The organism is Priestia sp. 3CA3, assembly GCF_056836725.1.
In genome coordinates this window covers 57672-113618 of sequence record NZ_JBXENJ010000002.1, presented here as the reverse complement: position 1 = coordinate 113618, position 55947 = coordinate 57672, and the positions used below count along the sequence as shown (strand labels likewise).

Here is a 55947-nt window from a genome sequence, read left to right as displayed (position 1 = left end):
GTTTGCTGATGTGCCACATGAAAGGAGCGTGCATGAACATCAGAGATCTTCCGTTTAATATGAGTTATCGATTTAATGAACAGCTTCGAGAAGTTCCGGTTAACCCACACCAAATGAAGCAGGGAATCATCTATTTAAAGAAACGAGCTCTTGAAGAAGAGGATGAGTGTGCCGCTGCTAAAACATATGGACATATTGGTGTATATGAGCGCATACTTGGAGAATTAACGAGCAGTGAAAGACACTTGCAGCTGGCCATTTATCTATATGACCGACATGCAGATACAACAGGTGAATTTTTGAATACGATCCGACTTGGACATACATATCACTGGCAAGAACAGTGGGATAAGGCGAATGAAACGTTTCAGCTACTCATTGAACAATTAAAAGCAGATGAAGACCTTCACATATATGAAGACTTTGTCTATCAGCATTATGGAAAATGTTTACTTGATCAGCGGGTTGTTTCCAGAGCACATCACTATTTTCAACGCGCGTTAGAAATTCGATTGAAAAAAGGCGATAAAGAATTAATTGAGTCGACTAATTCCTGCATCCGTCTTTGCTTAAATAAATTAAAACATTCCTAGTATACATAAAAGATAAATGACTCATAGCCTTGGTTACACATAATGCATAAACTTTCCGTTTGACAAACGTATGTGAACATATTATAGTCATACATGGCAATTTAAGAATACGTAATATAAAAACTAAACATAAGCGTCTCTTCTCTTTTGGAGAAGGGGCTTTTTTATGTGAATTTTTATGCCGAGGAGGGTTTAATTGATGAGTAAAACAGTAAAAGATGTCATCTTTTTATTAATAGGTTCGTTTGTATTTTCACTTGCAGTTAACATGTTCGTTATTCCAATAGGACTGGGTGAAGGCGGCGTTACGGGTATATCCATTATTTTATATTATACAACGCATCTTTCAACAGGCGTCACTAACTTTATTCTAAACGGTATCTTGCTTATCGTAGGGTATAAATTTTTAGAGAAAAAAACCATCGTCTATACAATGATTACGATTATTACTACATCTATTTTTCTTCACGTAACTGAAGGCTGGGGTCTTCATCTTCACGAAGAGCTCATTGGCATGGTTTTTGCCGGTGTACTGCTAGGCGTTGGAATTGGGATGATTTTGCGAGTTGGTGGAACAACAGCAGGGTCAGCCATTATTGCTCGAATTCTAAATAAGTTTTTAAACTGGAAAGTCAGTCATGCACTTTTAATTGTTGATTTACTAGTGGTATTGGCTTCTTATTTTATTATTGGAATCGAAAAGTTACTATTTACGATCGTCATGCTTTACATTACAACAAAAGTAATTGACTTCGTTATTGAAGGATTTGATGCCAAAAAGGCCGTTACCGTTATTTCAAGCAACAAAAACGAAGTAGCGGACCAAATCAATGAACAGCTTGATCGCGGGGTAACGATTCTAAACGGTCGAGGGAACTATACAAAAGAATCAAAAGAAATTTTGTACGTTGTCATTAATAAACAAGAGCTTCTTAAACTTAAAAAGTTAATTAAAAAAATTGATGATGAAGCATTTGTGATTGTACACGATGTACGAGACGTAATTGGAAAAGGCTTTTTAAGCGCATAAAGCTGTGGTTCTTGGCAATTTTTTCTGACGTTGGTGTTTTCCGAAAAAGTATGATATAAGTGTGTCTAAAGACAATTCAATATACGAAAGGAAGAACCCATATGCGTAATAAAAGGCATGTAAAACGTCTTCTTCAACGTCGAATCCGTTCTTTACGATACGTTGTCTTGATTTTATTTACGATACTGATTTTAAAGTACGTTAGTGAAATTATGTAACTTTTTTATATGAGTCTTATCGCTCATTTGGAGTGCTTTTTCTTTTAAATTAGTAAACCAATTTGTATAATAGGTTTTAAGAAGGAGGAGTTCCATGAGCATTCCTAAACCATTAGTTCAGCTTAATCAACTCTTTATCGTTATAACGGTTTTGCTCGCTTTACTTGCGGCAAAGTGGCTTTTACTTTTGCCTTCTCTCGTTGGAGTAGTCACACTTGCAACAAAGCGTAATCCCGTAATTATGGCAGGGAAAACGCTTCTCCGAAAGCCTGCTTCTTCTTATCAAATGGAAGACCGGGATCAGCAGCTTTTTAACCAATGGATTGCAACGATATGTGTGGGAGTTGCTTTCATTTCCTTTTTAATGGGTTATACGCTTGTCGGCTATTTATTTAGTATAATGGTGATTCTTGCTGCAGGTGTAGCGCTGATGGGGTATTGTATAGGCTGCACGATTCGTTATCGATATATGATGTGGAAATATAAAAGAAAAAAATACCCTGCATAAACAAAGCCTCGAGAAGGCTTTGTTTTTTTTTTGCTCATTTGTATACGTTATCAATAAATTCAATCATCATAACGGATGAAAACAGATGTTAGAGCACCTGTATCCTTTAAAAACCTTTGTTGACAAAGTAAGGTAAACAAATTAAACTTTTTATGATAATAATAATCGTTACGATTTAAAGGGGGGAATTATAGTTAGAGACAGTACATAAAAAAGGATAGCTTTTAATAAAGGAAGGGTTTATATGAAAAAAAAGATAAGTCTGCTATGCTTAACGCTTGCTACGATAGGTATGCTAGCGGCATGTTCGAGTAAATCCGCGAGTACCGGACAAGAGAGGGAAACAAAATCACTTACTTTTGTATCGAATTTTCCAAGTGACACGCTCGATCCACAGTTAAATTACACCACTGTAAGAGCCGGCATTGCGGAAACACTAGTCAAAGTGAATGAGCAATTACAGATTGAACCATGGCTCGCAAAGAAATGGAAAACAGAAGATAATGGGACGACCTGGATATTTGAGATTAGAGGCGGGATTACGTTTCAAAATGGCAAGGATTTGAATGCTGAAGCCGTGAAACATTCGTTAGAAAGAACGATAAAAGAAAGCGAAGCAATGAAAAGTGCACTTAAAATTAAAGAAATGAAAGCCAGTGGCCAAATCTTGATCATTACAACAACAGAGCCGCTTGCTACGCTGCCTTCTGAACTTGTTCATCCAAACACGGCAATTATTGATGTAGATACTTCAGATATAAAAAGTAAACCAGTGGGAACGGGACCATTTAAAGTAGCTTCGTTTAAACCGGATAGTGAAATGAAAGTAAAAAAATACAAAGAATACTGGGACGGGGAACCAAAATTGGATGAAGTTGTGTTAACATTTAATGATGATGAAAATGCACGCACGTCTGCTTTACAATCAGGTGAAGCTGATATTGTATATCGTCCGGCAATTGAAAGCTTAAACACGTTAAAACAAGATTCATCTATTGTAGTAGATATACAGCCGAGCCTCAGAAATCAAATGCTTTTCTATAATTCAAGGCAAGAAGCGTTTAAAGATAAAAATGTGAGAAAAGCGTTTGATGTATTATTAAATCCCACGGATGTTGTCAACACAGCGCTCGCAGGTCAAGGTTCACCAGCAGCAGGTCCATTTTTAGATAGTTTGGATTTTTCGAACGATCAAAAAACGAAAACCTACGGACCAAGTGAGGCTCAAACATATTTAGAAAAAGCCGGTTATATACTCAAGGATGGAAAAGCAATAAAAAATGGAAAACAGCTTTCTTTTAAGCTTGTTACATACCCTTATCGTCCAGAACTGCCTTTGATGTCGCAAATGCTTCAGTCAGAAGCCAAAAAGATTGGTGTGAAAATAGACATTCAACAAGTGGAAAATATGGATGAGTATATGACAACAAAAGATGATTGGGGAATCGTTACATACAGCCTAGTAACCGCGCCGCGAGGAGATGCAGGATATTTCTTTAATGCTCTTTATACGGAGGGAGGGGCATTTAATGTTGGACATTTTCATGAACCAGCATTAGCTTCCATTATTGATGAGCTTAATAAAACCGTTGATCAAAAACAGCGCACTAAGTTAGCAAGACAAGCCGGAGAAATAGCAGAAAAGGAAACACTGCATTCTTCGATTGTTCACCCGAACAATTTTGTAGCCTATAGAGACAATGTGAAAAATTGGGTTACAGCCAAAAGTGAATACTATGTGATAACAAAGGATTTAGATGTGAAGTAGATATGAAATTAATCGGTAAAAGAATACTAGAATTACTCATTTTTTTAGTTATATTATCGTTTCTCAGCTTTGTTTTAATGAAGCTAGCTCCGGGAGATCCGGTTAAGCAAATGCTTCGCGTAGATGACGTGTCAGTGTCTGAGGAACAAATAAATAGTTTGAGAACAGAGCTAGGGTTTAACGAACCTGTATATATTCAATATGGAAAATGGCTGACGCGTTTTTTTCAGTTTGATTTAGGATCGTCGTATATGACAAAAGAGCCCGTCATCGATGAATTGGTAGAGAAGTTTCCGGCTACGCTGCGCTTGACGGTTGCATCTTTGGTTGTGATGCTGTTAATAGCTGTGCCACTCGGAACGCTGTCAGCACTATATCCAAATAAGTGGATTGATTATCTCAGCAGAAGTATTTCTTTAATTGGAGCGTCTATTCCAAGCTTTTGGCTCGGTCTTTTGTTTATACAGCTGTTCTCTGTACGTCTTCAATGGCTTCCTTCAATGGGTACAGGCACAGCAGCCCATCTTGTGCTGCCTTCTTTAACACTTGGTTTTGCCATGTCCGCTGTGTATATGCGAATGATTAGAGCTAGTCTGCTAGAAGGATTGAAACAAGATTTTGTACGATCTGCTCGAGCAAGAGGAATAAGTGAAAGCCGCATTTTTATTTTCCATGCGTTTCGGTATAGCTTAACACCCATTCTTACCATTTTAGGGACAAGCTTAGGGAGTTTACTTGGAGGAACGGTTATTATTGAAGTGCTTTTTGCTTATCCTGGAATCGGAAAACTAGTTATTGATGCGATTATGAATCGTGATTATCCTGTGATTCAAGGGTATATTTTGTGGATGGGCCTGTTTGTTGTTTTAATCAATTCACTTGTGGATTTGAGCTACAAATATGTAAATCCCCAGCTCTATGTAAAGAGAGGGGATAAAACGTGAAAAAGCCGCAGCTTCTTTTTGTAGTAATAAGCATGTGTGGTATTGTGCTTATTTTATTTTGTCTGTTTGGAAGTCAGCTAATACCAATGGACCCCACACAAGTCAATATGCAAGACCGGCTTCAAAAAGCCAACAGTGATCACTGGCTAGGGACTGATCACTTAGGCAGAGATCTTTTTTCACGAATCATAGCTGGAGCTCAGACTACGATTGGAACTAGTTGTCTTGTCTTAGCGCTCTCTCTTTTGATTGGAGTCCCGGTTGGTTTAGTTTCAGGGTATATTGGAGGAAAGATAGATCGCTTTTTAATGAGAATTGTAGATGCTTTTTTAGCTTTTCCTGATTATATTGCAGCCATTGTCTTAAGCGGACTGTTAGGGCCTGGATTATTTAACTTAATTGCTGCGATGGTTATTGTAAAGTGGGTTAGTTATGCAAGGGTAGTGCGGAGTATTGTGCTTCAAGAAAAGTCAAAAGAATATGTGCTGATTGCTAAATTAAACGGAGTGGGAACACTGCCTTTAATCCTTCGCCACTTTCTTCCTCACGTCGGGGGACATATTCTTGTTCTTGCTACGCTGGATATAGGGAAAATCATTTTAATGATGGCCTCATTATCCTATATTGGACTAGGGACTCAGCCGCCTACTCCGGAATGGGGAACGATGCTAAATGAAGGCAGGGCTTACTTTTACAATGCTCCGCAGCTAATGTTGATACCAGGTGTGGCCATTATTTTATTTGTGCTGACGTTTACAGCTTTAGGTGAATATATTCGAGGGAAATATCAAGTTAATCGATAAAAGAGGTGATCGTCATCGTTTTAGAAGTAAAGCATCTAGCCATTTATAATAAAACAAAACAAATCATAAAAGACGTTTCTTTCACAATCGAACAAGGACAGTGGATGGCGCTCGTTGGAGAAAGCGGAAGCGGGAAAAGCATCACTGCTTCTTCGATAGGAGGACTGCTGCCTTCAGGTGTAACGCTTAAAGAAGGCTCTATCACCTTTAAACAGAAAGGAGAGGCTCCTATCCTTGGAAAAGATATTTCGTATATCTTTCAAGATTATCGAAGCGCTTTTACGCCTTTTTTAACAATTGGAAAGCAGTTTGATGAAACGGTTCGTACTCATAGTGAGCTGTCTAAAAAAGACAGGAAAGCCGCCATTTTTCAGGCTTTAAAAGCGGTGAATTTACCTAATGAACGCGTGTATAAAAGCTATGCTGCTCAGCTGAGCGGAGGACAGCTTCAGCGAGCAGCGATTGCTTTAGCGCTGGTGATGAAGCCTGCCTTGATTATCGCAGATGAACCAACTACGGCTTTAGATAGCGTGGCAGCAGCTGAAGTTCTTCAGCTGCTGTATAAGCTGAAAGAAGAAGCTGGCTGTGCCATTCTGTTTATTACTCATGATTTGCGTCATGTGCGGAAATATGCGGACCGGGGAGCCATTATGCTAGCAGGAGAAATTGTGGAAGAAAACAGTATCGAATCTCTGCTTCACACTCCGCGTCATTTTTACACAAAAAAACTGTTTAACGCCATTCCTTCTTTACGGAAAACGCCTGATCGATTGTTAGATACGCAGAAAAAAGTGTTGATATAGGAGTGAGATATGAAAGAAAAAAATATATTACGCGTCACGCAGCTTGTGAAACAGTATAAAGACGTTAAAGCGCTAAATAATGTTTCCCTGCATATCGATAAAGGGGAATGTGTAGGGATTGTCGGAGAAAGTGGAAGCGGAAAAAGTACGCTTGTAAAAAGCGTGCTAAGGTTAACAGAGACTCAGCAGGGAGAAGTATGGTTTGCAGAGAAACCTCTTCACCGGTTAAAAGGGAAAAAACTGCAGCAAGCTCGTCTAGGCATGCAAGTGGTATTTCAAAACCCCGCGGCTTCTTTTAATCCAAAAGTAAAAATCATCGATTCTTTGCTCGAGCCTTTGCGGCAGCAGCGAACCGTTCCTTCATTTTTATCTCATGTGAGCAGAAATGAAAAAGAAATCGCTTTTTATTTGTTAGAAAAAGTCGGACTCAGCTCGGAATATGCCCTGAGTTATCCTCATGAACTCAGCGGAGGACAGCTTCAGCGTGTAGCGATTGCGCGTGCCATTAGCGTAGGTCCGTCTCTGGTACTGTTAGACGAACCAACAGCGAGCCTTGATGTTACGGTACAAGCAAAGATTTTAAATTTATTAAAAGATTTGCAGGAGACTTTTCAGCTGTCTTATCTTTTTATTTCGCATGATTTAGCAGCAGTAAAATTTATGAGCAGTCGCATGATGGTTATGCAGCAAGGCGAGGTTATCAATCAATTTGACCGTGCACAGCTATTTGATAAAAACAGGCATCCCTATACAAAAAAGCTTGTGCGTTTATTTGAATAGAAAATAAAGCTCTTCGTTTAATATACTAAACGAGAGCTTTTTTATAAATGAGAATGAGACAAAGTCAGGGACGCGGCGGTGGAGTATACATATGGATAAAGTGATAGCCTGCTTGGCAGAGCATGATAAAACTAATGGTGAGTACAACAAGAGGAATTAGCTTGTTTTTTCCTCGTTCTTCATATAGTCCGGCTGCGCTTAAAAGAAAGCCAATAGTAGCTAAAGGAGGAGAGGCGCGAAAGAATAAATCTGCAGCTGTAAACCCTTGGTTTGTATATTTATAATAAAAAAATAGACCTGTAATTAATAAAAATAGTCCAATCCAAAACAGCGTAAGTTTTCCAAAAAGGGTTTTAGGCACTGTGTTTTCACTCCTTTTGTCAGTCAAGTACCATAAAATACTAGCATAAAACGTTTTGGTTTGCATTAGAGAAAAAGAACTTGAATGATACAATATGTATAAAAGAACAGGTTTGAAGTAGGAGGAGATGAAGTATTCAAAGCGCTCCATGTAAAAAAATACATATCGTTGGATCCGTTGGAAGTGGAAAAACGACTCTAGCCCGTTTGTTATCCCATAGATTAGAAGTTCCTCACATCGTAAGAAAAAGCCGCTCAGTTGATGAGCGGCTTTTTTTGGTTTTTATTCTATCAACATAGACCCGCATTTTTTTCACAAGCTTTTGCAAGGTTTTTGAGAAGCTGATTAAGAAACTCTTTGTCCATTTTAAGCCACTCTTCCTTTTGCAGTCCTTCTACGATATAGGAAGAAAAAAACCACACGTCGTTTTTGATGGCAGAGCGATTTGTTTCAGCGATTACAGTTAATGCCTTAATGACAGCAGACATCACGGAAACATCTTCTTTTCCATAATGGCGAATTTGATAGAACGCTTTGTACAAATAATCCGTAAAAGAAGGTTTTTCTAGCAGCACTCGAATACGTCCTTCTTCATCGCAATAATAAGGAGAGGAAGAATAGCTTTGTCCAAGTTTGATAAACACTTGCGTGAGCTGTTCAATGCAGTTAATAGCTGTTTCAGGGTCATTAATAGCGGGTGAAATAGCTCTTAATGCAATTTCACTTAGTTTTTGAATACCTAATTTTACGTCTTGGATCGATTCTTGGTCATTTGTAATAAACAAGCAATGAAGAAATTTTTCACGTTCTAACGATTGATTGTGAGTGATTACAGTTAATAACGGTGTGTCTGCTTCTACATACTCTCCGGGTGCTTTTTCGAGTTTAACAATGACATTTAATTTAGATGCTAGTGCTGTTAAATGGTTGAGTTCGATATATTGAATATATCCTTGTCTATTACTTTTAATTTGCAGTGTGTTTTCACTATCAAAATCAACCTGTATTTCATTCTTTGATTCGGGGTGCTTTTGTTGTTCTAGCCGTCTCTCTTCAATGGTAAGCATCGTTTTTTTGGCAATGTTTGAAATTAAATTTCCGACTTTAATCCAGTTGATGACGTGGTGAATCAAAAACACAAACATCCCTAAGCAAATGAATGCTACCACGATGGCTAATGAAGGAACAATAAAAGTATTGCTGACTTGGTTGCTGCGAACTTGAATGAGCACTACAAGCACGTATACGTATCCACCGATAAAAGTGCCAAGCACGCGCTGAGTTTTGGCATCTGTATTAAAGTTCTGAATCGTTCTAGGAGAAAACTGACCTACAAACGTAGTCAGTACTACTAACACAGAAGAAAACGTAATTGTCGTCATCGTTAATAAGGAATTTGATACTGAACTTAAAATAGTATGAGCAAGCTCTTTATCCGTTAGAAACACGGAAGGAACTAACTTTAACCACTGTTTGTGAGCTGTCAAATATCGATCTAAAAATGTACTAATAGTGGCTAAAACAAAAGCAACAATTCCGTATATAGAAGGAGTAATCCAAAAATTAGCTTTTATTCGATTTTGCTGTAGCTTTATTGACATAACGAAATCTCCCATATCATGATTTAATAAGTTCGGACTTTTTTTAGTATGAAGAAAAAAGTTAACCATACTTATCCACCTATTATTACCCTCACCTGCATGTGAAAAACTTCTTTAAGAAAAGTTTTATCATTCATTTGTAAAGGGTAGAGATCAAAAAGGAGGGAAGAGCCGTGGCATTTGATTATTCACTTGACTTTGAACATATCGATTTTAGAAAACATCCTGAAAAGTATAGAGTAGGAAAAGGAGAACAAGGAGTTCTCCTTGTTGAGCCATATAAAAGTGAAATTCTTCCTCACTGGCGTTTTCGTACACCTGACATTGCTGAGGAATCCGCCGACGCCATCTATCAGCTTTTTTTAACCTACAAAGAAAAAAGCGATTTTGTTGGAATGGACATGGCCCGGAAATTTCTCCAAATGGGATACACGCGATCGAGGCGCTACGCGAACTACAAAGGCGGAAAGAAATACAACAAAGACGGCGAGCGTAACGAACGGCAAATTGATGAACAAAAAGCAGAATCGGCATCAATTTTTATGGAAAAATGGAAAGAGGTACGAGAGAATAAAGAGTACTTGCAAATGAAAAAAGAGCATCAAAAAAAGTACGGATAATCAGCTGGGATCCGTACTTTTTTCCTTTGTTATTTCGATTCGTTTAATATGGTGATGTTCAATATCAATGACTTTAAATGAAAAACCTTCGTTTTTGATGCTATCACCTTTAGCAAGATCAAACTTTTCGGTCAGCATCCAGCCGCCAATGGTATCAACGTCTTCTTGTTCAATAGTTGTTCCGAGTAAATCATTTACTTCTTCAATCAACACCTTCGCATCGAGTACGTAGTGATTTTCATTCATTTTGTGTACGTCCGGTACTTCATCATCATCAAATTCATCCCGAATTTCACCAACAATTTCTTCTAAAATATCTTCTACCGTTACAAGCCCTGTTGTTCCTCCGTACTCGTCTATTAAGATGGCCATGTGAATTCTGTCCCTTTGAATTTTAAGCAATAAGTCGTAAATGGCGATTGAATCAATAACTTGAATGATGGGCTTCATATACGTTTGCACGGTACGTGGTTTAATATCATCTTCTTTTATGTAATCCGCTAATATTTCTTTAATATTAACTAATCCCACCACTTGATCTTTGTTTCCATCTACAACTACTGGATAGCGAGTATATTGCTCTACTCTAGCCATTTTTAAGAATTCTTCTATCGTTTCATCTGCTGATACGCTAACAATTTCTGTACGAGGCACCATGATTTCTTTAGCCGTACGATTATCAAATTCAAAAATATTATTCATGAACTTAAACTCCGATTGATTAATTTCACCGCTCTCATAGCTTTCAGATAAAATAATTCTAAGCTCTTCTTCACTATGAGCTACTTCATTTTCAGAAGCTGGCTTCAGGCCGAATAATCCGACAACGCCTCTGGCTGAGTGGTTTAAAAGCCAAATAAACGGATAAAGTAACTTAGAAAAAAGAATAAGGGGACGGGAAAATAACAGCGTCACTTGTTCGGCTTTTTGAATCGCCACCGTTTTGGGCGCAAGTTCTCCAGCTACCACATTTAAAAATGTGACAATCGAAAAAGCAAGAACAAAAGATATGACATGCGAAAGTGATGTAGCAAAAGGAAGCATGTCAATAAGCGGCTCTAATAAATGACCTACCGTAGGTTCACCTATCCAGCCTAGACCCAGTGCGGTAACCGTAATACCCAGCTGTGTGGCTGAAAGATAACCATCTAAATTTGATACTACTTTTTTTGCTGCTAAAGCGTTCCGGTTTCCTTCTTCAATTAACTGGTCAATTCTAGTCGACCGTACCCTAATGACGGCAAATTCCGTTGCAACAAAAAAGGCTGTTAATATGATTAATACGATGAATAAGATGACATTTACTGTTTCCAAATTTATCTCCTTACCCCGTTGAAACGGATAAGGGAACACCTCCTTTATAAAAGTTTGATGAGCTGATTTATATGGTAAATAAAGAATATCATGTATACTGTTCCCTTAATCTCCGTAGAAATAAACTTACCGAAAAGAAAGAGCACTTTTTAATAACCCGCAACATTTTTTGGCAGAAAAAGCGTAAACTAAACACTATAAAATGAACGAAAAGAGATAACGTGATACTTTAAAAGGATGTAAATAGAAGTAGGAGTCGATTGTTTTTATGGAATTTTTTCTGACGATATTAGTCTTATTGGCTTTGATTGGTCTATCTAATATCATTAATCATTTTGTACCATTTATTCCTGTTCCATTAGTTCAAATAGCTTTGGGAGCAGGGCTTGCTATCTTGCCATTTGGCGGAGATGTGCATTTGGAGCCTGAATTATTTTTTATTTTATTTATTGCCCCGCTATTATTTAATGATGGGAAAAACGTGTCCAGAGCTGCTCTTTGGAAGCTTCGTACACCTATTTTATTACTAGCGCTGGGACTGGTTTTTGTAACGGTTGCAGTAGGGGGATATCTAATCAACTGGCTCATTCCTTCCATTCCGTTACCGGCTGCATTTGCACTAGCCGCTATTTTGTCCCCAACAGATGTAGTGGCTGTTGGAGCTATGGCGAGCCGAGTAAAGCTGCCTAAGCGAATTATGCATTTGCTGGAAGGCGAAGGGCTGATGAATGATGCCTCTGGTCTTGTAGCGTTTCAAGTAGCAGTAGCTGCTACCGTAACGGGCGTCTTTTCGATAGTAGATGCTACATTTCAGTTCCTTTGGGTAGCGCTGGGAGGTTTGTTTGTAGGAGCATTTATCGCTTTTCTGATTATCAGACTGCGTGTACTTGTTCGACGTTTAGGAATGGAAGATATTACGATTCATATGTTAATACAAATTCTAACTCCATTTGTTGTCTTCTACATTGCTGAACATTTTCATTTATCAGGAATCCTAGCAGTTGTAGCAGGCGGCATTGTGCATGCGATTGAGCGCGACCGAGAAGAATCACCTAACCAGCAGCTTAAGGTAGTATCAAAAAGTACTTGGACGGTTATTTTATATTTGTTAAATGGCTTGGTGTTTGTACTGCTTGGTCTACAAATACCAAAAGTGGCGAAAGCAATTATTCAAGATCCAAACTTTAATAATGGACAAGTGCTTCTTTATATTTTGATTATTACTGTCTTTTTGCTTGTACTACGATTTATTTGGGTAATGGTGTCATGGTCAGTAGGCTGGTATTACAAAAACAACAAGCATCTAAAACCTGAGCCTCGGTCTATTGGCATTATTACGGTTTCAGGTGTACGAGGAGCTGTTACGTTAGCCGGAGCGTTTTCGATTCCATATACGCTTGATAACGGCAGTGATTTTCCGGAACGCTCTCTGATTATTTTTCTAGCAGCAGGCGTTATATTGTTAACCTTAGTTGCGGCAAGCATTCTTTTACCTGTTATTGCGAAAACAGAAAAGGCGCCGAAAAAGCCTGAGCGCAATACAAAAGAGGTTAAAGCACGCATTAAAGTGCACAAAGCTGCTATTCAGCGGTTAAAAAGAGAAATGACGGAGGAAAATCGTGGAGCAGCGCTTTCGTTAATTTCAACGTATAATACAACGATTAATAACATCATTGTTAAAACTCATCCTTTAGAAGCCTCTGAAAACAAACAGTATGAAGAAGAAATTCGATTGCTGGCTCTTCAGGCCAAGGGGAAATTGGTGGAAAAGCTATTAAAAGAGGAAAACATAGACCGTGAGACAGCGTATATTTGTTTGGAACATACGCACAAGCTTGAAATGGCTGTAACCAATCGGGTAAGGTACAAATTATTGGTGAGTTGGATGAGGTTTAAAAAAGTTTTATTATTACTAGTCCGAATTTTTTCACCGAATAAGCAGGCGTTAAGGAAACAAAGCTTGCGAAGAAGAAGCAAAGTGAACAAAGTACGTATTCAAATGATGGAAGAAGCGATAAAGGTCATTAAAGAAAATATGAACGAAGAAAATCGAATGATTTCACTTGCTATCATTAGTGAATACCATAGATCCATGGCAAGACTTAGAAAAGAGAGTACGGAGTATAATTCAGGAAAACGTAAAAAAGCAACGAGAGATTTATGTTATAAAGCGTTTCATACCGAGCGGGAAACGGTACAAGAACTTTATGAAAAAGGAGAAATCACGCGTGAAATCGCTCATAATATCCGAAAAGATATCGCTTTGCGTGAAGCATTAACAATTGAAGAAAATGGTTATTAAAAAGTCGCAGAGAGTAGCCTCTGCGACTTTTTCTAGTAAGTTTCATTCTATTGCTTTTCAAAAAGATAAAGCTTTCCGTTAACAGCAATATCAAACCGAGGCCCTTTAAAGCCGCGTTTTATAAGTTCTTTACGCATAAACTTCATAATTCCTCCGTGGCTGACAATTAGCAAATCGTCTTCTGACTCGGAAATAGCGCGATCTAGCACTGCTGCTACTTTTCTCTTAGTCTCAGCCATATCTTTACGAGCTTGTTTGTTGATGAGTCCGGACATGCGAAACAGTAATGCCCAGAGGATAAAAGGAAGTTTAAATTTTACTGGAATAATAGGCATAGGTATTTCTCTAAGTTCCGGAAGAAGAGTGATCTCTTGTTTATAAATATGCTTTGCCGTTTTGTGTGCTCGCGGCATATCGCTTGAAAAACAGCGTTTCCATTCAATATTATTCAAGTCAGTCTCTCCATACGTAATATCTGATTCATCATATTCCTGAAACCAAGCCACTAGTTCGTCAGTAGATAAGCGGTGGTTTTCCGGAAGCCCTTTGTTTACTTTGTAATGACGTACTAATGCTACTTTCATTGTGAAATCTCCTTAAAATCTAAGCGTCAAAAACACTTACTCGGCGCAACTTGATTTTCTTATTTAACGTTATTTTCATCATGCTGCACCTCCTTTCAAATATTTGTAAAATAAGTATAAAATGGATTGAGAAAATTGTAAATACGGCATAGAAGAAGATTTTGAGATAAAATAACTGGAAAATGAAACCTTTTCACAAGGTAAAACGTATTACTTATAGATAATTCAAACAAATTGAAATGCATATAAAAGGGTGGATTATAATGATGGATACAGAGAGAAAAGTGAACATCAGAGAAGAGTTTGGAACTTTATTTGCACAAGGGGATTTTAAGAAGCTTTATGATTGTGTAAGCGAAGAATTTAAACGTCAAGTTTCGCTTCAGCAATTTTTAGAGCAGAGCAAATTGTTTAATCAAGGAGAACAGTTCTACAGACTAGAAACAAATCTCTATTTAACTCCTGAAATTGAGCAGTTTATTTGGTTAAATTCTACGCAGACAAAAGCCATCAGCGTCATGTTTGATGAACATAACATTATACAAGCACTTGTGATTGCTCCTATAGAATCATTTTCAGAGAGAGATCGATGGACTACAAACAAATATACGATGCCGATTCAAAGTGAATGGTTTGTCTATTGGGGAGGAAAGCATGAGGTGTTGAACTATCACCATCCAGTCGAAAACCAAAGGTATGCGTATGATTTAGTCGTGCGAAAAGGAAAAAAAAGCTATAAAAATGATGGAATGAAAAACGAAGATTACTATGCCTATGGAAAAAAAGTTGTAGCTCCGCTTGAAGGAGTCGTTATCACAGCAGCTGATGGTCAAGAAGATAATGAAATTGGGCACATGAATAAAAAAAACCCTTTAGGAAATCACGTTATCATTGAGCATGAAGGAAAAGAATACAGCGTGCTTGCACATTTGAAGAAAGGAACGGTTTCTGTGAAAAAAGGAGACGTGGTTCGTAAAGGAACGCTGCTCGGAAGGTGTGGAAATTCCGGGAATTCATCCGAACCTCACATTCATTTTCACGTCATGGATGCCTCTGACATCGAAACTTCAAAAAGTTTGCGAATTCAATTTCATGCGGCCGTTGAACCGATTCGCGGAGATACGGTTATTCCATTTTTTTATTGATTAAAAAGCCATAGCGTTTGCTGTGGCTTTTCATGCAAGGCTTTCCTCAAATATAAAGTCAAGCAGTCGTTGAAACAAGTAAAGGATAATAGCTACGGTAGTCATGACAAGGAAAAGCCCAAAATGACTGATATCATACAGATTATAAAGCCCGATTTTAGCGAGAAAAGGAACAATAACATAACCATGAATCAAATCTAAAATAACGTTAACCATTATGTACAAGATAAACCCAGGATACGTAAGATAAAAGACAAAGATCGTAATCACAATATGAAGGCAATAAATCGTTGCTCCCATGCTAGTAAGAAAAAATACGTTTTCTTGAACCGTCCACCAGTGCATTTTTTCCGCTACTTGATAGGCGATTGTCATCATTAATGCAGCAAATAACCCTACAGTAAAAAATCGTTTAACACGCTGTTTATCAAGCAGCAGCAGTAAAAACCATGGAATAATAAGAATCCCCCATAATATAATTTGATTCATTCATCTTCCCACCTTTTATTTATCAGTAGTTCTTAGTGTAAGAAAGAATTGTAAAAATATACATTTCATAAAGAAAACGTTTACAATAGGGTTTCTTATCTATATACTAAATCTTGAATACTTGTATACAAGTTGGCTAAGGAAGTGATGACACATTAAAAAGGTAACCTACCCGGAAAAATGGCTTCGCGGAGCGTCGCTGGGAGAACAAGTTGTAAGCAAATTAAGAATTCAAATTATGAGCGGCGAGCTGAAGAAAGGAACCACCCTATCGGAAAATCAGCTCTCGGCAGAGTTTGGAATGAGTCGATCTCCTATAAGAGAAGCGCTGCGGGTCCTTTCAAACGAAGGACTTATTGAATTGCAACGAATGGGAGCAGTTGTTATTGGGTTAACAACTAGGGATTTAAACGAGCTGTACGATGTTCGTCTGCTTTTAGAACATTTTGTCTTAGAACGTTTATCTGAAGTTAACCATGATTCGCTTATTAAAAAGCTTGAGCAAAGCATTGATCAAATGAACATGGCAGCTAAATACGATGACTATGTAGAGTTTGCTTATCAAGATTTGCGGTTTCATGAGCTCGTGATTATCGAAGCAGACCACAAGCGGATATTAAAATTGTGGGAAAGCATCCGTGAAATTATTTTAGCTGCTCTTTTAATTACCACTGAAAAAAGATTTCAAGATGATAAAGCAGCTGTTCTTCCACTGATAAAGCAGCATCATGAAATGATTAAAGCATTAAAGTCTCAAAATACAGAACGTATTCAAGATGAAGTGAAGCGTCACTTTGAAGACACGCGGAATACGATAACAGCTTCACTTTTGAATGAAGCATAAAATAAGATAAAAGATTCAAAATATTTTTGGACCTTCTTATCTTCAACTTGTCGACAAGTATACAAAAGGGGATGGAGAAATGAAAGCAGGTATCTACGTTTCAGAAACAAAAGCCGTCATGCAGCAAAAAACGAAACCGGTTATAAAAGAAGGAGAAGCGCTTGTAAAGGTATCTCATGCTGGAATTTGCGGAACGGATATGATGATTTATTTTGGAAAACACCCTAGAGCACAAGCGCCACTTATTATGGGACATGAATTCAGCGGAGTTATAGAAGAGATCCGAGGGGAAACGGAATTTTCTTTAGGTGACCGCGTAGCAGTTGAGCCTACGCTTAGCTGCAGAACGTGCGAAGCCTGTGTAAGAGGACAGTTTCATGTTTGTAAGAAGTTAAAACTAATCGGCATTGATCAAGATGGAGGGTTCGCGGAGTACGTGGCTGTTCCAGTGAACCGCCTTCACCTCTTGCCAGAGAAACTGTCTAGCGCGCATGCAGCTCTTGCAGAACCTGTAGCGGTTGCCGTACATACAGTACGACGCTCGCGATTGAAAGTAGGGGAACAAGCTGTCATTTTAGGAGCAGGACCTATTGGACTGCTGATCGGGATGATTGCGAAACGAGCAGGAGCAAAAAAAGTAATGATCTCAGATATTAGTTCTTATCGCTTAACTAAAGCGAAAGAACTTGGCTTTATACCAATTGATGCAGCGAAAAAAGACGTCGTAAAAGAAGTGCGTTTGCTTACGAATGACGTCGGTGCAGACGTTGTATTTGAAGTAGCCGGAAATCAAATTACAGCAAAACAAATGGTTGAAACAAGCCGTATTCAAGGAGAGATTGTGGTGGTGAGCGTATACAAAAACGTTCCAGAAGTAGATTTAGCAGCAATGCACTTTAAAGAAATTTCATTAACTACAACGAGATGTTATACAAAGGAAGATTTTCAGACGGCTATTGATTTACTGGCAAACGGTGAAATAGCAGCAGATTCTTTAATTTCTCATAAGCTGCCGCTTGAAGATATTCAAGCAGGGTTTGAGTTTATGCAGCGGCCTGATGAATCACTTAAGGTTTTATTTGCACCAAACGGAGAGGGGAATGAACAATGACAGTAGATTTGTTTTCTTTAGATGGTAAAGTAGCAGCGATTACGGGAGCAACAAGAGGAATTGGAAGATCAATGGCGATTGCTTTGGCAGAAGCAGGTTCGGATATCGCTCTTTTGCAGCGATCAAAGGAATTTCTCGGAGTAAAAGAAGAAATTGAACGTCTCGGAAGAAAATGTTTGATTGTTAATTGCGATCTAGAAAATGCTTCTGAAGTAAGCGAAGCAATCTCATCGGTTGTTGCTTATTTTGGCAAGCTCGATATTTTAGTAAACAATGCGGGCATTCAAAGACGTTCACCCGCTGTAGACTTTGCAGAAGAAGATTGGGATGCTGTTATGAACGTTAATTTAAAAACCGTATGGCTGTTATGTCAGCAGGCGGGCCGCCAAATGCTTAAACAAGGAAGCGGGAAAATCATTAATATGGCATCTTTGCTTTCTTACCAAGGAGGTATTACCGTTCCAGCCTATGCTGCAGCAAAAGGAGGAGTTGCTCAGCTTACAAAGGCTTTATCTAATGAATGGGCAGCAAAAGGCGTAAATGTTAATGGAATTGTACCAGGGTATATTGCTACTGATATGAATGAAGCACTTATTAACGATGAAACGCGCAGCAGACAAATCATTGAACGTATTCCCGCAGGCAGATGGGGGGAAGCAGATGATTTTAAAGGAGCGGTTGTCTTTTTAGCATCTGATGCATCTGCCTATATTCATGGGCACTTACTTGCTGTAGACGGAGGCTGGCTAGGAAGATAACGCATGAATGAACGAATTTTTTCATATCATGAACAAACTTAATTAAAAGGAGCGTTCGTGGTATGAAAAGGTGGCTGTTAAATGTGGGTGTTGTTGTCACAGTGCTTATAACTGCTTGGGCGGTGTATACAAAGCCTGAAGAGAAAGAGACTTCCCTATTTTCTTACGATCAGCCTTCTATAGTTGTTCAAAAAGAAAGCACAGACTTTGAAAAAGCGTTAAAAGCTTTTTTGACGCAGCATGGCTTTCAAGAAGTTAGGGTGCTGAATAACTATGCGGAAGCTCAAATTCTGATTCTTCTACCCCGCGAACACCTTTCTTCCCACAAGAAAAGGGAAATTCAGAAAATAATAAATCAAGTTGCCAAACAGTATCACGTTCATCCTGATGTAGTTAATGTTCAGTTATATGAAAAAAGTAAGAAGCCTTTTATCAAGGGAAATCCCCCTCGATAAAAGGCTTTTTTTACTCTTTTTTCTTCTCTTGTTCAGCGAGCTCTTCTTGTCTTTTAAAATGTGATTTTCCTAACGCATACACAAAACTAAAAAACAAAGGAAGTAAAATAGTTAGCAGCACAAGGCGGGTAAGCATATCGCCCAGATCACTTCTCGTTAAGTAAATATTAATAGCTGCAATGACAATATAAATAAAAATACCGAGGTTTCGTAAAAATCTCTTTAGCATAGATGCATTCATTTTTTTCACCTTACTTTTATATACTCACATTTAAGGTAAAGGAAACGATTCATAAAAGCAACCTATTTACTACAAAGCAAGAAGGAATATAGGAATTTATAATGAATATTTATAGGTTACCTGAAAATTATGGGAATAAAAATCCTAACATGAAGCCGTTCTATAAAGCAGCTCGCTCCGAGTACACTGAATGCGCTGAGTCAGCTATAAACAGCTGCCTTCTCTTCAATCAGCTTTATTTCTTAAAAAGGTAAGGTGATGAGATGAAAAGAGTACTGGTAATGGGCGTTTCTCCAGGAGTAGGAAAGTCTACATTTGCCAAGAAATTAGGGGAAAAGCTTGATCTAGAAGTATATCATTTAGACAGCCTGTATTGGCAGCCTGGCTGGACGGAAAGAGACAATGATAGCTTTAGAGAATTGCAGGAGCACATTGTAAAAAAAGACAGCTGGATTATCGACGGGAACTATAGCAATTCGTATGACGTGCGAGTGAAGCGTGCAGATACCATTATTTATTTAGAGCTGCCGCTAATCGTTTGTGTGTACCGAGTAATAAAGCGGAGAATCGTATATGCAAGAAAAACGCGTGAAGATATGGCAAAAGGATGCCCTGAAAAAGTAGATTGGTCATTTTTTACGTTTATTCTTACTACGTATCGAGAACGGAAAAAAAAGATGAGAAACCGGTTTAAAAAGCTTAAAAATGATGAGGATTACAAGGTTTTTATGCTGATGAACAGAAAGGACATCGAGAACTATATACAAAACCTATAGGTGGAGTAGAGCTGAATTTTGAACAAAAACAGCCACGTAACAAGTTCGCTTGTTACATGGCTTTATTGAAAAAATAATCATTCTTGCGTAATCTTCAGCATTCCTTTTTTATCTAACGCAACTGCTAGAGAATGATTAACCTTCACCGTTAATGGATGAACTTCAGAGTCTCGGTCCGAAAAAAACCACCGTCTTTTAGGCGCCCCTACAAGAAAAAACGCACTGTCGCTTCCTAAAAAGTTAAAGTTCTCGTTTAATGGCCTGTTATTGCGCACGGTGATACCGGAGTTAATAAGCTGTGTCCCTACAGAGTGGACATGAGGAGTTGTCAAGTTGATTTCTCCTATGCTTAAAAGCGACTTAGAAGAAAAGGGGTCCTTGGATGACGGGCAGTCCGAATGTCTTGAAATGTATTCAACAATATTATGAGCAGGGTCTTCAAAATAAAACGAATGAGCATCAAACGCTTCAAAATAAATCTCATCTTTCTTCTCTTCCGTATTGAGTATGACTCTCTGAGTAGCCCATTGCTTTGCTTCCATAAACCGGTTTGCTGGAACATTAAAAGCAAAATGGTAAAAGGGCTTTGTATGTAGAGAACTTTCTTTAAAGGTTAGCTCACTTTCACCAACCTTTATGGAAAAAGAACGCGGTGAAGCGGCGGTTAATGGAAAATCGAGAGAATTTACATAAAAATCCTTCATTGTGTCCAATAAGTGGGTGTACAGGACAGCTTGATTAATGATCATAAACCATTCCTCCTCGTTTAAGCGTTGTTTAAAATGGTATTACACCAATTTTTCGCTCTCTTTTTGATTACTGCTTTTCCAGTAAAGCTGAAAAGAGCCTTTATGCTCAGAGCCTACAAAATTAATACGATATCTCCTCGTTTTTTCGGGTGTTACATAAAGAGAGTTATTAGTCATTTCAAAAAATCGTGTCTGTTTTGGATCTTCTACGTACAGGGACAGGTCTCCGCTTTTGGTGTTTTTAGATAGCGTAAAAGCGTAGGTTACGCCTTTTTTGAGTTTAATGCTCCGGGAGTAGCGGCCCGTAAAGCTGTCGTATTCGCCAAAGAAAACCTCACTTCGTTCTTTTTTTATTTTGCCTCCTATAATTTGATTTTCCTGACCGTTAAAGTTAATAAGTAAAAAAGCGATAAGAACAATAAGAAAACTATATTTAAACATAAAAACCTCCATCTACTAAATTATAGATAGTTTTGGATTTCGTCAAATAGTGTTATAGTTTAAAAGGGAAAAATTAACAAAAAAGTGAATTATCTTTTTACATGTTACGTCTAACAGGCATGGCAGCATTAATCAAGCATTCTATCGAAATAGACAAGACACCTGCTGAACGGAGAGGAGATACATGAGAATTATCAGGCTAACGTATCTTATGGAGCATGATATAAAAGAGCTGTTAATAGAAAGCCAGGAGGAAGGCTTTTTCTTTCTTACCAAGCTAGTAGCGGAGTATAAAAACGGGCAAAATGTATTTAACAAAACAGGCGAAAGCTTGTGGGGAGTTTACGGTGAAAAAAACAAATTAATTGGCGTAGCCGGCCTTAATCAAAATCCTTACAGCCAGTATGCTAACGCTGGAAGAGTAAGGAGGTTTTATGTTTCAGCTCAGTTTCGCAGAAAGGGTATAGGCAAACGACTTTTAAAAGAAATTATTCACTATGCCGAGAATTATTATGACAGTCTCGTTCTCTATACAGACACGGACGAAGCGAAGTTATTTTATGAACGAAACGGTTTTAAACGCGTATACAATCAGCATAAAATCACTCATGAATATAAACTAAAAAGAGCCTAGCTGCTTTTTATGTGGATTTGGATATTAAAAGTTGTAATTTTATTAATTTAAAAATAAACAAAAGGAATGATTTGAGGGATGAAAAAACTAACAAAGAGTCTTTATTTTAACGTTGCTTTATTTATGCTAGCAGGAATAGTATTAGCAGGGTGTGGTGGCAATAGGGATGAAGAATCCACAGCCGTTTCTTCAAAAAACAGTTCATCTTTAAAATCAACAGAAGAAGCTACAAGCGAACCGGATGGAAGCTCCTCAACCAGTGAATCAAAGCAATCAGGCAAAGCTGTTGATCACAATTCCAGTAGCACCTCATCTGAAAACAGTAATTCAAATGTTATCAACAGGAAAGACAAAGAAACACTATCCGACTATTCTAGTAATCAAATTGAATATGCTCGAATTTGGTTGCAACTTGGACCAAACCAAGAGATAGATGAGCTAAATGTTCGCCACATTTCAGCTGGAGAACCAGTTAATATTTATGACGATACTAGTGCTAGCTATCCAAAAGGTGTTGTTACATTAGAGGGTTCTCGTTCTGTTGATGGTTCAGTGACTTATAGTAGTAACGGGAATGGCACAATTAACGTTTACAACGTTCCTTCACATTGGTCCAGTTCTGCTCAGGTAGATAAGAACTTTATGAAAAATTACACAGAGGATATTATTCGAAATGCAAAGCTGGTTCACGTTGACCCAGGTGAGGATAAAAAAATCATAGAATTAATCAACATACTAAAAGTTCATTAATCAAAACAACGGGCGTTTAATTCAATTAGGACATTAAAATAATATACGAATAACGCTCAGAAAAAACCTGAGCGTTATTCGTTACCATGCATCAACCGAACCCGTTACTCTCGTTAGTTTGCTTTTTTAAGTTTAAGAGCTGTTTTAGGAGCAGGGCTTTTTTTGACAATATATAAACCGCTAAAAATAATAAGTCCTCCAAGTAGCTGCATAGCATTGATGGTCTCTCCAATGGCTACAGCAGCAAAAACAACGGCAAACAAAGGAATAACATACATATAAACCATTACTTTTGTAGAGCCAATTTTTCCAATTCCTACATACCACATCACCAGCCCGTACACCGTCACGAACAAAACAGAGTATGCCAGAGAGCTCCAGCTGCCTATATCTGTTGGCCAGATAAGCGTTTGATAGGTGAAAAGACAGTAGACAGTAAGCGGAATAGCTCCGATTAAAGCAGACCAGGCAGTCACGCGCAAAGCAGAATATTTTACGACTAAAGGTTTTGCTAAAATCGGGTACCAGCCCCAAGCAATGGCTGCCACAATCCCCATGATGTTTCCGAACCATGCAAGCTGCGACAGCGCATGACTAGAGTGACCAAACAGTAGTACAAATGCAGCCCCGAAAAAAGCAAGCACAGAGCCTAGCTGTGTTTTTAACGAAAAAGCTTCATGCTTATATAAGATAGCTAGGATTCCTGTGAAAATAGGAGACATGGAAATAAGTAAAGAAGCATTTGTAGCTGTCGTATACTTAACAGATACCATAAACAGCGTTTGATAGAGCGTAACGCCTACTATGCTGACCGCTATTAAACGTCCCCAGTCTTTTTTTTCGATCCGAATGCCTCGCTCTACTATTCCTGTAATAAGTATAAGAATAGGAGCAACCATTATAAAACGCAGCGCGCTAAATTGGATAGAAGACATATGAGCAACTCCAAATTTTCCGATTGTATAATTGGCTCCCCAAATTAACGCAACGGATAATAATATCCATTCCAGCCAGCCTTTTTTCATGTCATCACCTCGGGTAAATATATAAATTAAATAAGTGCGGATATCCTTAGTTACAAAGTATACAGGAAGAAATTATGTAAAAGGCCAGCCAATTCAGGTATTTTTATCTCATCCACTTGTTTATAATACAAACAAAAACGCAGCTGCAATGGCTGCGTTCATGACTGTTATCCACATTGTTCTGTCTCATCTAATCGCACAAGTTCGACTTTAAAAGCATGATCAATCGGTCGAATTTCACAGTATCCTGAATCATATACGTGAATCAGTACAAAGCGTTTTCCTTTATATAGCACTTCTTTGTAGGCTGTCACGAGATACACCCTTTCTTTTCATAAGTTTGTTTTTCATTCTATGAACAAAAAACGACGTAATTGCCTAATATAAAAAGAATTTTTAAGGTTGATAAAATTGCTTGGCAAAACAAGTTCGCTTATACTGTACTGTGATTCTATTTACGTATAGGTTCTGATTAAGAACAGCTTTAGCATATGGATAACGAAACAAAACAGTAGTACATAAGGAGCAGCACATGGATATTAACTATTTATATACATTTAAAGAAGTAGCGAAGTGGGGGAGCTATACACGAACGGGCGAGGAATTAGGGTATGCTCAGTCAAGCGTTACCACTCATATAAAAAAATTAGAAGATCATTACGGTCAAAAACTATTTGAACGAACAGGACAAAAAATGAAGCTGACTCAGCCTGGTGAAGAATTGCTTTATTATGTGAATCAAGTAACCGAGTTATTAAATGAAGCAAAAGAGCGCCTTACTACGAATGAAGATGCTAGAGGAACAGTTTCAATAGGAACCGTGGAGTCGCTGGCCGCTTATTTTATTACACCGTATATTCGTGAATTAAAAAAGCAGCACCCTTCTCTAAAGATTATGCTAGAAGCGGGTTTATGTCCAAATTTAACACAAGGAATTATTGACGGAAAGTATGACGTAGCCGTTTTGCTTGATCGCCTTCAAACATCTTCAAGCTTAGAAGTGATTCCTATTCGAAAAGAAAAGATGGTTATGATTGCTTCGCCTTCGCATTTTTTTAGTGAAAAAAACAACGTTGTAATGGAAGAGTTTGAAGGTGAAACCATCATTTTAACCGAGAGTGGCTGCCCTTATCGTACTCTTTTAGAAGAGATGATGCGCAGCAGGGGTATTCATATGCAATCGGTGATTTCATTTAGCAGTCTTGAAGCAATTAAACAGTGCGTAGCGGATAATTTAGGTATTGCTCTTGTGCCAGAAATAGCGGTAAAACAAGAGATTGAAAATGGAAAACTGATTAAAGTTCCGTTTGACCACGAAGAATTTTATCTTTATTCACAGCTCATATTTAAAAAGAAAAAATGGCTGACGGCACCTATTCAACAATTTATTTCACTTGTTCAAGAAGGTTATCAAAAATATTGATAATAGATATAGAGAATCTTCAATAATGATGAAGTTGTTTTCGTGCTACACTTTTTATAAAACATGAAACTAGAGGTGTAGAACATGAATATATTTTTGCAGCACAATCCTACAAAATTATACTTTGGGAAAAATCAAATTACGAAGCTATCGCAAGAGCTTGCTTCTTATCATAAAAAAGTAAACGTTCTGTTAGTATACGGAGGAGGAAGCATCAAACGAAATGGCGTATACGACGAAGTGAAAGCTGAACTTCAGTCTATTAACGCGGTTGTTCACGAGCTGTCTGGTGTAGAACCGAATCCTCGTTTGACTACGGTTGCTAAAGGCGTTGACATATGTAAAAAAGAAAACATTGATTTTCTCTTAGCCGTTGGGGGAGGAAGTGTGATCGATTGTACAAAAGCTATTGCAGCTGGAGCCGTGTATGAAGGAAATACATGGGACTTAATTACACGTAAAGAAGAGATTACAGGTGCTCTTCCTTTTGGAACGGTCTTAACACTTGCAGCAACAGGATCTGAAATGAATTCAACTTCTGTTATTACAAATTGGGAAACAAAAGAAAAGCTAGGTTGGACGTCTTCTCACGTATTTCCCGTCTTTTCTATCTTAGATCCGGCGTACACGTTTTCAGTGCCGCGCGACCAAACAGTCTATGGAATTGTTGACAGTATGTCGCATGCGCTTGAACACTATTTTCATCGCACGGAAAACACGCCGATGATCGACGGCTTTATTGAATCTTTACTAAGAACGGCTGTAAAAGAAGGTCCTAAGCTTCTTAAAGACCTGACTTCTTATAAGTATCGTGAAACGATGATGTATATCAGCACGACGGCATTTAACGGAAGCTTAGCAAACGGAACAGACGGAGGAGACTGGGCTACTCATCGTATTGAACATGCTCTGTCGGCCGTATATGATATTCCCCATGGAGGCGGTCTTGCTATCTTGTTCCCTAACTGGCTGGAGCATGTACTAAAAGAAGATCCTTCTCGTGTAAAACAATTGGCTGTAAACGTCTTTGGCATTGATCCAGCAGGAAAAAGCGATGAAGAAACGGCAATGGAAGGAGCAAAAGCGCTTCGCACTTTCTGGAATGACTTAGGAGCTCCGAACAGCTTGCGTGACTATGATATTGATGATTCTGAATTTGATTCAATTGTTGAAAAGACCTTTGTAAAACCAGGTGTTGGAACTTATAAAGAGCTTGATCATGCAAGCGTTAGAGATATTCTAGAAAGATCCAAATAAAAAAGACGAGCTGCCTGCTCGTCTTTTTTATATGTACTCAATAATCCATTAGAAAGTAAAGAAAAAGAAAAAAGCACAGCAAGATGCCTCCTGCTCCTACCGCTATTTCCGAAAAGCCTTGAATAAACGTACTTTTAGGACTACCTCCGTCGTTTTGCAGATGAAATACACGTTTTCTTTTGCGTTCATGTACGATCACCAACGAGCCAAAAGCAACCGATAATAATGTAGAGAGCGGCACCACAATTAAAAACAGCTTAATAGAATACGCCCAGTACGATATATAGAGCGTATAATACATTGCTCCAGTACTTAAGGCAAAGAGTAGTAAAGAAAATAAAAACCACTTCGTAAAACGGTTTTTGCTCATGTATGGTTCACTTCCTTTTATCAGGCGCGTCTTATGATGTAGAAATAAAACACGTCTATCATTTTACCAAAACTTTTTAATACATTCTATTTTAGCGGAAAAATAGGGTTTGTAAGTTTCTTAAAAGTGGTATAGTTCCTAAGAACTATTCATGTGTACATACAAAAAACTGATGATAAATGAGGGAGAAGATGAGCTATGGGGTGCGACGCGTGTCTGCCAATTAGGACAGGATATACGGTTTCTTTTCAGAAATCCAGCGATGTGAAGAAATTGGAAAAATACTTTAAAGATATTTCTCAAAGCCAATGGAAGACTCTTGGAGAAGATATGGTCTGGATGAGGGAAGATATCTTTTGGAGTTTTATGGATTATGTTCATCAGCATCTAGACCCTCGGCATGTGCGGGCTGTAGAAGCCAAGCAGCGGAGCCCGTTTGAAAACCTGCGGCGTATGGAGCCAATCACCGTTTTTCAAAAACTGAAAGATGCCTTGTGGATTGATGAGCTGATTGAAGACAAGCGAATTTGCTCATATTATCAGCCGATTGTATCGATTGATCACGAACGCGTGCATATCGTTGGGCACGAAATTTTATCAAGAGGATTAGAAGAAGACGGAAGTATTATACCGCCTTTTAAAATGTTTGAAGCTGCTCAAATAAGAAATAAAACCTTCGCTCTTGACCGAGCCTGCCGCTTAGAAGCTGTAAAAAATGCTAGTATTATTGATCGTCAGCTGATTTTTATTAACTTTATTCCTACAGCAATATATAATCCCGAGCATTGCTTAGCATCTACATTTGCGTTAATTCAAGAATTGAATATAAAGCCCGAGCAAATTGTATTTGAAGTGATTGAAACCGAGGATGTTCAAGATATTGAGCATTTGAAAAACATTTTGAATTATTATCGCTCCCACGGATTTAAATATGCGCTAGATGACGTAGGAGTTGGCTATAATACGCTGAATCGGCTTTTAGAAGTGGAGCCTGACGTCGTGAAATTGGCATTTGAATTCACAAACGGAGTCAGTAAGAATGAGAAACAGAAAAAAGTGGCTCAAGAGATGTTAGCTATAACCCATAGAATGGGGGCGCAGGCTCTTGCAGAAGGTGTAGAAACAGAAGAAGATTTAAAATGCCTGATAGAGATGGGTTATGATTTGTTTCAAGGGTATTATTTTGCAAAGCCTCATCCTACTCCGGTAAAAGAGATTCATTCTATTTACGCTTAGCAGCGAAAAGCAGAAGAATAGAAGCTTCTGCTTTTTGTATGACTAAAGGTAAGAATATTTTAAAAATAAACAATTCACTTTCATTTTGCTAAACAGTTTACAGAGAAAGGGAAGTGCTATAAGATGATAAATATTAATTCTTAGTATTTCTATCAGAAAAGGAGTGGATGATGTGGCACAAACGTTGCACTCATCATATAAATCAAAGCCTACTACTGTTGTAACAGAATTAAGTCCTATGCAAAAGCCGTTATTTGCAGGAGGGGTTATAGCAGCGGTTATTTTACTTCTAGCGATTGTGCTAACAACTAACTGGACGCAAGGTGTTTTATTTATGATTGGTCTAGCGCTAGGGATGACGCTTTTATACGCACGTTTTGGCTTTACATCAGCATTTCGCCGCCTTGTATCTGTCGGCAATGTTCAAGGCTTGCAAGCGCATATGCTTATGCTTGCAATTGCTTCAACGCTATTTGCTATTATTTTAAGTACAGGCTTTAGTTTTACAGGGGTAACGCCAAAGGGATATGTCTCACCTGTAGGAGTAAGCGTGATAGTTGGTTCGTTTATGTTTGGAATTGGCATGCAGTTAGGAAATGGATGTGCCTCAGGGACGCTGTATTCGTTAGGTGGCGGCTCTTCTTCCATGATTTTAACGCTTTTAGCCTTTATTGTAGGTTCTATGTTTGGGGCGTATCATTTGCCATTTTGGCAAAAACAACCTTCGCTTCCCCCTATCTCATTAGCTGAATCGACAGGTCTTGGTTATTTTGGAGCTTGGATTGTACAGCTTATCGCGTTCGCAGCGATTTACTGGATTACGATTCAAATTGCTAAAAAGAAAAATCCGCCTATGATGAAACAGCTTCCTACTACAAAAGGGTGGAAAAAGATTATTCGCGGCTCTTGGCCTCTATTCACAGCAGCGATTGTGCTGGCCGTATTAAATGCATTGACGCTTGCTGTAAGAGGAAACCCTTGGGGAATCACTTCTGCTTTTGCATTATGGGGCGGAAAAGCCATGATGGCAGCTGGGATAGATGTATCGAGCTGGGGATTTTTCCAAGGTGCAAATGGAGAAGCGCTAACGCAAAGTGTGCTAGCAGATTCTACCAGCGTGTTAAACTTTGGGATTATATTAGGTGCCTTCATTTCAGCGACGGCGCAGGGGACGTTCAAACCAGGAAAGATTAAGCCCGGAGTTGCAGGTGCAGCTGTTGTTGGCGGCCTTTTAATGGGGTATGGTGCGCGTCTTGCTTTTGGCTGTAACATCGGCGCTTACTTTGGCGGCATTGCTTCATTTAGTCTTCACGGATGGGTATGGATGGTGATGGCAATGCTTGGCACAGGCTTAGCACTATTTATCCGACCGATATTTGGACTCAAAAACCCTAAATCTAATGATTCGATTTGTTAAGTTTAGATAAAACCTTCTTTGCATGGGCAAAGGAGGTTTTTTATTTTAGATGATGTTTGAAAATCTCTATATTTTTGTAAATTCCTTGACGTTTATCAAAGATAATCAGTTTTCTTCATAACGCTTGTATTAAAAAAACCTCTTGTTCTAACCCAAAAAGAAGATAGTAATTTCCTTTTTTTATAAAAATTTCACTTATTTTGCCGATATAACAGGAAGATTGTATGTATTTGGCGAAATGTACATTAAACACCATGTCCAAACACAGTTATTAAAACGTAAAAAGGGGTTTTAACGTTACATGAACAAGTATTTAAAAAAAGCTGTTATTTATGGAAGTTTGTGTTTTTTACTGGGAGCGTGCGGAGGAGCAGGAGAACAAACATCTTCTGAACCGCAGAAAAAAGAAGAAACAGTAAAGTCTAAAGAAGAAGCGAGTAAAAAAGAGAAAAAAGACGCAATCAATACAACCATTAAAGTTAGCGCAGCAGGAGATTTTACCTTAGGAAACGATGAAAGCTTTGGGTACGATTCTACTTTTAACGACGTAGCAGCAAGAAATGGCCTGCCGTATTTTACGCAAAATGTAAAATCGATCTTTGAGCAAGATGACTTAACAACGGTTAATTTAGAAACAACGCTGACAACTGCGACGGAAAAAGCAAGTAAAACATTTCGTTTTAAAGGTGATCCTTCGTTTGTAAATATTTTAAAACAAGGAAGTATTGAAACCGTTAACTTGGCTAATAATCATACGCATGATTATTTACAGCAAGGATATGATGATACACGAGAAAACTTAAAGAAAAGCGGAATAGGCTATTTTGGCTATGAAGATACATATATTACAACGGTAAAGGGAGTCAAAGTAGGATTGCTTGGATATCCGGGCTGGGATGACACAAAAGAAGTAAGAAGTCAGATTAAAGACGGAATTAAGTCTTTAAAAGAAAAAGGCGCTAAAATTATTATTGTGCATTTCCACTGGGGATCTGAACGACACTATGTTCCTGATACAGCGCAGCAGGCACTGGCGAAGTATACAATTGATAACGGAGCAGATTTGATTTTAGGTCATCACCCTCACGTTGTTCAAGGAATTGAAGAATACAAAAATAAATTTATTGTCTATAGTTTAGGAAACTTTATGTTTGGCGGAAACAAAAATCCAAGTGATAAGGATACATTTGTATTTCAGCAGACGTTTACGATTAAAGATGGAAAGCTAACGACGAATAAAGACATCAATGTGATTCCATTCCGCATTTCTTCCACAACGGCGCGAAACGACTACCGACCTACGCCTTTAACAGGAGCAGAAAAGGATCGAGTGAAAAATAAACTGATTGATGTTTCCAATCAAATCAAACAGGAAAAGTGGACGGTCTACGATGAAGATAGTAAATGAAGCTCTCAGCACTGAGAGCTTTTTTTATAAAATAAAGCGATATACATCCAAATAAATAATATAATGTAAAAAAATAGATTAAAGGTGGAACTATGGTTAATATAGGTGATATTATTTTTCAAATTCTTATGCTGCTGATCCTGATAGGAATAGCAGGAGTAATAATTGCATTTATTATAGGCTTAAAAAGGTTGATTCAAAAGCAGGGGGCAAATGAAAAAAGGCTTCAGAGAATGGAACAAAAATTAGATGATATGCTGAAAAATAAAGAGTCATGACTATACAGAAGCACTGTTAACACATCAGTGCTTCTGAACTTGACATTTTATAAAAAAGCAGTAAGATATGTATACATCGTTTATATAGGGAGGAAGTTACATGGCAAAGTCAAAAGCAAAAAAAATGCGTGATAAAATGACGCGTGAAGGAAAACGAAATCCAGAATTAAACCGCAGCCTGTTTATATTTGCAGACATGGAAACGCGTAAAACCAAAACAAAGAAGGAAAAACTTCAGCATCAGCACACAAAACATAAAAAACGATTATCAGACGGAGCGTACAGTACCGGAGATGATCGTTTTTTTATTGCGCTTCATACATCTACAAAATGAAAAAAGAGCTTTTTGACTACCCATCTTCACTTTGCCTCAAACATTTTTACTGTAAACTTTCACAAAAAACCCTTATGATAGGAAAAGAAGGAGATGAACTAAGAATGCTTACGATTGAAAAAGTACCTAAAAGCCAAGCGGGCGTTTTGCAAAATTTGTATTCTCTTTATCTCCATGATTTATCTGCGTATACACCTTCTTTAGATATTCGCGAAGATGGAGCTTTTCATTTTGAAGAGCTGCCCTTGTTTTGGAAAGTAGAAGGCCTCTCGCCATACTTTATTAAAGTAGATGATAAGCTGACGGGCTTTTTTTTACTTCTTGAACAGCCCGCACTTCAGCAAGAAGCGGATTACTGCATCAATGATTTTTTTATCTTAAACAAATACCGAAAGCAGGGTATTGCTTCTGAAACGGTAAAAGACATTTTCTCTCATCGAAAAGGAACGTATATGATTATTGAGCTTGCAGGCAATAAGCGGGCTATTTCATTTTGGAAACATATTTATGAAAGCTTACATATTTCCTTTCAAGAAAAGAAAATTGAACTTGACGGAGAGCCAACTCTTATTCAAACGTTTAGCGTGTAAAACCTTTCTGGAAAACAGAAGGGTTTTTTTATTTGAACTAAATATTAACAATTTTCAACAAATTATGTATAATTAAAGATGCTTGTCGACATTTATTCACAGGAGTATTCCTGTAAAGGAGGAGTAAAATGAAAGCGTTATCTAATTTCTTCACGGCGCTTGTTCAGCGCTTTTTACCTGATCCGTTTGTATTTGCTTTAATCCTGACGCTGATTTTATTTGTATCAGGTATTGTTTTTACTCCTCACGGGCCGATTGAGATGGTTCAGTTTTGGGGAAGCGGCTTTTGGAACCTTCTTGCATTTGCGATGCAAATGAGCTTAGTGCTTGTCACAGGGCATGCGCTTGCTAGCTCGCCGCTTGTAAAGAAGTGGCTTGTAAACATAGCACTGTTAGCCAAAACTCCGGCGCAAGGGGTTATTCTGGTCACGCTAGGCGCAGCCATGGCTTGTATGATTAACTGGGGGTTTGGCTTAATTGTAGGTGCGCTGTTTGCGAAAGAAGTAGCGAAACGCGTGCCGGGATCTGATTATCGGTTTTTAATTGCCTGTGCTTACATAGGGTTTTTAACATGGCACGGAGGCTTGTCAGGTTCGATTCCTCTTGTCGCTGCTACACCTGGAAACCCAATGGAAAAAACGGCTGGACTTATTCCACTCTCAGACACAATTTTTACAGGCTACAACTTATTTATTACCCTCGGATTGTTGATTGTCCTGCCTATTATGACAAGACTGATGATGCCGACGGGAAAAGAAGTGGTAGAAATCGATCCAAGACTATTGGCAGAAGATGAAATGGCGCCGGCTACAGTTGTTGAGACAACTTCTTCTAAGCCAACATTTGCTGTACGCATGGAGAACAGCAGGTTTTTAAGTCTAACAATTGCACTTCTTGGGTATTCATATTTAATTTATTATTTTGCTACAAACGGTTTTAAAATGGATATCAACACAGTGAATTTATTGTTTTTTACGACGGGTATTTTACTTCACCGCACGCCTTTATCCTATATGAATGCCGTTTCCAATGCTGCGAAAGGAACCGCTGGGATTGTGATTCAGTTTCCATTCTACGCAGGTATTCAAGGCATGATGGAGCTATCAGGCTTAGGCGGGAAGCTAACGAACGCATTTATCTCGATTTCAAATGAAACGACATTTCCGTTTCTTGCGTTTTTAAGTTCTGGCGTTGTGAACTTTTTTGTTCCGTCAGGAGGAGGACACTGGGTTGTACAAGGCCCTTTTATTATGCCGGCAGCTGAACAGCTCGGCGTAGATCCGGGAGTCGCTGCGATGGCCATTGCTTACGGAGAAGCATGGATGAATATGGCGCAGCCGTTTTGGGCACTACCTGCACTAGCTATCGCAGGGCTCGGAGCACGCGATATAATGGGCTACTGCGTGACGACCTTAATTGTATCAGGCTTTATTTTTGCTATAGGACTAACGTTTTTTTAATACGAAAAGGTCAGCCGAAAAGCTGACCTTTTTTCATTACTTTTTTCTTTCCCAAGCGTATCTATCTACTTTATAAACCAACTTCGCGCGCACTCCAGTCCCAAAATTCTTCTGCAAGCCGTTCATTTTTTGCTCTTGAAGAAGGAGGAGTCACGCGTTTTTTATAAAAATAAGCGCCGCTAATATGCGTCACTTCAGGACTGTCAGCTAAATAAATAGCTGTTTCGGCACCTTGAAGAGGTGTTAAAAAGAAAGGGCGAAGCACGACGTGAATGCTTTTTCCAAAACCTGTTTGACGATTAACGCCGATAGCGGTAGAAACGGCTCCGGGGTGAAGGCAATTTACGGTTACAGAGGTGTCTTTTAACTTTTTACTTAAATGAACCGTAAATAAGTTATTTGCTAATTTAGACTGAGAGTATCCTCGCCATATTCCGAATCCTGTTGTTAAGTGAGGGTTGTTGAGGTCTATTTTCCCCGCTTTATGAGCACCGGATCCAACGTTTATAATGCGTCCCTGTTGAGATTTTTTCAGCGGATCTAAAAGTAAATTAGTTAATAAAAAGTGACCCAAATGATTGACACCAAGCATCATTTCAAATCCGTCTTGTGTTGTTTCCCGCTTAATTGTCACGACGCCCGCGTTATTAATCAGCACATCAAGTACACTGTAGCGAGACGTAAAGTCTTCACTGAAAGCCCGGATACTGTCAAGAGAACCTAGGTCACAGGTCATAAGAGATATGGAATCCGATCCGCTTTGGCGTTTCGCTTCTTCTAAAGCGGCATTTCCTCTTTCTTCATTTCGGCATACCATAATGACTTCGAATCCTTTTTTAGCTAGTTCAATCGTTGTGGCCAGCCCCATTCCTGAATTGGCACCTGTAATTAGCGCTCGTTTTGCTGTCATGAGTATGTTCCTCCCAACTACATCTTTTTTCTAGTGTATAAGATAAGAAGATATGTCGTCCACTTCTAGCTTTTTCTTATATTTCTTTCATGCTTTAGAAAAGTATGTAAAATGTGCACAGGGGAGAAAATGTTGCACAAAGGTCAATATTTTACACCCTACTCGTCAATTAAAGCGGTTTCATAAAAAGCGGATTTCGCTAAAATAAGACATAGGGAGGTGCTAGTAAGATGAATAGCCAAAGTAAATTACAGGAGACAGAATATGTTCCTTTAGAGCAAGAACTTAAAAGAGAACCATCAGTTAATACGAAAAAACGTAAAAATTTGAAAAATGCAGGTTTATTTGCTCTATTTGTAGGGCCCGCACTTTTAGCGTTTTGCGTGATTGTACTTATACCATTTTTTACAGGGATTTATTATTCATTTACAGACTGGAACGGAGTAAACGGCACGATTAACTGGGTGGGGCTTGATAACTTCAAGTACTTGTTCACCGAAGATAAGCAGTTTCAGCAGTCGTTTTGGATCACAACAAAATATACGGTCGTTGCGATTATCTTAACGAATGTGGTTGGGTTCGTGTTAGCAATCCTTGTTACTCAAATGTTAAAAACACGAAATATTTTACGTACGGTTTTCTTTATGCCGAATTTAATTGGCGGACTTTTACTAGGATTTGTATGGCAGTTCATTTTCGTAAAAGGATTTGCATCTATCGGACAAATCACGGGAATCTCGCTTTTTGAACTTCCTTGGTTGGGAGACGCAAAAACAGCATTTTGGGGCATCGTGATTGTAAGTGTATGGCAAGGAGCAGGTTATATCATGCTTATTTACACAGCAGCACTGCAAAACGTACCGCAAGAGCTGATTGAAGCAGCAAAAATTGACGGAGCAAGCAGATGGCAAATTCTTCGTCACATTACAATTCCAATGGTAGCGCCGGCAGTAACGGTTTGTTTATTCTTAACGATTTCATGGTCATTTAAAGTATTTGATGTCAACTTATCATTAACAAACGGTGGTCCATTCAAATCAACAGAAATGTTAGCGCTTAACATTTATACAGAAGCATTTGTGAATAACAGATACGGTCTAGGTGAAGCAAAAGCCTTAATTTTCTTCATCGTCGTAGCAGCGATTACGATTATTCAAGTAACATACACGAAGAAGAAGGAGGTTGAATCGTAATGGGAAACAAATATACGAGCAAAACCTTTATTGTTGAAATTTTAGCGGTCCTGCTTGGACTGGTGTTCTTGGTTCCCTTTTATTACGTGCTTTCAAACTCACTGAAGTCATTTGCAGAAATTTTATCAAACACATCGGCACTGCCAACAACGATTCAGTTTCAAAACTTTGTTAATGCATTTAACCAAATGAACTACTTAAAAGTGCTTAGCAACTCGCTGATCATTACAGTCATCAGTAACGCAGTTCTAGTCATCTTCTGTTCAATGGCAGCTTACATGCTGGTTCGAACAAAGAAAAAAATCAGCAGCATTATCTTTATGGCATTCGTAGCGGCAATGGTTATTCCATTTCAATCCATCATGATTCCACTTGTAAAAGTAGCAGGAAACTTAAATCTGTTAAACAGCATTTGGGGTATTGTGATCATGTACTTAGGCTTCGGTTCAGGTATGACGATTTTCTTATACCACGGATTTATTAAAGGAATTCCAGTTGAGCTAGAAGAAGCGGCAATCATCGACGGATGCTCACGTCTAGGCGTATTCTGGAGAATTGTATTCCCGTTATTAAAGCCAATTACAGTGACTGTCGTCATCTTAAACAGCCTATGGATTTGGAATGACTTCTTACTTCCGTCTCTTGTTTTGCAAGATCCTGAGCTAAGAACGATTCCGCTTGCGACATTCTTCTTCTTTGGTCAGTATACAAAGCAGTGGGATTTAGCACTAGCAGCACTTGTAATCAGTATTATCCCGCTATTAATCTTCTTCTTTGCAATGCAAAAACACATTGTTAAAGGAATTACAAGCGGTTCAATTAAATAATAGTGTCGGCAACAGGGCTGGTTTTGAGGCTGAGGCGTCAAAACCAGCAGCAAATAGGGAGGAACGGAAAATGGCATTTAAAATGAAAAAATGGCCTTTAGCAGCAGGTGTTTTATCGGCTACGCTTTTATTTTCAACCGCGTGTTCAAACGAAAGCGCATCGGGTAATAAAAAAAGCGGCGGAGATCAAGTAGTAGTGGATGTATTCCAAGGAAAAGTAGAAATCGCTGATCAGCTAAAAGCTCTAACTGATCAATACACAAAAGAACATCCAAACGTAAAGTTTAATATCCAAACGGTTGGTGGAGGAGCTGACGGTGCAGCTGCTTTAAAAGCGCAGTTTGCGTCGGGGAATGCACCTGACCTTTTCACAAACGGCGGATATCAAGAGGCAAAAACGTGGAAAAATAAATTAGAAGATTTATCCGATCAGCCTTGGATTGATGACGCGTACGAAAACACACTTACACCAATGACGATGGACGGTAAAGTATATGGACAGCCAATTAGTCTTGAAGGCTACGGATTTACATATAACAAGAAACTGTTCAAAAAAGCAGGCATCAAAGAACTGCCAAAAACATATTCAGAATTAGAAGCAGCGGCTAAAAAGCTGAAAGCTGCCGGTATTACGCCATTTTCTATCGGCTACGGCGAGTGGTGGGTGCTTGGAAACCACGGCTTAAATATTCCATTTGCTAGTCAAAAAGATCCGGATGCATTTATTAAAGGGTTAAATGACGGCAGTACAAAAATTGCAGGAAACGAGCAGTTCAAACAGTATGTGAAGCTGCTTGATTTAACGGTAAAATACGGAAACAAAAATCCGTTAACGACGGACTATAACACGCAAGTAACGAAGTTTGCGAACGGTGAAGCAGCGATGATTCAGCAAGGAAACTGGATTCAGCCAATGCTTGATAAAATTACGCCGAACATGGATGTAGGTATTCTGCCTATGCCGCTAAGCGATGATGCAGCTGTAGCTGACAAGCTTGCAATCGACGTTCCAAGCAACTGGGTTATTCACAAACAAGCACCAGCGGCAGATAAAAAAGCAGCAAAAGACTTCTTAAACTGGATGGTCACATCTAAAGAAGGCCAAAAAGCGCTAGTAGAAGACTTTAAGTACATTCCAGCCTTTAAATCAATTGAAGCAAAAGACATTGGACCTTTAGGTGAAGAACTTCTTAAATATTCTAAAGAGCAAAAAACGCTTCCTTGGGAATGGACAAAATTCCCTGAAGGCGTAACGCAAAAATTTGGAGCGGATGTACAAGAATACATCGGCGGCCAAACGTCTGAAGATGAGCTGTTAAAATCATTAGATAAAAGATGGGCTGAATTGAAGTAATGGAAAAGACAACCTTTGGGTTGTCTTTTTTTGTGGAATCAAAGATATGATATTTTTGTATCTTTATCCTTTTTATAGAAATTAATTGTGTATAAAAGGTTAGATATTCCTATTTAGATAGGTTAGCTGAAACTTTATAATGGATAATATAGGGAAAAATTAGATTAAATACAAAAAGTTTGATGGTTTTCTAATTACAGTGATAAAAGAGGGAATTTAATGGGTAAAGTGTATGAAGCAAGTTCGCTACTTGCTTATGCAAAAGAGCGTGTAAGTACATATAAAAAGTTTAATGAAGAACTAGGTGAACTGAAAAAAGCATTACAAGGTGTAGCAAACTTAGATACCGAATTTCAAGGGAAAGGTGCAGACCAAATTAAAAAATTTTATCAAATGCAGGTAGACGTGGTTGGCTATTGGGAAGCATTAGTTTCTGCTAACTACGCCTATTTTTCTGTATTATCAGAACACGCACACGAAGAAAAGTTAGATGGTCATACGATTGTTGATGTATCTTTTTTAGAACATGAACTCGAAGTAGCTAATAATCAGTCAACACAAATGATTGAAGCACAACATAAAGATTTGAAAGATATCTTGAACGATATACATGATATTTTGCCGTTGGACGCTTTTTCAACAAAGGATGTTCAATCGAAGCTAAAGAGCGCAGATAAAAAGAGGACTAGTACCATTACTGCAGTAGAAAAACTAGATTATAATTGGTCTACTGAATATGCAAGTTTAGATGAAAATTATCAATCTGTAAAAAGCAGTGTTGATGAGCTAGAAGCGTTAACTTCTCAAGGAAGTGGAGCTTATCAAGTTGTTTTTGACACTAAAGCCTATCATAATAGTGAAAAATACAAAGTACAGCAAAAAATTAGCCAAAATACAAAAAGTTATTTAAAAGCAAAAAAAGAAGAAAAAACATACTATGAAAATAAAAGACAAGCAGAAATTGAAGCAAATAAACCATGGTATGAAAAAACATGGGAAGTCGTTTCAACCTTTACAGGAGAAGCGACTGGATATTATGATTATAAGCGAGCAACCGAAGGTGTAGATCCTGTGACGGGTAAAAAGCTCTCTGCCACTCAGCGAGCAACTGCAGCGGCAATGGCTGCAGCTGGTTTTATTCCAGTAGTAGGATGGATTGGTAAAGGAGCAAAAGGAGCAAAAGGTGTATATAAAGCTGGTAAAGGAATGAATACGGCTCACGATGCACTGCTTGCATATAAAAATCCTAAATCGTTTCATGTTCTTCAGAACACCGAAAAAGGTCTTTACGGACTTGTAGGTACGAATGGGACGTACGAATATGTAACAGGAAAAGATGTACTTGGAAATAAGCTAGATGAAGATGAGCGTAAAAGCGCGTTAATAGGAGCATTTGGAGGGCTATTTGGAAGCGGAGCTGGTGCAGTAATTACTCAGAAAGTCGCCAAAGATACGAAAGAAGCCATTAAAGGAGCAAAAGTGCTAGGTGAACAAGCAAAGCATACGTTTAAAGAAACCTCTAATTTAGCCAATACTACAGGCGTTCAAAGACACTTAGCATTTGCTGGAGAAAGTGCAGTGTCTGAGTCAAGCTTATATTCCAAGTCTTCATCTCATCTAGAAAACAATATTTATAAAACTACTTCTGATTGGAATGTACCACCGAAAGGTAATGGAAGAGGCTCTCAATCTTCAAAAAGTCTTGAGGCTGTTAACTCAGAAACTAGATCTGCTGAAACTTTATCAAAGAACTTAGATATTATTAACAAACTAGAGTTTAATCAAGCTAGTAAGGCCAAATTAGCAGCGGCTGTAAAAGAGGGTTTAGTTGACCCAGCAAGTTGGAAAGGTAGCTTAGTAGCTCCTAGTAAAGATGTTACACACCTAACTAACCGGGAGCTTCAAGCGATTAATTTACGTTTAAGCAAAGAAAAAATATTAAAGATAATACCGGTAAAACGTAAGGTGAATGCTGATAGAATTCAGCGATTAAGGTTAATGGCTGCTAAAAAAGCAGAACAATACGCTAATCAAGTGAGGAAAAATCAAGCTTGGACTCTTCAGAAAACACATAGTAAATCCAAACAAGATTCTGTAATACTAAGCGATGAATTAAAGAATGCCGGTATTATACGGCCGAAAAATTCTCAAGCTCATCATATCGTTCCTGTAAACGATGGAGGGATGAGAGAGTATTTAGAGAAATATGGTATAGATATTAATTCTGCTGCTAACGGAGTTTTTATAACCGCAAAAGAGTTTAAATTTTGGCCAGGACAAGTTGTCCACCATTTGTATGGAGATTATTGGCTAACTGGAAAGAGTTTTTGGGGGCATGGGAAAGCTTATAAAAAACATTTGGATGTAGAATTGCGTCGAATTGATAGCTTGAATATTTCACCTTTAATGAAAAAAGATTTAATTTTAGAGTTATTAGAGGATACCAGAGAAGGTTTATTTACCGGAAGAATAGACTTTTTATATAAAAATTAAAACAGAGGTGATTTTATGAAAATATGGCAAATGTATTGCACCGAAGAAGCTGTTCAACTGACAGCAAAGAATAAACAAAAGAATGAAGATTTTTTTGATAGGGGACTTATGGGAGAGTCTCTTCAGCACAGCTGGGAATCTATTGTAATGGAAACTTTTCAAGAAGGAGAGTATAAGGACTATATAACATATAAAGGGCGTTCGAATCCCCCTATTTTCTCACAAAAGGCTACTCAGCATTTAGACCGTTATTTAACAGACAGTGCTGAAATACTACCGGTAGTTCATAATGATGATAATTATTATGCAATTAATATTACAAATATTTTAGAATGTATTGATTATGAAAATTCGATACCTAATAAGTTTGGTGGTTTTGAACAAATAGCATTTATAGAAAACGAATTGAAAAAGAGTCATATTTTCCGTACAAAATCAACCAAGCATCGTTTCGGAGATTTCCCAATAATCTCTCAAGAAATTTATGTATCAGATGACGTACGCGATTATATCCTTCAAAGTGATTTAACCGGTTTTACTTTCTATGAAGTATGGTCATCACAAGAAGAAGAAGCATCAGTTGAAGAGGTAAATCCATTTGTTCGGGAATCACTCGATGAGGATGTGGAAGCTCACTTACAAGCACATTATGGGCCCATTATCCGCCGTGTCGAAGCAGAATCAGCTGAGGTGACAGAGGCAGGTTTTTATGAAATGGCTCCTACAGAATCAGTACCGTTTTATACGGTCGCAACACATGGCTATAGTACGCTTCGCTTGCCGACACCCCCTGGATTAGACAGCGCGTACGTTGAACTGGTGATGCATGCAGATCAAGATCCGTTTGAAGATGAAAAGTACAGCTGGATTCCACAAGTCATGCATCAAGTAGGAAGCTTTGCGGTAAACCATATGAATTGGATTGGTCAGTGGATGGTGTTTCCAAATCAAGAGCTGGATCGCTACGTGGATACTTATGAACGAACGTTAGCAGGTGAAAAGGTGAAGCTGCCTTTACACGTTCAACCGTATTCACCAGAAAGCAGCTTTTGTGGTGTTATGGTCGTGCCGCCTCTGCCGCAGTGCCAAGAGGCATTTATGATGCCGTATCTTGAAAACGGAAAAGAAACCCACGGAGAGTGGCCAGTCTATTTCCATACGCTTCTCCCTTTGTACGAAGAAGAAATGGAGTACTATTTCCAGCATGGACAAGAAGCGTTGCTAGAAAAGATGATGGAAAATGGCATCGAACACTTATTTAACTTACATAGACCTAATACGTTTAAGGAAAAAAGAAAAGGCTTTTTCGGCAGATTTAATAAGTGATAAATAAAAAGAGGCTGGGACAAAAGTATGTTAGACGAAGTGAAAAACGAACCATTTATCAACCATGTTGATGAGTGGTTCGTTTTTTTGTTAGGGTAAACGTAGGTTTCACCTGTTTAGATTCTTCTAGCCGTTGATTGGAGGGCAAGACGAAGACTCCTGCGGGAAAAGCGGAACAGATGAGACCCCGCAGGAGCGTAAGCGACGAGGAGGCTCAGCGTCCGCCCGCGGAAAGCGAAGTCTTGCACGGAAATCAACGGCGGTGTCTCAAGCGGTTCAGCTCATGTCTCTCATTTGTTCGTCTTTAGATTGGATTCAACTCGTTATGTCCTAGCCTCTTTTTATTTTGCTTCTTCTTACAAAAAGGGAGAAAGCGCGCTCCTTTCTGTGTGATTACTTAACTTCTTGGCCAAAGCATAACCGCTACGCCAATCAGACACACAAGTCCGCCAATCCAATCGTATGTATCGGGCATTTTTTTATCAACCCACCATGCCCAAAACAGGCTTAAAACAATAAAAATACCGCCGTAAGCTGCATATACACGTCCAAAGTCGGGGAACGACTGCCACGTAGCAATGACGCCGTACAGCACCAAAGCAATACCGCCCAGAAGTCCTAACCAGCTTGATGCTCCTTCGCGCAGCCACTGCCAAATCAAATAGCCTCCGCCAATTTCAGCAAGACCTGCTAAGATAAAAAGAAAAATCGCTTTAATCATAACCTATACTCCTTATATCATCATTTCGTCTCTTTATTCTATCTTACTTTTTTCGTTTGATGAACCATTCGTTTGCTTTAAATAAGTACACTGGAAAGCATTCCTTTATCAATTTGTCTTCAAACCTGCTAAACTATTAATAGTATGAGTTTATATAAAATGTTTGTACGAGTACAAAGAGCTATGTAATGACTGCTGCTTAGCGTACTTTTACAAGTAGAAGTTAGAAGGAAATTGACTATTTAAAAGAATAAGACGTTTAACAGTATAAAAAAGCAAAAAGAATGCAGATATAGGGGTTTGGTAAAATGAGTTTAGATCATAAAGTAATACGCATTGAGCTGCCTACGCCATTTCCAATTGGACCAGTGAATGTGTTTTTATTAAAAGCAGACAAGTTAACGTTAATTGATGCAGGGATGAAAACCGAAGAAGCGTGGAATGTTTTTAAAGAGGCGCTTCGTAAAGAAGGATATAAAGTAACAGATATTGAACAAGTGATTCTTACTCATCAGCATCCGGATCACACTGGATTTTTAGAATGGATGCCGAGTGATATACCGGTTTATGGTCATAAGCTTGTGGAGCCTTGGATTTATCAAGATGAAGAGTTTGTTCAGCAGCATAGCGAGCTATATCGTAATTTCCTTATGGAGTTTGGAGTCAGTGATGATGTAATGGAAGAATGGCTTCGTAAAGCAACGGCTGCAATTCAAGTATATTCACCTAAAGGGCAGAAGCTAGCAGGGTATTTGAAAGAAGGAGATACACTTCCGCATGCGAGTGATTGGGAAGTGATTGAAACGCCGGGACATTCCTTGAGTCAGCTGATGTTTTACAATCGAAAAGAAAAAGTCGCGTTTGGCGGAGATCATATTTTGCCAAAAGTACCGTCAAATCCATATTTAGAGCCAACCATTCAAAATCCTAAGCCAACGCCGCTATTGGACTACTTGGCGTCTCTTGAAAAAACGTTAAACTACGACATTGATTTGATCTACAGCGGACATGGTGAACCGCTTAGTGACATTCATTCTTTAATTATGGAACGTATTCAAAAGCAGCATAAATGGGCGCTGCGCGTGTTACAAGCGATGGGGGAAGGAAAGAAAACAACGCTTGAAGTCAGCGCTGCATTTTTCCCGGATATGTATCAAAAAGCACCTGACTTTATTTTCTCAGAAGTGTACGGCCAGCTTACGTATTTAGAGAAAGAAGGATACGTTGAATTAACAAAAAATAAAGACGGCGTCTTGCTGTGGGAAGCTGAACGTGTGCTTGCTCCTCAGTCATAACATAAAAAAACCAGCTTCTATAAAGAAGCTGGTTTTTATGCTTATAGTGAATGCAAGCGCTCAATGCGTTTTTCAAGCGGCGGGTGAGTAGAGAATAAGCGTGAGAATTTTTCTTTGCCGCTAATTTTAAAAGCGGCAATTGATTTTTGGCGGTCATCTACTAATGAAGTAGTATGACGAAGCGATTCTAACGCATAAATCATTTTTTCTTTACCACCGAGTTTAGCTGCAAGCTCATCGGCTTTGAATTCACGTCTTCTTGAATGCCAGAAGATAATTGGGCTGCTTAAGATACTAAAGAGAATCTCAAATACAATCGATGTAAGGAAATAAACAACCATCGCAAACTCTTCTCGCACAAAGTTTGACACCGCTTTGGCTACTAAACGAGAGAAGAAAATAACGAATGTATTTAATACTCCTTGCAGAAGCGTAGTTGTGACCATATCACCGCTTTTAATATGAGCTATTTCGTGAGCGATAACGCCGCTGATCGCATCGCGGTCCATTCGTTCAAGCATTCCGCTTGAAACGGCAACAAGCGAGCGTCTTTTACTTGGCCCCGTTGCAAACGCGTTAACTTCGGCTGAGTGATAAATTCCGACCTGAGGCATTTTTCTTAATCCTGCCACAGATGCAAGTCGGTGCGTTTCTTCTAAAACAAATCGCTCGTATTCACCTTGAGGGGAACGTTCATCAATAACTTGAACACCCATCATCCACTTTGCCATTAAGCGTGACATCATAAGAGAAATAATCGCGCCGCTGAAGCCGGCAATGACGCTAAATGCCAGCAGGCCGCCGTAACCGCCGCTTCCCATATAGCTTTGAACACCTAATAAAGATGTAATCGTTGTGATTGTAATTAATACTAAAATATTAACGAAAATAAACAGTGAAATTCGTTTTAGCACAAGTCTTCCTCCTTTAACTAATACGTGCATGATAGGTATACGGTTAGTAGAGAGGAAAGGTTTCATTTATTTATTCAAATTTACTAAAAAGATTACTATGTTAAGTGGTTTAATAAAAAAAGTAAATAAATGGTTGAATACTTACCATAAATCGGTTATTATGAGTGATGTAAAGCTATCTTGTCTTGCAAGGTAGCTTTACTTTAAAAATGTATCTTGTATAACAAGATAGTGAAAAGGAAGAAATCGATATGTCTTTGAGAAGTCAATTGTTAAAAGGAATTTTAGAAGGGTGTATCTTATCAATCATTCAAAAAGAAACGGTTTATGGCTATGAGCTATCCCAGAAGCTTCAACAATATGGATTAAATGATGTGAGTGAAGGTTCGATTTACCCAATTTTACTACGTTTTCAAAAGGAGGGATTAATAAAGGGAGAAATGAAAGCATCGCCTTCGGGTCCTAAACGAAAGTACTATCATCTTACGGCATCTGGTGAGAGCGCATTATGTGAAATCCAAGAGGAATGGATCAACATTCAAAACCCTGTAGATAAATTGTTGAATAGGAGTTTTTACGATGAACGCTAAGGAATTAATTAAATTAAATAATAAGAAGCGAAAAGAGCTGACCAAGGAAAATGAAGAGTACTATGATAATATGCTTGTTTACATTCGAACAAGTGTGTCAGTTTCTGAACAGCAGGCTGAAGAATTATTGATGGAGCTTTTAGATCACCTTATTGACGCACAAGCGGAAGGGAAGCGTGCTGAAGAGGTGTTTGGAGAAAACCTTAAGACGTACTGTGATGAAATGATTAAACAGTTACCTAAAGAACCCTTAAAAAGCACTGCTTTTTTTATAAGCTTTTTATTGTTACAGCTTGCAAGCTTGATGGCTATAGTAAGCGGGATAGGAAATATTGTTGTACATTATGTTAAGGATAGCAGCCAGACTGTTTATATCGGAACGGCAATCGTCACTTTTGTTATTGTTGCAGCTATTATTTCTCTTGATGTTTTTCTGCTTTTAAAATGGATACAAAAATCTGTTTACAAAATTACGAATAAGATTAAGGACTTTTTTCTACTCTTTGTCTTAATTTTTATTTCTCTTGCAGGGATGGTTTTTTTACCAAAGCTTATTCCACCTTTTGGCTATGTAATAGAAGTTGGAGGCTTCTTATATTTAGCTGCTGGTGCCTTAACGCTCATCGTTTTAAGGTGGTTAAATAGTAAATATCAAATTACAAAATGAGATATAGGAAGCAGCAAAATGTATTGTTTAGTCTATAATCAAGAGCATGTTTAAAGAAATTTCATAATTTACGTCTATCTTGGGACAAGACGTACTAAAATAATTAAAAAGGTGTTCAACTCATGAACACCTTTTTGGTAACACCATTTAAAGATTACTAACCTTAGTACGTTTAAAAATGTACCTTAGGCTCTGTACCCAATTTAATTCGTTTGAAGTTTTTAATATGCTTCCATGTAATGAAAACAAAAATAATGGCTGCAAATACGATTAGTACAACATCACCTACATAGAGTGATGCCAAAAAGGCAACCAATGCGCCAATAGGTGAAGATAAGGATACGTATTTAGAAATTTTGAGAGAAATTAAAAAAGCAAGAATCCCTAGAATGAAAGCTAATGGTGAAAATGCAAGGAATACACCAGCGGCAGTCGCTACAGATTTTCCTCCTTTAAACTTTGCAAAAATCGGATAGCTATGTCCAAGAATAGCAATAAATCCAGGGACAAGCATATGCAAGTGACTATTCATCATAAGCGGTAAACAGACGGCTAGCGAGCCTTTTGCTATATCGCCGATCAATACTATAATACCTGCTTTCTTTCCTAAAGTGCGAAAGGTATTAGTAGCTCCTAAGTTACCGCTTCCGTGCTTACGAACATCGGTTTTGTAAAAGCCCTTTCCAATCACTAAAGCAAAAGGAATTGACCCAATTAAATAAGCTAATAAGATAATTATAGCGTTTGTTAGTACGTTCATTATTGGCACCTCAAATTGTGTTGTTAGTATTCATTAAAATATAAATGCGGTAAAAGCAGTTTTTTGTATGGCTAAAGGCTTCTAGTTTTTTCGGTGGAGTTTTTGTAAATTCCATTGGATTTCTAGTGGAACAACCCAATGCTTTTTAGTATGTTAAGATATTTTTGAACTTTTAAGCCTTGATACGTATTAGTATAGATTGATATGTCTCTTATGAATATGTAAAAAGAAGAAAAGAGAAGAAACGAAAAGGCAAAAACAAAAAAACTTGTAATACAATTTTAAAAATATACCATAAATATTTAAAGGTTAAAAGATATTTTGGGTATATTGTAGTGGAAAAAAGCGTTTTGATCATTTTTTATGAAAAACAAGACAAAAAAATTAACAAATCCAAAAAAATATAATAAAATGTAAAACAGTGTTTCGAAATATTAACTTCTTAAAATTGAAAGGGGTTCTGCACTTGTTGTGGACAGATATCAAAGAACGAGAAGTAGTTATGTACAAAAACTGCCAGGCGAAAATTTTAGAAAAAAAAGGGCCGAATAAAATAGTCGTTCGAAATCTAGAATTCCCGGAAAAAGGCGATTGGATATCAGCCGAACTTGATTTTGAAGCTGTTGAAAAATTTGAGAAGAGTCGAGAACACTAATACAAAAAACATTTTATAATACTTCTATTTATCATATAAGAAAAAGCCGAGCTTACATTTTGAGTTCAGCTTTTTTGTTGATGTTTACTTCATTCTCTCGACGAAGAGCTCCTCGTTATTACATGTAAAACAAAGCCTTTTCCTCTCATTCATTTTCCACTACTACACTAGTCCCGTATAAAAACGTATCTTTATATGGGACTATCGATTTATTTTTAGTACACGTATTTTTGCCACTTTTTTCATATACAACCGTTCAGAAACAAAACCTCTGTGCATACATTGAAGACAAAGGGGGAGGATACATTGGGAAAAACAAGTCGTATATTGAAATGGGTCAGCGGAGGATTAGAGGCTCTTTGGGGGATTCCAATTCTAGGCGGGACCTTGGTTATTGGTCTAGCCTACACGCCGCTTATTCTAATGCTCGCATTGCATATTGTAGGTTTAGTATTTGCGATTAAAACAAACAAAGTTCGGACAGGGCATATCATGGGAATTGTCTGTTCAGCTATCGCGTGGATTCCAATTGTCGGCATGATCATGCATATTTTAACGGCTATTTTTTTACTGATAGAAGCAGCCAAAGATAACGAGCCGTCTGAAGACGCAGCATAAAAGAAGAGCCGCCTGATTTTTAGGTGGTTTTTTGTATTTATTAACAAAGACCTGTATGCTCTCTTGTTTTGGAAAATCCTTTTTATGTTAGAATATTAGAAGTATTTTCTAAAAAAGGGGGTAAACACAATAGACAAAGCAAATCAAAAGAACAAAAGATTTCTTGCCGCAGGAGTTATATTAGTCGCTCTTGTAAGCTTTATATTTTTACTATGGAGTAAAGGCTGGGTAATTCCAAATGCAATGAGTGCCAACCGCTATGAAGTAAAAGGTGTGGACGTATCTTCTTATCAAGGGGAGATTGTTTGGAATGTGTTGAGTAAACAAGATATTCAGTTTGCTTTTATTAAAGCAACGGAAGGGAGTTCATTTCAAGATCCTTTATTTAAACAAAATTGGGAACAAGCAAATCGGAAAAACATGCGGATCGGAGCTTATCACTTTTTTAGTTACGATAGTAAAGGCTCCACACAAGCGGCTAATTTTATCAAAACGGTTTCTCTTAAAGATAACGATCTGCCTCCCGTGATTGATGTTGAATTTTACGGAGACAAAAAACAAAACCTTCCGTCTCAGAAACATGTATACAAGGAGCTTTCTAGTATGATTACACGTCTTGAATCTCATTATGACAAGCGCGTTATTCTTTATACGACTCCTAAAGCGTATGACTTGTACATTAAAAACAGATATCCCGGATGTGATATTTGGATTCGCGACGTTGTAAAAAAGCCAACTCTTGAAGAACAGCAAGAATGGACGTTTTGGCAGTATACGGACAAAGGGCGGTTAAGCGGCTATAAAGGTGAAGAAACGTTTATTGATTTAAATGTGTTTAACGGAAATCAAGCAGAATTTGAAAAATACTAGTTTACTAGAAAGGTAAGAGATGGAGGGAAAAATAATGCCTACTTATAACAAGCTAGTGCGAGATAAAATTCCTGCGATTATTGAACAAAGCGGAAAAACCTTCAAATCACGCGTGCTGCAGCGAGAGGAATATCAACATGAGCTGATAAAAAAAGCAAAAGAAGAGCTTCAAGAATACATAGAAGCCCAAACCCATCAGGAGGCAATTGAAGAGCTCGCGGATTTACTGGAAGTTATGCAGGCGCTAGCAGCTGTGCACGGGGCCACGCCAGAACAACTTGAGAAAGTGCGTGAGGAGAAGGCCAGGGAGCGCGGGAAGTTTGATGATCGGGTTTATTTGGTGGAAACAGGAGAAGCGTAATTTGGTGGTCCAATAGTGGAGGGAGTGAGCGTTGGAAGGTGAGTTTTAATTTAAAAGTAGGAGAAATAAAAAAAGCTTATTTAACAGAACAAGAAATTTGGAAGGTCATTAATCAATTTTTCGCTAATGGTCACTTTACCACAACCTATAAATACGGTTTACTGAAGGCTTTAATTGAAAACCTATATAACGTTGACAATCAGTTAGTCCTCACGTTTGATCAAGTGTATTTTTCATTTGCTAAAATATATTGGAATTTGGTTATTCATCATGATTTAAATCAATTAAATACGTCCAATAGACAAGCTGGAATTCAAAAAGAGTTAAAGGAATTTCAGTTAATGCATGGTGTCCCCAATAAAGTAGTATTTGATCGTTTACCAAGTAATCTTCAATTGCAGTTAGTAGAAAGAACTAAAAAAGTGGGGGCAAGGTATGTAGTAGGGGCGTTATACGGAGATATGGAAGGTTCCATTTATGAGTTTGATAAAAGAACAGAATACATAAAGTTTAATAGCAGTATGTATATTTTTTTACAAAAATATAGACAAATTGTTACTCATTTAACCAATTATCATTTGGCGAAATTTTTAGAAAAGCATAATGACAAAAATAAGTTAGAAGATGTCTTGTTAAAAGTGGAGAATATTTCAAAACGCGAATCGCTGCATGCATTCTATAACATCCTTTGGAAATACGAAACAAAAGAATGTTTTTATTGTGGGAAAGTTCTTTCTGATAAATGCATCGCTACTCATGTAGATCATTTTATTCCATGGAGTTATATCCAATCAGATAATATGTGGAATTTGGTGCTAAGCTGTCAAAGCTGCAACACAAAAAAGAGCAATAAACTTGCTAAGATTGTATACCTCGAGAAGATGTTTGTTCGCAACGATAATCTTAAATTAACAGCAGTTCACAATGATTTTGACTATTATTCGGAGCGTAAGTTAAAAGCTCTTTATGAGTTTGCTGGAATGAATGGATACGTAGAAAACTGGTCTCCTTAACCCCGAGTATTTCTCTTTTCATTTCAGTTACAAAATCCCCTCTTGAAATTTTGTTCACCAAACAAGTAAACTAAAGACATAAGTTTGGTAAAATTGGGATAAGAAATTCATGAGGTAAGGGAGAACAAGTCGATGGAGATGGATCAAGAGAAATTTAATAAGGTGATTGAAGCGGCAAGGATGTATTATATTCTTGATTATAATCAAAGTGAAATTGCAAAAAAACTTGGTGTATCAAGGCCTACGGTTTCTCGATTGCTGCAGACAGCAAAAGAAGAAGGCATTGTTCAAATTAAAATTGTGGATTCATCTATCAATAGTGAAAAATTGTCTTCTCAACTTGAACAAAAATTCAATTTAAAAAAAGCAATCGTCACACCGGTGCCTCAATATGAAAATCACATTATTAAAAGTCATCTAGGCGTGGCAGCAGCTGACTATCTCTATGACATCGTAAAAGACGGAGATATTATTGGGGTGACGTGGGGAACAACTCTTTATCAAGTGGCCATCGATTTAAAACAAAAGTATGTGAATGACGTGCAGGTTGTGCAGTTAAAAGGCGGAGTAAGCCATTCGGAAACGAGCACATATGCTTCTGAAATTATGTACTTATTTGGAAAGGCATACAATACGCCTCCTATGCATCTTCCGTTACCTGTGATTGTTGATCATGTGGTAGTCAAAAAAGCAATGGAAACGGATCGTCATATTAAGCGCATTTTAGATTTAGGCAAACAAGCCAATATTGCCGTCTTTACTACGGGGCCCATTAAAACCGATTCGCTGCTTTTTCAGCTTGGCTACTTTTCCGAACAAGATGTAGAGATGATTTCCTCGCGAGCGGTAGGAGACATTTGTTCACGTTTTTTTGATAAAGATGGACAAATTTGCAATGAAAGCCTGGATGAACGGACGCTTGGACTTGATTTGGACGAACTTAAGAAGAAAGAGTACGCCATTTTAGTAGCTGGCGGGGATCAGAAAATCGACAGCATTTACGGAGCGCTGCAAGGGAAATTTGCAAATGTACTCGTTACTGATCAGTTCACGGCGCGCTTTTTATTAGATAAACAAGAGTAAAGGAGATGAAGACGCTGTTTTTTCAAGAGCAAAAGCTTCATCGAATTGAAATAGTAGAAGATATTGTATCTTATTCTGTGTCGTCTCTGCAGGCACAGCGAAACCGGTATCCTTTTCAAACAGACGTTTCAAAAGACGGAGTGATTGCCAAGGGAACCACGGGCTATATCATTAAACGGTGGGGAAGAATGTACTTTTCTCCTGATGCTAATCAAAAAGGAATTGAACGATTTACGCCGCCTGATCAGCCATACGTATTAATTCCTTATAAAAAGGTAAAGAATAAGTACAGAATCGTATTGTCATTTGTGATAAAAGCTGAAAAATAAGGGAAGACTTCCGAGTGCGGAAGTCTTTTTTTATTCACTAAAACAGCAGCTATAAATATTTTTGAACAAATGTAAATATATCTGTTTACAATTGTTCAAAGCTATTATATAGTAAGGGTGTAAGTTGTTGAAAACGTTTTAGTGGATGCACAATATGCAGATACTTTTAGGGGGAAAACGTCATGAGAATGGTTGACTTAATTGAAAAAAAACGTAATGGACATGAATTAAATAAAGCAGAAATCGATTTTATTATCGAAGGTTATACAAAAGGGGATTTACCTGATTATCAGCTATCGGCATTTGCGATGGCGATTTACTTTCAAGGAATGACGCAGGAAGAACGCGTAAATTTAACGCAAGCAATGGTTGAATCAGGCGATCAAATTGACTTATCAAAAATTGAAGGTATTAAAGTAGACAAACACAGCACAGGCGGCGTAGGTGATACAACAACACTTGTATTAGGACCTTTAGTAGCTGCGGTTGATGTACCGGTTGCCAAAATGTCTGGCCGCGGCTTAGGACACACTGGCGGTACGATTGATAAACTAGAAGCAGTGCCTGGCTTCCATGTTGAAATTACAAACGAAGAATTCATTCGTTTAGTAAATACAAATAAAATTGCCGTTATCGGCCAAAGCGGAGACTTAACGCCAGCGGATAAAAAACTTTATGCGCTTCGTGATGTAACAGCAACGGTTGATTCGATTCCGTTAATTGCAAGCTCAATTATGAGTAAGAAAATTGCCGCTGGAGCAGATGCCATTTGCTTGGACGTGAAAACGGGGAACGGCGCATTCATGAAGAAGCTTGAAGACGCTGAAGAATTAGCAAAAGCAATGGTTGAAATCGGAAAGGGCGTAGGCCGAAACACAAAAGCAATCATTTCAGATATGAGCCAGCCTCTAGGTTTTGCGGTTGGTAATGCGCTTGAAGTGAAAGAAGCTATCGACACGTTAAAAGGCGAAGGCCCTGAAGATTTAACGGAGCTTTGCTTAACATTAGGAAGTCATATGGTTGTACTTGCTGAAAAAGCAAGCAGCTTAGACGAAGCGCGTGCAATGCTTCAAGAAGTAATTAAAAACGGAAAAGCATTAGAATCATTTAAAACATTCTTAAGCGCACAGGGCGGAGACGCTTCTGTGGCAGACGATCCGTCTAAATTACCGGATGCAGCGCACAAAATTGAAGTACCAGCAAAAGAAGATGGCTACATTTCAGAAATCGTTGCAGAAAAAATCGGCGTAGCGGCAATGAAGCTAGGTGCAGGACGTGCAACAAAAGAATCTGAAATCGACTTAGCAGTTGGTATTATGCTTAATAAAAAAGTTGGAGATTCAGTGAAAAAAGGCGACTCTCTTGTTACAATCCACAGCAACAGCGAAGATGTACAGGAAGTAATGGATATCGTTTATGATTCTTACAGCACGGTCGCTGAAAAAGTGGAAGCTCCAACGTTAATTTATAAAGAAATTCATTAAGGAAGAGAGAGGAAGAATAAAATGAGTCAAAACATTACGGGTATTATTGATCATACATTATTAAAAGCAGATGCAACAGAAGAGCAAGTTACGGTTTTAGCACAAGAAGCAAAAGAATATTCATTCGCTTCAGTTTGCGTAAATCCAACGTGGGTAAAAAAAGCAGCTGAGTTATTAAAAGATGCTCCAGAAGTAAAAGTGTGTACGGTAATCGGTTTCCCTCTTGGAGCTACGACTTCAGCAGTAAAAGCATTCGAAACTACAAATGCAATCGAAAACGGTGCAGATGAAGTAGATATGGTAATCAACATCGGCGCGTTAAAAGATAAAAACTATGACTTAGTGCAAAGCGACATTCAAGCAGTAGTGGATGCTGCAAAAGGAAAAGCGCTAGTAAAAGTAATTATTGAAACAGCTCTTTTAACAGACGAAGAAAAAGCAAAAGTTTCTGAGCTAGCTGTAAAAGCTGGAGCTGATTTTGTTAAAACGTCAACAGGCTTCTCTACAGGAGGCGCAACGGTAGAAGACGTAGCGCTTATGAGAAAAACGGTTGGACCAGATGTAGGTGTAAAAGCTTCTGGCGGCGTTCGAGGCTTAGAAGATGCAAAAGCAATGATTGAAGCTGGTGCAACACGTATTGGTGCAAGCTCTGGCGTATCAATTGCAAAAGGTCAATTAAGCAACTCTGATTATTAATAAATGACAGCAGGTTAGTACTAACTAACCTGCTGTAAACTAAGCAAAGGATGATGACTGTGGAGCCAAAACAATTAATAGATGAAGCAATCGCAGCAAGCAAACAAGCACATGTACCGTATTCTCACTTCCATGTTGGTGCAGCTCTTTTAACAACCGATGGGAAGATTTATCGTGGATGTAATATTGAAAACGCTTCCTATGGATTGACGAACTGTGCTGAGCGAACGGCTATTTTTAAAGCTGTTTCAGAAGGGGACAAGCAGTTTTCAGCTATTGCAGTTGTAGGAGATACGGACGGCCCAATTTCTCCTTGCGGCGCATGCAGACAAGTATTAGCTGAGTTTTGTGATGATCACACACAAATTATCTTAGCAAACCTAAAAGGAGATTTTGTGATTACCAACATCAACGAAATCTTACCGGGCTATTTTTCATCAAAAGACTTACAAAAATAAGTAAGCAGTGGAGGATACTATGAAATATTTAATTGGCATCTTAGGGTTACTCGTTGTCTTTGGATTAGCGTATCTTGCAAGTAATAACCGTAAAGAAATCAAATATAAACCAATTGTTATTATGGTTGTGATTCAAGTTCTTTTATCAGCTTTACTTCTTAATACAAAGTTTGGCTTGATTATTATTAATGCGATTGCCAGCGTCTTTGGAAAGCTGCTTTCATATGCAAATGAAGGCGTAGAGTTCGTATTTGGCGGAATCGCGAATAAAGGATCAATGCCGTTTTTCTTAAACGTGCTGCTTCCAATCGTTTTTATCTCTGTCTTAATCGGGATTTTACAGCACTTTAAAATTCTTCCTTTCATTATGAAATGGATTGGGTTAGTTCTCAGCAAGATTAACGGAATGGGAAAATTAGAGTCTTATAACGCAGTAGCTTCTGCCATTGTAGGTCAATCAGAAGTATTTATTACCGTTAAAAAGCAATTAGACAAACTGCCGCCAAACCGTTTATATACGCTTTGTGCATCAGCTATGTCGACTGTTTCAATGTCCATTGTCGGTGCTTATATGACAATGATTGAACCAAAATACGTAGTAACAGCAATTGTGATTAACTTATTTGGCGGATTTATTATTTCTTCTATCATTAACCCTTACACAGTAACGGATCAAGAAGATATTTTAGAGGTACAAACAGGTCATAAGCAAACGTTCTTCGAAATGCTTGGCGAATATATTATGGATGGATTTAAAGTAGCGATTATCGTAGGTGCGATGCTGATTGGTTTCGTTGCGCTGATGGCTGCGATTGATAACGTGTTTGAAATGCTGTTTGGTCTGTCGTTCCAGCACCTGCTTGGCTATGTGTTTGCACCGTTTGCATTCATCATGGGTGTTCCTGCTTCAGAAGTAGTAGCAGCGGGCGGAATTATGGCAACAAAACTTGTAACAAATGAATTTGTGGCAATGATGAGTCTTTCAGATATGGCTTCAACATTCAGTGCTAAAACACTTGGAATTGTATCCGTATTCTTAGTATCATTTGCTAACTTCTCATCAATTGGAATCGTGTCAGGAGCGGTTAAAGGCTTAAGTGAAAAGCAAGGAAATACAGTAGCGCGCTTTGGTCTTCGTTTACTGTATGGAGCTACGCTTGTAAGCGTACTGTCAGCGATTGTTGTCAGCTTCATTTTATAAGTGTAATAGAAACAGAAAGAAAAGCAGTTTCCTTTTCAAAAGGAATTGCTTTTTCTTTTTTACATGTAAACCATAGCTCCGCGCATCCTAAAGAAAAACATCGACACAGAGGAGGACAAGAAAAGCTGGGGGCTTTTCTTACTGAAAAATGGATCAAATTGGACTGTTGCTGTCAGGTGCAGCTTTATTTTTAAACGGACTCATGCTGCTTGGAAAAGCAGATGAAAAAAACGTAGGCGTATTTAACTTATTTGTTGGAGCTTTTCAAGTTATTGTTCCGTTTTATTTAATTATTACGTCAGATCAAAGCAACTGGATTTTGTATGAAAGAACGGCAATCTTTTTATTTGGCCTTACGTATTTATATGTAGGCGTGACGGTATTAAAGGGAATGCAGGGAACAGGGCTTGGCTACTACTCACTTTGGGTATCGATTATCGCTTTAGTGTACGTGACGGTTTCTCTTGTTCACTATCATGACGTCGTAAACGCCATTACATGGATTCTTTGGTCGTTTTTATGGTTTTTATTTTATGTGCTTAATACGAGCAAAAAAGATGTATCTGCATATGTAGGGAAAGTGGCGATTGTACAGTCGTGGGTTACTTTAACAATTCCAGCGCTGTTTTCGCTAACGGGCGTATGGGGAAATAAAGATATGTACAATATGTGGGGAATCGTGCTGGTAGCTTCCATCATTTATTTTGTA

63 protein-coding genes and 1 pseudogene (1 of these 64 cut by a window edge) are annotated in these 55947 nt (G+C 38.2%); 49 read left to right on the top strand and 15 right to left on the bottom strand.

Annotation, left to right across the window (positions count from 1 at the left end; all coding sequences use genetic code 11):
- Positions 1-32: 32 nt before the first annotated feature.
- The 8 genes from AC1VNJ_RS05390 to AC1VNJ_RS05355 all read left to right on the top strand — a co-directional run bounded on the left by AC1VNJ_RS05390 (position 33) and on the right by AC1VNJ_RS05355 (position 7447).
- Positions 33-593 carry a hypothetical protein gene (locus tag AC1VNJ_RS05390; RefSeq protein WP_482640424.1) on the top strand — a complete coding sequence of 187 codons (561 nt, stop codon included), beginning with the start codon at positions 33-35 and terminating at the stop codon, positions 591-593.
- A gap of 199 nt (positions 594-792) precedes the next feature.
- Positions 793-1623, top strand: coding sequence for a YitT family protein (locus AC1VNJ_RS05385; protein ID WP_416225505.1), 831 nt, complete (start codon positions 793-795; stop codon positions 1621-1623).
- 312 nt (positions 1624-1935) lie between these two features.
- The gene (locus AC1VNJ_RS05380) at positions 1936-2349 is read left to right on the top strand and encodes a DUF4395 domain-containing protein (protein WP_482640423.1); all 414 of its coding nucleotides are present in this window, start codon (positions 1936-1938) and stop codon (positions 2347-2349) included.
- A 244-nt stretch (positions 2350-2593) separates the two neighbouring features.
- A complete protein-coding gene (gene nikA, locus AC1VNJ_RS05375; protein ID WP_482640422.1) occupies positions 2594-4117 on the top strand; it encodes a nickel ABC transporter substrate-binding protein in 1524 nt (507 codons plus the stop codon).
- Between the two features lie 2 nt (positions 4118-4119).
- Complete coding sequence (gene nikB, locus AC1VNJ_RS05370; RefSeq protein ID WP_482640421.1) at positions 4120-5061, top strand: nickel ABC transporter permease; 942 nt, start codon at positions 4120-4122, stop codon at positions 5059-5061.
- On the top strand, positions 5058-5864 hold the full coding sequence (gene nikC, locus AC1VNJ_RS05365) for a nickel transporter permease (RefSeq protein WP_033579365.1): 807 nt from the start codon (positions 5058-5060) through the stop codon (positions 5862-5864). Before nikB ends, nikC begins: the two co-directional genes overlap by 4 nt.
- Positions 5865-5869: 5 nt before the next feature.
- On the top strand, positions 5870-6667 hold the full coding sequence (locus AC1VNJ_RS05360) for an ABC transporter ATP-binding protein (RefSeq protein WP_047750653.1): 798 nt from the start codon (positions 5870-5872) through the stop codon (positions 6665-6667).
- Positions 6668-6676: 9 nt separating this feature from the next.
- Entirely contained in the window at positions 6677-7447 is a 771-nt protein-coding gene (locus tag AC1VNJ_RS05355) for an ABC transporter ATP-binding protein (protein ID WP_482640420.1), read from the top strand.
- 64 nt (positions 7448-7511) lie between these two features.
- On the opposite strand, the gene AC1VNJ_RS05350 is transcribed toward AC1VNJ_RS05355, so the two are convergent.
- The gene (locus tag AC1VNJ_RS05350) at positions 7512-7808 is read right to left on the bottom strand and encodes a hypothetical protein (protein WP_482640419.1); all 297 of its coding nucleotides are present in this window, start codon (positions 7806-7808) and stop codon (positions 7512-7514) included.
- A gap of 134 nt (positions 7809-7942) precedes the next feature.
- On the opposite strand from AC1VNJ_RS05350, the pseudogene AC1VNJ_RS05345 reads away from it, so the two are divergent.
- Positions 7943-8044 (top strand): annotated as a pseudogene (locus AC1VNJ_RS05345) (DNA topology modulation protein FlaR); the annotation flags it as partial.
- 54 nt (positions 8045-8098) lie between these two features.
- On the opposite strand, the gene AC1VNJ_RS05340 reads toward AC1VNJ_RS05345, so the two are convergent.
- A complete protein-coding gene (locus tag AC1VNJ_RS05340; RefSeq protein WP_318282962.1) occupies positions 8099-9409 on the bottom strand; it encodes a DUF2254 family protein in 1311 nt (436 codons plus the stop codon).
- A gap of 173 nt (positions 9410-9582) precedes the next feature.
- Between AC1VNJ_RS05340 and AC1VNJ_RS05335 the strand changes: the two genes are divergently transcribed.
- On the top strand, positions 9583-10029 hold the full coding sequence (locus tag AC1VNJ_RS05335; protein ID WP_034268877.1) for a DUF4385 domain-containing protein: 447 nt from the start codon (positions 9583-9585) through the stop codon (positions 10027-10029).
- Here AC1VNJ_RS05335 and AC1VNJ_RS05330 read toward each other — a convergent pair whose 3' ends face one another.
- Positions 10030-11343 carry a hemolysin family protein gene (locus AC1VNJ_RS05330; protein WP_482640418.1) on the bottom strand — a complete coding sequence of 438 codons (1314 nt, stop codon included), beginning with the start codon at positions 11341-11343 and terminating at the stop codon, positions 10030-10032.
- A gap of 268 nt (positions 11344-11611) precedes the next feature.
- On the opposite strand from AC1VNJ_RS05330, the gene AC1VNJ_RS05325 reads away from it, so the two are divergent.
- Positions 11612-13645, top strand: a complete 2034-nt coding sequence (locus AC1VNJ_RS05325) for a Na+/H+ antiporter (protein ID WP_050690517.1) — start codon at positions 11612-11614, stop codon at positions 13643-13645.
- Between the two features lie 47 nt (positions 13646-13692).
- On the opposite strand, the gene AC1VNJ_RS05320 is transcribed toward AC1VNJ_RS05325, so the two are convergent.
- On the bottom strand, positions 13693-14229 hold the full coding sequence (locus AC1VNJ_RS05320; RefSeq protein WP_153254067.1) for a histidine phosphatase family protein: 537 nt from the start codon (positions 14227-14229) through the stop codon (positions 13693-13695).
- 263 nt (positions 14230-14492) lie between these two features.
- Here AC1VNJ_RS05320 and AC1VNJ_RS05315 point away from each other — a divergent pair, with 263 nt between their 5' ends.
- Complete coding sequence (locus AC1VNJ_RS05315) at positions 14493-15374, top strand: M23 family metallopeptidase (protein ID WP_153254068.1); 882 nt, start codon at positions 14493-14495, stop codon at positions 15372-15374.
- A 30-nt stretch (positions 15375-15404) separates the two neighbouring features.
- Here AC1VNJ_RS05315 and AC1VNJ_RS05310 read toward each other — a convergent pair whose 3' ends face one another.
- The gene (locus AC1VNJ_RS05310) at positions 15405-15863 is read right to left on the bottom strand and encodes a hypothetical protein (RefSeq protein WP_482640417.1); all 459 of its coding nucleotides are present in this window, start codon (positions 15861-15863) and stop codon (positions 15405-15407) included.
- 199 nt (positions 15864-16062) lie between these two features.
- On the opposite strand from AC1VNJ_RS05310, the gene AC1VNJ_RS05305 reads away from it, so the two are divergent.
- The 4 genes from AC1VNJ_RS05305 to AC1VNJ_RS05290 all read left to right on the top strand — a co-directional run bounded on the left by AC1VNJ_RS05305 (position 16063) and on the right by AC1VNJ_RS05290 (position 19031).
- Positions 16063-16707: a GntR family transcriptional regulator gene (locus tag AC1VNJ_RS05305; protein WP_482640696.1), complete on the top strand. Its 645-nt coding sequence runs from the start codon at positions 16063-16065 to the stop codon at positions 16705-16707.
- A gap of 79 nt (positions 16708-16786) precedes the next feature.
- The gene (locus tag AC1VNJ_RS05300; protein WP_482640416.1) at positions 16787-17818 is read left to right on the top strand and encodes a zinc-dependent alcohol dehydrogenase; all 1032 of its coding nucleotides are present in this window, start codon (positions 16787-16789) and stop codon (positions 17816-17818) included.
- A complete protein-coding gene (locus AC1VNJ_RS05295) occupies positions 17815-18576 on the top strand; it encodes a glucose 1-dehydrogenase (RefSeq protein WP_482640415.1) in 762 nt (253 codons plus the stop codon). Before AC1VNJ_RS05300 ends, AC1VNJ_RS05295 begins: the two co-directional genes overlap by 4 nt.
- A gap of 62 nt (positions 18577-18638) precedes the next feature.
- Complete coding sequence (locus AC1VNJ_RS05290) at positions 18639-19031, top strand: hypothetical protein (RefSeq protein WP_482640414.1); 393 nt, start codon at positions 18639-18641, stop codon at positions 19029-19031.
- Between the two features lie 10 nt (positions 19032-19041).
- On the opposite strand, the gene AC1VNJ_RS05285 is transcribed toward AC1VNJ_RS05290, so the two are convergent.
- A complete protein-coding gene (locus AC1VNJ_RS05285) occupies positions 19042-19272 on the bottom strand; it encodes a hypothetical protein (protein WP_482640413.1) in 231 nt (76 codons plus the stop codon).
- Between the two features lie 263 nt (positions 19273-19535).
- Between AC1VNJ_RS05285 and AC1VNJ_RS05280 the strand changes: the two genes are divergently transcribed.
- Entirely contained in the window at positions 19536-20048 is a 513-nt protein-coding gene (locus AC1VNJ_RS05280; RefSeq protein WP_482640412.1) for a P-loop NTPase family protein, read from the top strand.
- Positions 20049-20125: 77 nt separating this feature from the next.
- On the opposite strand, the gene AC1VNJ_RS05275 is transcribed toward AC1VNJ_RS05280, so the two are convergent.
- Together AC1VNJ_RS05275 and AC1VNJ_RS05270 are read right to left on the bottom strand one after the other, a co-directional pair.
- Positions 20126-20797 carry a glyoxalase gene (locus tag AC1VNJ_RS05275; protein WP_482640411.1) on the bottom strand — a complete coding sequence of 224 codons (672 nt, stop codon included), beginning with the start codon at positions 20795-20797 and terminating at the stop codon, positions 20126-20128.
- A gap of 39 nt (positions 20798-20836) precedes the next feature.
- The gene (locus AC1VNJ_RS05270; RefSeq protein WP_482640410.1) at positions 20837-21238 is read right to left on the bottom strand and encodes a hypothetical protein; all 402 of its coding nucleotides are present in this window, start codon (positions 21236-21238) and stop codon (positions 20837-20839) included.
- 184 nt (positions 21239-21422) lie between these two features.
- Here AC1VNJ_RS05270 and AC1VNJ_RS05265 point away from each other — a divergent pair, with 184 nt between their 5' ends.
- Complete coding sequence (locus tag AC1VNJ_RS05265; protein ID WP_482640409.1) at positions 21423-21872, top strand: GNAT family N-acetyltransferase; 450 nt, start codon at positions 21423-21425, stop codon at positions 21870-21872.
- Positions 21873-21950: 78 nt separating this feature from the next.
- Positions 21951-22622, top strand: coding sequence for a hypothetical protein (locus AC1VNJ_RS05260; protein WP_482640408.1), 672 nt, complete (start codon positions 21951-21953; stop codon positions 22620-22622).
- Between the two features lie 113 nt (positions 22623-22735).
- Here the strand turns inward: AC1VNJ_RS05260 and AC1VNJ_RS05255 are convergent, their stop codons facing one another.
- A complete protein-coding gene (locus AC1VNJ_RS05255) occupies positions 22736-23647 on the bottom strand; it encodes a DMT family transporter (RefSeq protein ID WP_482640407.1) in 912 nt (303 codons plus the stop codon).
- A 167-nt stretch (positions 23648-23814) separates the two neighbouring features.
- The gene (locus AC1VNJ_RS05250; protein ID WP_196246099.1) at positions 23815-23961 is read right to left on the bottom strand and encodes a hypothetical protein; all 147 of its coding nucleotides are present in this window, start codon (positions 23959-23961) and stop codon (positions 23815-23817) included.
- A gap of 218 nt (positions 23962-24179) precedes the next feature.
- Between AC1VNJ_RS05250 and AC1VNJ_RS05245 the strand changes: the two genes are divergently transcribed.
- Positions 24180-25070: a LysR family transcriptional regulator gene (locus AC1VNJ_RS05245; RefSeq protein ID WP_482640406.1), complete on the top strand. Its 891-nt coding sequence runs from the start codon at positions 24180-24182 to the stop codon at positions 25068-25070.
- Positions 25071-25154: 84 nt separating this feature from the next.
- On the top strand, positions 25155-26327 hold the full coding sequence (locus AC1VNJ_RS05240; RefSeq protein WP_482640405.1) for an iron-containing alcohol dehydrogenase: 1173 nt from the start codon (positions 25155-25157) through the stop codon (positions 26325-26327).
- A 37-nt stretch (positions 26328-26364) separates the two neighbouring features.
- Here the strand turns inward: AC1VNJ_RS05240 and AC1VNJ_RS05235 are convergent, their stop codons facing one another.
- Positions 26365-26697 carry a hypothetical protein gene (locus tag AC1VNJ_RS05235; protein ID WP_482640404.1) on the bottom strand — a complete coding sequence of 111 codons (333 nt, stop codon included), beginning with the start codon at positions 26695-26697 and terminating at the stop codon, positions 26365-26367.
- A gap of 198 nt (positions 26698-26895) precedes the next feature.
- Here AC1VNJ_RS05235 and AC1VNJ_RS05230 point away from each other — a divergent pair, with 198 nt between their 5' ends.
- The 7 genes from AC1VNJ_RS05230 (at position 26896) to AC1VNJ_RS05200 (ending at position 33420) form a co-directional block, all read left to right on the top strand.
- Positions 26896-27933: an EAL domain-containing protein gene (locus AC1VNJ_RS05230; protein WP_482640403.1), complete on the top strand. Its 1038-nt coding sequence runs from the start codon at positions 26896-26898 to the stop codon at positions 27931-27933.
- A 172-nt stretch (positions 27934-28105) separates the two neighbouring features.
- Entirely contained in the window at positions 28106-29350 is a 1245-nt protein-coding gene (locus AC1VNJ_RS05225; RefSeq protein ID WP_050690499.1) for a YeeE/YedE family protein, read from the top strand.
- A gap of 301 nt (positions 29351-29651) precedes the next feature.
- On the top strand, positions 29652-30758 hold the full coding sequence (locus tag AC1VNJ_RS05220; protein ID WP_014459640.1) for a CapA family protein: 1107 nt from the start codon (positions 29652-29654) through the stop codon (positions 30756-30758).
- 92 nt (positions 30759-30850) lie between these two features.
- Positions 30851-31036, top strand: coding sequence for a DUF4083 family protein (locus AC1VNJ_RS05215; protein WP_013057499.1), 186 nt, complete (start codon positions 30851-30853; stop codon positions 31034-31036).
- 100 nt (positions 31037-31136) lie between these two features.
- Positions 31137-31370, top strand: a complete 234-nt coding sequence (locus tag AC1VNJ_RS05210; protein WP_028412944.1) for a hypothetical protein — start codon at positions 31137-31139, stop codon at positions 31368-31370.
- Positions 31371-31474: 104 nt separating this feature from the next.
- Positions 31475-31960: a GNAT family N-acetyltransferase gene (locus AC1VNJ_RS05205; protein ID WP_028412945.1), complete on the top strand. Its 486-nt coding sequence runs from the start codon at positions 31475-31477 to the stop codon at positions 31958-31960.
- A gap of 128 nt (positions 31961-32088) precedes the next feature.
- A complete protein-coding gene (locus tag AC1VNJ_RS05200) occupies positions 32089-33420 on the top strand; it encodes a TIGR00366 family protein (RefSeq protein WP_014459643.1) in 1332 nt (443 codons plus the stop codon).
- A 70-nt stretch (positions 33421-33490) separates the two neighbouring features.
- Here AC1VNJ_RS05200 and AC1VNJ_RS05195 read toward each other — a convergent pair whose 3' ends face one another.
- Positions 33491-34330, bottom strand: a complete 840-nt coding sequence (locus tag AC1VNJ_RS05195) for an SDR family oxidoreductase (RefSeq protein ID WP_482640402.1) — start codon at positions 34328-34330, stop codon at positions 33491-33493.
- A gap of 230 nt (positions 34331-34560) precedes the next feature.
- Between AC1VNJ_RS05195 and AC1VNJ_RS05190 the strand changes: the two genes are divergently transcribed.
- From AC1VNJ_RS05190 to AC1VNJ_RS05165, 6 genes are all read left to right on the top strand, one after another.
- The gene (locus AC1VNJ_RS05190; protein WP_028412947.1) at positions 34561-35523 is read left to right on the top strand and encodes a carbohydrate ABC transporter permease; all 963 of its coding nucleotides are present in this window, start codon (positions 34561-34563) and stop codon (positions 35521-35523) included.
- Positions 35523-36350 carry a carbohydrate ABC transporter permease gene (locus AC1VNJ_RS05185; protein WP_013057493.1) on the top strand — a complete coding sequence of 276 codons (828 nt, stop codon included), beginning with the start codon at positions 35523-35525 and terminating at the stop codon, positions 36348-36350. Before AC1VNJ_RS05190 ends, AC1VNJ_RS05185 begins: the two co-directional genes overlap by 1 nt.
- 70 nt (positions 36351-36420) lie before the next feature.
- Positions 36421-37704 carry an ABC transporter substrate-binding protein gene (locus AC1VNJ_RS05180; RefSeq protein ID WP_050690493.1) on the top strand — a complete coding sequence of 428 codons (1284 nt, stop codon included), beginning with the start codon at positions 36421-36423 and terminating at the stop codon, positions 37702-37704.
- A 219-nt stretch (positions 37705-37923) separates the two neighbouring features.
- A complete protein-coding gene (locus AC1VNJ_RS05175) occupies positions 37924-40197 on the top strand; it encodes a T7SS effector LXG polymorphic toxin (protein WP_482640401.1) in 2274 nt (757 codons plus the stop codon).
- A gap of 15 nt (positions 40198-40212) precedes the next feature.
- On the top strand, positions 40213-41523 hold the full coding sequence (locus AC1VNJ_RS05170) for a suppressor of fused domain protein (protein WP_482640400.1): 1311 nt from the start codon (positions 40213-40215) through the stop codon (positions 41521-41523).
- A gap of 133 nt (positions 41524-41656) precedes the next feature.
- The gene (locus tag AC1VNJ_RS05165; protein ID WP_081213998.1) at positions 41657-41857 is read left to right on the top strand and encodes a hypothetical protein; all 201 of its coding nucleotides are present in this window, start codon (positions 41657-41659) and stop codon (positions 41855-41857) included.
- Between the two features lie 63 nt (positions 41858-41920).
- Here the strand turns inward: AC1VNJ_RS05165 and AC1VNJ_RS05160 are convergent, their stop codons facing one another.
- Positions 41921-42244: a YnfA family protein gene (locus AC1VNJ_RS05160; protein ID WP_014459650.1), complete on the bottom strand. Its 324-nt coding sequence runs from the start codon at positions 42242-42244 to the stop codon at positions 41921-41923.
- Positions 42245-42552: 308 nt separating this feature from the next.
- Here AC1VNJ_RS05160 and AC1VNJ_RS05155 point away from each other — a divergent pair, with 308 nt between their 5' ends.
- On the top strand, positions 42553-43539 hold the full coding sequence (locus AC1VNJ_RS05155; RefSeq protein ID WP_482640399.1) for an MBL fold metallo-hydrolase: 987 nt from the start codon (positions 42553-42555) through the stop codon (positions 43537-43539).
- A gap of 41 nt (positions 43540-43580) precedes the next feature.
- On the opposite strand, the gene htpX is transcribed toward AC1VNJ_RS05155, so the two are convergent.
- Positions 43581-44453 carry a protease HtpX gene (htpX, locus tag AC1VNJ_RS05150; RefSeq protein ID WP_014459652.1) on the bottom strand — a complete coding sequence of 291 codons (873 nt, stop codon included), beginning with the start codon at positions 44451-44453 and terminating at the stop codon, positions 43581-43583.
- A gap of 251 nt (positions 44454-44704) precedes the next feature.
- Here htpX and AC1VNJ_RS05145 point away from each other — a divergent pair, with 251 nt between their 5' ends.
- Both AC1VNJ_RS05145 and AC1VNJ_RS05140 read left to right on the top strand, forming a co-directional pair.
- Positions 44705-45043 carry a PadR family transcriptional regulator gene (locus AC1VNJ_RS05145; RefSeq protein ID WP_482640398.1) on the top strand — a complete coding sequence of 113 codons (339 nt, stop codon included), beginning with the start codon at positions 44705-44707 and terminating at the stop codon, positions 45041-45043.
- Positions 45033-45710, top strand: a complete 678-nt coding sequence (locus AC1VNJ_RS05140; RefSeq protein WP_014459654.1) for a DUF1129 family protein — start codon at positions 45033-45035, stop codon at positions 45708-45710. Before AC1VNJ_RS05145 ends, AC1VNJ_RS05140 begins: the two co-directional genes overlap by 11 nt.
- Positions 45711-45882: 172 nt before the next feature.
- Here AC1VNJ_RS05140 and plsY read toward each other — a convergent pair whose 3' ends face one another.
- The gene (gene plsY / locus AC1VNJ_RS05135; RefSeq protein WP_328173542.1) at positions 45883-46470 is read right to left on the bottom strand and encodes a glycerol-3-phosphate 1-O-acyltransferase PlsY; all 588 of its coding nucleotides are present in this window, start codon (positions 46468-46470) and stop codon (positions 45883-45885) included.
- A gap of 466 nt (positions 46471-46936) precedes the next feature.
- Between plsY and AC1VNJ_RS05130 the strand changes: the two genes are divergently transcribed.
- The 12 genes from AC1VNJ_RS05130 to AC1VNJ_RS05075 all read left to right on the top strand — a co-directional run.
- Positions 46937-47125 (top strand): hypothetical protein, encoded by a 189-nt coding sequence (locus AC1VNJ_RS05130; RefSeq protein WP_016764545.1) that lies wholly within the window; start codon positions 46937-46939, stop codon positions 47123-47125.
- Positions 47126-47431: 306 nt separating this feature from the next.
- Complete coding sequence (locus AC1VNJ_RS05125; protein WP_028412954.1) at positions 47432-47743, top strand: hypothetical protein; 312 nt, start codon at positions 47432-47434, stop codon at positions 47741-47743.
- 243 nt (positions 47744-47986) lie between these two features.
- Positions 47987-48613: a glycoside hydrolase family 25 protein gene (locus AC1VNJ_RS05120; RefSeq protein ID WP_482640397.1), complete on the top strand. Its 627-nt coding sequence runs from the start codon at positions 47987-47989 to the stop codon at positions 48611-48613.
- Between the two features lie 34 nt (positions 48614-48647).
- Entirely contained in the window at positions 48648-48974 is a 327-nt protein-coding gene (locus AC1VNJ_RS05115; protein ID WP_482640396.1) for a pyrophosphohydrolase domain-containing protein, read from the top strand.
- 38 nt (positions 48975-49012) lie between these two features.
- Complete coding sequence (locus AC1VNJ_RS05110) at positions 49013-49987, top strand: HNH endonuclease (RefSeq protein WP_482640395.1); 975 nt, start codon at positions 49013-49015, stop codon at positions 49985-49987.
- A 132-nt stretch (positions 49988-50119) separates the two neighbouring features.
- A complete protein-coding gene (locus AC1VNJ_RS05105) occupies positions 50120-51070 on the top strand; it encodes a sugar-binding transcriptional regulator (protein WP_035335328.1) in 951 nt (316 codons plus the stop codon).
- 5 nt (positions 51071-51075) lie between these two features.
- Entirely contained in the window at positions 51076-51399 is a 324-nt protein-coding gene (locus AC1VNJ_RS05100) for a hypothetical protein (protein WP_034268798.1), read from the top strand.
- Positions 51400-51581: 182 nt separating this feature from the next.
- Positions 51582-52883, top strand: coding sequence for a pyrimidine-nucleoside phosphorylase (locus AC1VNJ_RS05095; protein WP_013057477.1), 1302 nt, complete (start codon positions 51582-51584; stop codon positions 52881-52883).
- Positions 52884-52904: 21 nt separating this feature from the next.
- Positions 52905-53579: a deoxyribose-phosphate aldolase gene (gene deoC, locus AC1VNJ_RS05090; RefSeq protein ID WP_014459662.1), complete on the top strand. Its 675-nt coding sequence runs from the start codon at positions 52905-52907 to the stop codon at positions 53577-53579.
- Between the two features lie 59 nt (positions 53580-53638).
- Positions 53639-54037: a cytidine deaminase gene (locus AC1VNJ_RS05085; protein ID WP_013057475.1), complete on the top strand. Its 399-nt coding sequence runs from the start codon at positions 53639-53641 to the stop codon at positions 54035-54037.
- A gap of 19 nt (positions 54038-54056) precedes the next feature.
- On the top strand, positions 54057-55238 hold the full coding sequence (locus tag AC1VNJ_RS05080) for a NupC/NupG family nucleoside CNT transporter (RefSeq protein ID WP_028408959.1): 1182 nt from the start codon (positions 54057-54059) through the stop codon (positions 55236-55238).
- 148 nt (positions 55239-55386) lie between these two features.
- Positions 55387-55947 carry the 5' portion of an AmiS/UreI family transporter gene (locus tag AC1VNJ_RS05075; RefSeq protein ID WP_013057473.1) on the top strand. The gene runs 54 nt beyond the window's last position, so the window shows 561 of its 615 coding nt (coding positions 1-561); it begins with the start codon at positions 55387-55389; the stop codon falls past the right edge of the window.

Excerpts from the sequence above, each read along its gene's own strand:
- AC1VNJ_RS05095 (WP_013057477.1), top strand. The coding sequence starts at position 51,582 with ATGAGAATGGTTGACTTAATTGAAAAAAAACGTAATGGACATGAATTA.
- AC1VNJ_RS05240 (WP_482640405.1), top strand. The coding sequence starts at position 25,155 with ATGAATATATTTTTGCAGCACAATCCTACAAAATTATACTTTGGGAAA.
- AC1VNJ_RS05235 (WP_482640404.1), bottom strand. The coding sequence starts at position 26,697 with ATGAGCAAAAACCGTTTTACGAAGTGGTTTTTATTTTCTTTACTACTC.
- AC1VNJ_RS05170 (WP_482640400.1), top strand. The coding sequence starts at position 40,213 with ATGAAAATATGGCAAATGTATTGCACCGAAGAAGCTGTTCAACTGACA.
- AC1VNJ_RS05255 (WP_482640407.1), bottom strand. The coding sequence starts at position 23,647 with ATGAAAAAAGGCTGGCTGGAATGGATATTATTATCCGTTGCGTTAATT.
- nikB (WP_482640421.1), top strand. The coding sequence starts at position 4,120 with ATGAAATTAATCGGTAAAAGAATACTAGAATTACTCATTTTTTTAGTT.
- AC1VNJ_RS05260 (WP_482640408.1), top strand. The coding sequence starts at position 21,951 with ATGAAAAAACTAACAAAGAGTCTTTATTTTAACGTTGCTTTATTTATG.
- AC1VNJ_RS05310 (WP_482640417.1), bottom strand. The coding sequence starts at position 15,863 with ATGAATCAAATTATATTATGGGGGATTCTTATTATTCCATGGTTTTTA.
- AC1VNJ_RS05100 (WP_034268798.1), top strand. The coding sequence starts at position 51,076 with ATGAAGACGCTGTTTTTTCAAGAGCAAAAGCTTCATCGAATTGAAATA.
- AC1VNJ_RS05340 (WP_318282962.1), bottom strand. The coding sequence starts at position 9,409 with ATGTCAATAAAGCTACAGCAAAATCGAATAAAAGCTAATTTTTGGATT.
- AC1VNJ_RS05325 (WP_050690517.1), top strand. The coding sequence starts at position 11,612 with ATGGAATTTTTTCTGACGATATTAGTCTTATTGGCTTTGATTGGTCTA.
- AC1VNJ_RS05145 (WP_482640398.1), top strand. The coding sequence starts at position 44,705 with ATGTCTTTGAGAAGTCAATTGTTAAAAGGAATTTTAGAAGGGTGTATC.
- AC1VNJ_RS05155 (WP_482640399.1), top strand. The coding sequence starts at position 42,553 with ATGAGTTTAGATCATAAAGTAATACGCATTGAGCTGCCTACGCCATTT.
- AC1VNJ_RS05245 (WP_482640406.1), top strand. The coding sequence starts at position 24,180 with ATGGATATTAACTATTTATATACATTTAAAGAAGTAGCGAAGTGGGGG.
- AC1VNJ_RS05270 (WP_482640410.1), bottom strand. The coding sequence starts at position 21,238 with ATGTTTAAATATAGTTTTCTTATTGTTCTTATCGCTTTTTTACTTATT.
- AC1VNJ_RS05290 (WP_482640414.1), top strand. The coding sequence starts at position 18,639 with ATGAAAAGGTGGCTGTTAAATGTGGGTGTTGTTGTCACAGTGCTTATA.
- AC1VNJ_RS05220 (WP_014459640.1), top strand. The coding sequence starts at position 29,652 with ATGAACAAGTATTTAAAAAAAGCTGTTATTTATGGAAGTTTGTGTTTT.
- AC1VNJ_RS05200 (WP_014459643.1), top strand. The coding sequence starts at position 32,089 with ATGAAAGCGTTATCTAATTTCTTCACGGCGCTTGTTCAGCGCTTTTTA.
- AC1VNJ_RS05285 (WP_482640413.1), bottom strand. The coding sequence starts at position 19,272 with ATGAATGCATCTATGCTAAAGAGATTTTTACGAAACCTCGGTATTTTT.
- AC1VNJ_RS05355 (WP_482640420.1), top strand. The coding sequence starts at position 6,677 with ATGAAAGAAAAAAATATATTACGCGTCACGCAGCTTGTGAAACAGTAT.
- AC1VNJ_RS05215 (WP_013057499.1), top strand. The coding sequence starts at position 30,851 with ATGGTTAATATAGGTGATATTATTTTTCAAATTCTTATGCTGCTGATC.
- AC1VNJ_RS05385 (WP_416225505.1), top strand. The coding sequence starts at position 793 with ATGAGTAAAACAGTAAAAGATGTCATCTTTTTATTAATAGGTTCGTTT.
- AC1VNJ_RS05115 (WP_482640396.1), top strand. The coding sequence starts at position 48,648 with ATGCCTACTTATAACAAGCTAGTGCGAGATAAAATTCCTGCGATTATT.
- AC1VNJ_RS05230 (WP_482640403.1), top strand. The coding sequence starts at position 26,896 with ATGGGGTGCGACGCGTGTCTGCCAATTAGGACAGGATATACGGTTTCT.
- AC1VNJ_RS05320 (WP_153254067.1), bottom strand. The coding sequence starts at position 14,229 with ATGAAAGTAGCATTAGTACGTCATTACAAAGTAAACAAAGGGCTTCCG.
- AC1VNJ_RS05140 (WP_014459654.1), top strand. The coding sequence starts at position 45,033 with ATGAACGCTAAGGAATTAATTAAATTAAATAATAAGAAGCGAAAAGAG.
- AC1VNJ_RS05280 (WP_482640412.1), top strand. The coding sequence starts at position 19,536 with ATGAAAAGAGTACTGGTAATGGGCGTTTCTCCAGGAGTAGGAAAGTCT.
- plsY (WP_328173542.1), bottom strand. The coding sequence starts at position 46,470 with ATGAACGTACTAACAAACGCTATAATTATCTTATTAGCTTATTTAATT.
- AC1VNJ_RS05390 (WP_482640424.1), top strand. The coding sequence starts at position 33 with ATGAACATCAGAGATCTTCCGTTTAATATGAGTTATCGATTTAATGAA.
- AC1VNJ_RS05080 (WP_028408959.1), top strand. The coding sequence starts at position 54,057 with ATGAAATATTTAATTGGCATCTTAGGGTTACTCGTTGTCTTTGGATTA.
- AC1VNJ_RS05300 (WP_482640416.1), top strand. The coding sequence starts at position 16,787 with ATGAAAGCAGGTATCTACGTTTCAGAAACAAAAGCCGTCATGCAGCAA.
- AC1VNJ_RS05190 (WP_028412947.1), top strand. The coding sequence starts at position 34,561 with ATGAATAGCCAAAGTAAATTACAGGAGACAGAATATGTTCCTTTAGAG.
- AC1VNJ_RS05195 (WP_482640402.1), bottom strand. The coding sequence starts at position 34,330 with ATGACAGCAAAACGAGCGCTAATTACAGGTGCCAATTCAGGAATGGGG.
- AC1VNJ_RS05265 (WP_482640409.1), top strand. The coding sequence starts at position 21,423 with ATGAGAATTATCAGGCTAACGTATCTTATGGAGCATGATATAAAAGAG.
- AC1VNJ_RS05185 (WP_013057493.1), top strand. The coding sequence starts at position 35,523 with ATGGGAAACAAATATACGAGCAAAACCTTTATTGTTGAAATTTTAGCG.
- AC1VNJ_RS05160 (WP_014459650.1), bottom strand. The coding sequence starts at position 42,244 with ATGATTAAAGCGATTTTTCTTTTTATCTTAGCAGGTCTTGCTGAAATT.
- AC1VNJ_RS05380 (WP_482640423.1), top strand. The coding sequence starts at position 1,936 with ATGAGCATTCCTAAACCATTAGTTCAGCTTAATCAACTCTTTATCGTT.
- AC1VNJ_RS05120 (WP_482640397.1), top strand. The coding sequence starts at position 47,987 with ATGAGTGCCAACCGCTATGAAGTAAAAGGTGTGGACGTATCTTCTTAT.
- AC1VNJ_RS05105 (WP_035335328.1), top strand. The coding sequence starts at position 50,120 with ATGGAGATGGATCAAGAGAAATTTAATAAGGTGATTGAAGCGGCAAGG.
- AC1VNJ_RS05205 (WP_028412945.1), top strand. The coding sequence starts at position 31,475 with ATGCTTACGATTGAAAAAGTACCTAAAAGCCAAGCGGGCGTTTTGCAA.
- AC1VNJ_RS05275 (WP_482640411.1), bottom strand. The coding sequence starts at position 20,797 with ATGATCATTAATCAAGCTGTCCTGTACACCCACTTATTGGACACAATG.
- AC1VNJ_RS05295 (WP_482640415.1), top strand. The coding sequence starts at position 17,815 with ATGACAGTAGATTTGTTTTCTTTAGATGGTAAAGTAGCAGCGATTACG.
- AC1VNJ_RS05175 (WP_482640401.1), top strand. The coding sequence starts at position 37,924 with ATGGGTAAAGTGTATGAAGCAAGTTCGCTACTTGCTTATGCAAAAGAG.
- deoC (WP_014459662.1), top strand. The coding sequence starts at position 52,905 with ATGAGTCAAAACATTACGGGTATTATTGATCATACATTATTAAAAGCA.
- nikA (WP_482640422.1), top strand. The coding sequence starts at position 2,594 with ATGAAAAAAAAGATAAGTCTGCTATGCTTAACGCTTGCTACGATAGGT.
- AC1VNJ_RS05210 (WP_028412944.1), top strand. The coding sequence starts at position 31,137 with ATGGCAAAGTCAAAAGCAAAAAAAATGCGTGATAAAATGACGCGTGAA.
- AC1VNJ_RS05315 (WP_153254068.1), top strand. The coding sequence starts at position 14,493 with ATGATGGATACAGAGAGAAAAGTGAACATCAGAGAAGAGTTTGGAACT.
- AC1VNJ_RS05180 (WP_050690493.1), top strand. The coding sequence starts at position 36,421 with ATGGCATTTAAAATGAAAAAATGGCCTTTAGCAGCAGGTGTTTTATCG.